Source organism: Knoellia locipacati, assembly GCF_044791685.1.
GTDB classification, from domain to species: domain Bacteria; phylum Actinomycetota; class Actinomycetes; order Actinomycetales; family Dermatophilaceae; genus Knoellia; species Knoellia locipacati_A.
Genome location: NZ_CP087730.1, coordinates 1 through 57,671 on the forward strand (window position 1 = coordinate 1; position 57,671 = coordinate 57,671).

At 69.3% G+C, this 57,671-nt stretch carries 47 protein-coding genes and 1 pseudogene (1 of these 48 running past the window's edge); 22 read left to right on the plus strand and 26 right to left on the minus strand.

The genetic code is table 11. The annotated features are described in order from the left end of the window. Positions 1-45 precede the first annotated feature (45 nt). On the plus strand, positions 46-189 hold the full coding sequence (locus tag LL946_RS00005) for a hypothetical protein (RefSeq protein ID WP_404383503.1): 144 nt from the start codon (positions 46-48) through the stop codon (positions 187-189). A gap of 25 nt (positions 190-214) precedes the next feature. On the opposite strand, the gene LL946_RS00010 is transcribed toward LL946_RS00005, so the two are convergent. Together LL946_RS00010 and LL946_RS00015 are read right to left on the minus strand one after the other, a co-directional pair. Then, a complete protein-coding gene (locus LL946_RS00010; RefSeq protein ID WP_404383505.1) occupies positions 215-739 on the minus strand; it encodes a TIGR03086 family metal-binding protein in 525 nt (174 codons plus the stop codon). 105 nt (positions 740-844) lie between these two features. Further along, entirely contained in the window at positions 845-1,576 is a 732-nt protein-coding gene (locus tag LL946_RS00015; protein ID WP_404383507.1) for a SprT-like domain-containing protein, read from the minus strand. 102 nt (positions 1,577-1,678) lie between these two features. On the opposite strand from LL946_RS00015, the gene LL946_RS00020 reads away from it, so the two are divergent. Beyond that, positions 1,679-2,590 carry an oxygenase MpaB family protein gene (locus tag LL946_RS00020; protein ID WP_404383509.1) on the plus strand — a complete coding sequence of 304 codons (912 nt, stop codon included), beginning with the start codon at positions 1,679-1,681 and terminating at the stop codon, positions 2,588-2,590. A gap of 56 nt (positions 2,591-2,646) precedes the next feature. On the opposite strand, the gene LL946_RS00025 is transcribed toward LL946_RS00020, so the two are convergent. Further along, positions 2,647-4,140 (minus strand): DUF222 domain-containing protein, encoded by a 1,494-nt coding sequence (locus tag LL946_RS00025; protein WP_404383511.1) that lies wholly within the window; start codon positions 4,138-4,140, stop codon positions 2,647-2,649. Positions 4,141-4,363: 223 nt separating this feature from the next. On the opposite strand from LL946_RS00025, the gene LL946_RS00030 reads away from it, so the two are divergent. Continuing rightward, on the plus strand, positions 4,364-5,131 hold the full coding sequence (locus tag LL946_RS00030) for a ceramidase domain-containing protein (RefSeq protein WP_404383513.1): 768 nt from the start codon (positions 4,364-4,366) through the stop codon (positions 5,129-5,131). 9 nt (positions 5,132-5,140) lie between these two features. After that, on the plus strand, positions 5,141-6,100 hold the full coding sequence (locus LL946_RS00035) for an NYN domain-containing protein (protein WP_404383515.1): 960 nt from the start codon (positions 5,141-5,143) through the stop codon (positions 6,098-6,100). Between the two features lie 106 nt (positions 6,101-6,206). Here LL946_RS00035 and LL946_RS00040 read toward each other — a convergent pair whose 3' ends face one another. Then, positions 6,207-7,937: a PKD domain-containing protein gene (locus LL946_RS00040; RefSeq protein ID WP_404383517.1), complete on the minus strand. Its 1,731-nt coding sequence runs from the start codon at positions 7,935-7,937 to the stop codon at positions 6,207-6,209. Positions 7,938-8,320: 383 nt separating this feature from the next. Here LL946_RS00040 and LL946_RS00045 point away from each other — a divergent pair, with 383 nt between their 5' ends. Continuing rightward, complete coding sequence (locus LL946_RS00045) at positions 8,321-9,493, plus strand: LuxR C-terminal-related transcriptional regulator (RefSeq protein ID WP_404383519.1); 1,173 nt, start codon at positions 8,321-8,323, stop codon at positions 9,491-9,493. Here the strand turns inward: LL946_RS00045 and LL946_RS00050 are convergent. Further along, positions 9,480-10,358: an LLM class flavin-dependent oxidoreductase gene (locus LL946_RS00050; protein ID WP_404383521.1), complete on the minus strand. Its 879-nt coding sequence runs from the start codon at positions 10,356-10,358 to the stop codon at positions 9,480-9,482. The two genes, LL946_RS00045 and LL946_RS00050, sit on opposite strands and share 14 nt — an antisense overlap. Before the next feature lie 491 nt (positions 10,359-10,849). On the opposite strand from LL946_RS00050, the pseudogene LL946_RS00055 reads away from it, so the two are divergent. Continuing rightward, positions 10,850-11,522: pseudogene (locus tag LL946_RS00055) on the plus strand (LuxR C-terminal-related transcriptional regulator). A gap of 402 nt (positions 11,523-11,924) precedes the next feature. Here LL946_RS00055 and LL946_RS00060 read toward each other — a convergent pair. The 3 genes from LL946_RS00060 to LL946_RS00070 form a co-directional block, all read right to left on the minus strand. Then, complete coding sequence (locus LL946_RS00060) at positions 11,925-12,701, minus strand: Ltp family lipoprotein (RefSeq protein WP_404383523.1); 777 nt, start codon at positions 12,699-12,701, stop codon at positions 11,925-11,927. Positions 12,702-12,893: 192 nt separating this feature from the next. Then, the gene (locus tag LL946_RS00065) at positions 12,894-13,544 is read right to left on the minus strand and encodes a response regulator (protein ID WP_404383525.1); all 651 of its coding nucleotides are present in this window, start codon (positions 13,542-13,544) and stop codon (positions 12,894-12,896) included. After that, the gene (locus tag LL946_RS00070; RefSeq protein WP_404383527.1) at positions 13,541-14,854 is read right to left on the minus strand and encodes a sensor histidine kinase; all 1,314 of its coding nucleotides are present in this window, start codon (positions 14,852-14,854) and stop codon (positions 13,541-13,543) included. Before LL946_RS00070 ends, LL946_RS00065 begins: the two co-directional genes overlap by 4 nt. A 186-nt stretch (positions 14,855-15,040) precedes the next feature. Here LL946_RS00070 and LL946_RS00075 point away from each other — a divergent pair, with 186 nt between their 5' ends. The 3 genes from LL946_RS00075 (at position 15,041) to LL946_RS00085 (ending at position 17,371) form a co-directional block, all read left to right on the plus strand. Further along, positions 15,041-15,526: a hypothetical protein gene (locus tag LL946_RS00075; RefSeq protein ID WP_404383529.1), complete on the plus strand. Its 486-nt coding sequence runs from the start codon at positions 15,041-15,043 to the stop codon at positions 15,524-15,526. A gap of 232 nt (positions 15,527-15,758) precedes the next feature. Beyond that, entirely contained in the window at positions 15,759-16,367 is a 609-nt protein-coding gene (locus LL946_RS00080) for a VWA domain-containing protein (RefSeq protein WP_404383531.1), read from the plus strand. Between the two features lie 377 nt (positions 16,368-16,744). After that, entirely contained in the window at positions 16,745-17,371 is a 627-nt protein-coding gene (locus LL946_RS00085) for a hypothetical protein (protein ID WP_404383533.1), read from the plus strand. 61 nt (positions 17,372-17,432) lie between these two features. Here the strand turns inward: LL946_RS00085 and LL946_RS00090 are convergent, their stop codons facing one another. Beyond that, positions 17,433-19,052 (minus strand): NERD domain-containing protein, encoded by a 1,620-nt coding sequence (locus LL946_RS00090; RefSeq protein ID WP_404383535.1) that lies wholly within the window; start codon positions 19,050-19,052, stop codon positions 17,433-17,435. 216 nt (positions 19,053-19,268) lie between these two features. On the opposite strand from LL946_RS00090, the gene LL946_RS00095 reads away from it, so the two are divergent. The 4 genes from LL946_RS00095 to LL946_RS00110 are packed head-to-tail and all read left to right on the plus strand — an operon-like array spanning position 19,269 to position 22,956. Then, positions 19,269-19,499: a hypothetical protein gene (locus tag LL946_RS00095; RefSeq protein ID WP_404383537.1), complete on the plus strand. Its 231-nt coding sequence runs from the start codon at positions 19,269-19,271 to the stop codon at positions 19,497-19,499. Continuing rightward, on the plus strand, positions 19,486-21,384 hold the full coding sequence (locus LL946_RS00100) for a hypothetical protein (protein ID WP_404383539.1): 1,899 nt from the start codon (positions 19,486-19,488) through the stop codon (positions 21,382-21,384). The genes LL946_RS00095 and LL946_RS00100 overlap by 14 nt, the downstream gene beginning before the upstream one ends. Continuing rightward, positions 21,377-22,222 carry a hypothetical protein gene (locus tag LL946_RS00105; RefSeq protein WP_404383541.1) on the plus strand — a complete coding sequence of 282 codons (846 nt, stop codon included), beginning with the start codon at positions 21,377-21,379 and terminating at the stop codon, positions 22,220-22,222. The genes LL946_RS00100 and LL946_RS00105 overlap by 8 nt, the downstream gene beginning before the upstream one ends. 2 nt (positions 22,223-22,224) lie before the next feature. Further along, positions 22,225-22,956, plus strand: coding sequence for a DUF6339 family protein (locus LL946_RS00110; RefSeq protein WP_404386955.1), 732 nt, complete (start codon positions 22,225-22,227; stop codon positions 22,954-22,956). On the opposite strand, the gene LL946_RS00115 is transcribed toward LL946_RS00110, so the two are convergent. The 5 genes from LL946_RS00115 to nrdR all read right to left on the minus strand — a co-directional run bounded on the left by LL946_RS00115 (position 22,871) and on the right by nrdR (position 29,336). After that, entirely contained in the window at positions 22,871-23,377 is a 507-nt protein-coding gene (locus LL946_RS00115) for a very short patch repair endonuclease (RefSeq protein ID WP_404383543.1), read from the minus strand. The genes LL946_RS00110 and LL946_RS00115 overlap by 86 nt on opposite strands. Then, the gene (locus LL946_RS00120; protein ID WP_404383545.1) at positions 23,374-24,558 is read right to left on the minus strand and encodes a type II restriction endonuclease; all 1,185 of its coding nucleotides are present in this window, start codon (positions 24,556-24,558) and stop codon (positions 23,374-23,376) included. The genes LL946_RS00115 and LL946_RS00120 overlap by 4 nt, the downstream gene beginning before the upstream one ends. Next, positions 24,539-25,597 (minus strand): DNA (cytosine-5-)-methyltransferase, encoded by a 1,059-nt coding sequence (dcm, locus tag LL946_RS00125; RefSeq protein WP_404383547.1) that lies wholly within the window; start codon positions 25,595-25,597, stop codon positions 24,539-24,541. Before dcm ends, LL946_RS00120 begins: the two co-directional genes overlap by 20 nt. Before the next feature lie 124 nt (positions 25,598-25,721). Beyond that, entirely contained in the window at positions 25,722-28,700 is a 2,979-nt protein-coding gene (locus LL946_RS00130; protein ID WP_404383549.1) for a vitamin B12-dependent ribonucleotide reductase, read from the minus strand. A gap of 117 nt (positions 28,701-28,817) precedes the next feature. Next, positions 28,818-29,336 (minus strand): transcriptional regulator NrdR, encoded by a 519-nt coding sequence (nrdR, locus tag LL946_RS00135; RefSeq protein WP_404383551.1) that lies wholly within the window; start codon positions 29,334-29,336, stop codon positions 28,818-28,820. A 514-nt stretch (positions 29,337-29,850) separates the two neighbouring features. On the opposite strand from nrdR, the gene LL946_RS00140 reads away from it, so the two are divergent. Beyond that, entirely contained in the window at positions 29,851-34,818 is a 4,968-nt protein-coding gene (locus tag LL946_RS00140; RefSeq protein WP_404383553.1) for a BTAD domain-containing putative transcriptional regulator, read from the plus strand. 110 nt (positions 34,819-34,928) lie between these two features. After that, entirely contained in the window at positions 34,929-36,284 is a 1,356-nt protein-coding gene (locus LL946_RS00145; protein ID WP_404383555.1) for a hypothetical protein, read from the plus strand. A gap of 307 nt (positions 36,285-36,591) precedes the next feature. Here the strand turns inward: LL946_RS00145 and LL946_RS00150 are convergent, their stop codons facing one another. Together LL946_RS00150 and LL946_RS00155 are read right to left on the minus strand one after the other, a co-directional pair. Next, positions 36,592-37,110: a hypothetical protein gene (locus tag LL946_RS00150; RefSeq protein WP_404383557.1), complete on the minus strand. Its 519-nt coding sequence runs from the start codon at positions 37,108-37,110 to the stop codon at positions 36,592-36,594. Between the two features lie 239 nt (positions 37,111-37,349). Then, entirely contained in the window at positions 37,350-37,787 is a 438-nt protein-coding gene (locus LL946_RS00155) for an SRPBCC domain-containing protein (RefSeq protein WP_404383559.1), read from the minus strand. A gap of 227 nt (positions 37,788-38,014) precedes the next feature. Between LL946_RS00155 and LL946_RS00160 the strand changes: the two genes are divergently transcribed. Beyond that, positions 38,015-38,614 carry a GNAT family N-acetyltransferase gene (locus LL946_RS00160; RefSeq protein ID WP_404383561.1) on the plus strand — a complete coding sequence of 200 codons (600 nt, stop codon included), beginning with the start codon at positions 38,015-38,017 and terminating at the stop codon, positions 38,612-38,614. A gap of 13 nt (positions 38,615-38,627) precedes the next feature. Here the strand turns inward: LL946_RS00160 and LL946_RS00165 are convergent, their stop codons facing one another. After that, positions 38,628-39,062 carry an SRPBCC family protein gene (locus LL946_RS00165; RefSeq protein ID WP_404383563.1) on the minus strand — a complete coding sequence of 145 codons (435 nt, stop codon included), beginning with the start codon at positions 39,060-39,062 and terminating at the stop codon, positions 38,628-38,630. A gap of 33 nt (positions 39,063-39,095) precedes the next feature. Between LL946_RS00165 and LL946_RS00170 the strand changes: the two genes are divergently transcribed. From LL946_RS00170 to LL946_RS00180, 3 genes are all read left to right on the plus strand, one after another. Beyond that, the gene (locus LL946_RS00170; RefSeq protein ID WP_404383565.1) at positions 39,096-40,217 is read left to right on the plus strand and encodes a winged helix DNA-binding domain-containing protein; all 1,122 of its coding nucleotides are present in this window, start codon (positions 39,096-39,098) and stop codon (positions 40,215-40,217) included. Between the two features lie 216 nt (positions 40,218-40,433). Next, on the plus strand, positions 40,434-41,939 hold the full coding sequence (locus LL946_RS00175; RefSeq protein WP_404383567.1) for a sensor histidine kinase: 1,506 nt from the start codon (positions 40,434-40,436) through the stop codon (positions 41,937-41,939). After that, positions 41,936-42,571 (plus strand): response regulator, encoded by a 636-nt coding sequence (locus LL946_RS00180; RefSeq protein WP_404383569.1) that lies wholly within the window; start codon positions 41,936-41,938, stop codon positions 42,569-42,571. Before LL946_RS00175 ends, LL946_RS00180 begins: the two co-directional genes overlap by 4 nt. Here the strand turns inward: LL946_RS00180 and LL946_RS00185 are convergent. From LL946_RS00185 to LL946_RS00200, 4 genes are all read right to left on the minus strand, one after another. Further along, positions 42,549-42,839, minus strand: coding sequence for a hypothetical protein (locus LL946_RS00185; RefSeq protein WP_404383571.1), 291 nt, complete (start codon positions 42,837-42,839; stop codon positions 42,549-42,551). The two genes, LL946_RS00180 and LL946_RS00185, sit on opposite strands and share 23 nt — an antisense overlap. A 97-nt stretch (positions 42,840-42,936) precedes the next feature. Further along, the gene (locus LL946_RS00190) at positions 42,937-47,637 is read right to left on the minus strand and encodes an OmpL47-type beta-barrel domain-containing protein (protein ID WP_404383573.1); all 4,701 of its coding nucleotides are present in this window, start codon (positions 47,635-47,637) and stop codon (positions 42,937-42,939) included. Between the two features lie 231 nt (positions 47,638-47,868). Then, positions 47,869-48,009: a hypothetical protein gene (locus LL946_RS00195; RefSeq protein WP_404383575.1), complete on the minus strand. Its 141-nt coding sequence runs from the start codon at positions 48,007-48,009 to the stop codon at positions 47,869-47,871. Positions 48,010-48,625: 616 nt separating this feature from the next. Continuing rightward, on the minus strand, positions 48,626-49,027 hold the full coding sequence (locus LL946_RS00200; protein ID WP_404383577.1) for a LysM peptidoglycan-binding domain-containing protein: 402 nt from the start codon (positions 49,025-49,027) through the stop codon (positions 48,626-48,628). A gap of 184 nt (positions 49,028-49,211) precedes the next feature. Here LL946_RS00200 and lexA point away from each other — a divergent pair, with 184 nt between their 5' ends. Continuing rightward, complete coding sequence (gene lexA, locus LL946_RS00205; protein ID WP_404383579.1) at positions 49,212-49,955, plus strand: transcriptional repressor LexA; 744 nt, start codon at positions 49,212-49,214, stop codon at positions 49,953-49,955. Between the two features lie 2 nt (positions 49,956-49,957). Here the strand turns inward: lexA and LL946_RS00210 are convergent, their stop codons facing one another. The 3 genes from LL946_RS00210 to LL946_RS00220 are packed head-to-tail and all read right to left on the minus strand — an operon-like array spanning position 49,958 to position 53,621. Then, the gene (locus LL946_RS00210) at positions 49,958-50,842 is read right to left on the minus strand and encodes a Sir2 family NAD-dependent protein deacetylase (protein WP_404383581.1); all 885 of its coding nucleotides are present in this window, start codon (positions 50,840-50,842) and stop codon (positions 49,958-49,960) included. Between the two features lie 59 nt (positions 50,843-50,901). Beyond that, on the minus strand, positions 50,902-51,546 hold the full coding sequence (locus LL946_RS00215; RefSeq protein WP_404383583.1) for a response regulator: 645 nt from the start codon (positions 51,544-51,546) through the stop codon (positions 50,902-50,904). Between the two features lie 5 nt (positions 51,547-51,551). Then, a complete protein-coding gene (locus tag LL946_RS00220; RefSeq protein ID WP_404383585.1) occupies positions 51,552-53,621 on the minus strand; it encodes a sensor histidine kinase in 2,070 nt (689 codons plus the stop codon). A 137-nt stretch (positions 53,622-53,758) separates the two neighbouring features. Between LL946_RS00220 and LL946_RS00225 the strand changes: the two genes are divergently transcribed. Further along, positions 53,759-54,475, plus strand: a complete 717-nt coding sequence (locus LL946_RS00225; protein ID WP_404383587.1) for a hypothetical protein — start codon at positions 53,759-53,761, stop codon at positions 54,473-54,475. Positions 54,476-54,627: 152 nt separating this feature from the next. On the opposite strand, the gene LL946_RS00230 is transcribed toward LL946_RS00225, so the two are convergent. After that, positions 54,628-54,846: a hypothetical protein gene (locus LL946_RS00230; RefSeq protein ID WP_404383589.1), complete on the minus strand. Its 219-nt coding sequence runs from the start codon at positions 54,844-54,846 to the stop codon at positions 54,628-54,630. Positions 54,847-55,144: 298 nt separating this feature from the next. Here LL946_RS00230 and LL946_RS00235 point away from each other — a divergent pair, with 298 nt between their 5' ends. Beyond that, the gene (locus LL946_RS00235) at positions 55,145-56,080 is read left to right on the plus strand and encodes a LysR family transcriptional regulator (protein WP_404383591.1); all 936 of its coding nucleotides are present in this window, start codon (positions 55,145-55,147) and stop codon (positions 56,078-56,080) included. Between the two features lie 74 nt (positions 56,081-56,154). Here LL946_RS00235 and LL946_RS00240 read toward each other — a convergent pair whose 3' ends face one another. Next, positions 56,155-57,671: the 3' portion of a ComEC/Rec2 family competence protein gene (locus LL946_RS00240; protein WP_404383593.1), read on the minus strand. It continues 907 nt past the right edge of the window; the window shows 1,517 of its 2,424 coding nt (coding positions 908-2,424); its start codon lies off the right edge, out of view — the gene reads right to left on this strand; its stop codon occupies positions 56,155-56,157.

Sequence of the window (57,671 nt, forward strand, 5' to 3'; positions counted from 1 at the left end):
GAGCCTAGGGGTGTCGCCGGAGCGGCATCGGGTCGGATGTCGCACGTGGTGACGATCACGCGAGCCGACTTCAGCGACCCGGCACTGGGCCTGTTCATGGGCACGGTCGCGCTGGCGTCGCTGTCACCCGGACACGACGAGCTCAAGAGCATGCGCACCGATCCGAGGACCCCAACGGCACCTTCCTGACGATCGCCCTCTGAGACGCCCGCGATCAGCGGACCGTGCGTCCCGCGAACGCGGCGAGACGGTCCTGGACGGGGGCGTCCGGGCTGGCCTCGACCTCGGGTCCGAAGACGCCCTTGCGGTTGTCGGGCGTGAGGTTGTCGCGCATGAAGGCCAGCGCGCGCTCCGCCACCTCGTCGTCGAGATCGGTCGTGCTGCCGGTGGAGTGAGCCAGGTCCCAGCCGTGGACAGCGAACTCCGGGAGCGCTGCGCTGGACACGGAGCCGGCCTCACCCGAGGCGACCTTGTCGAGGAGGGCGTCGGCGGCGGCTCGGAACTCGGCGGCCGGGTCCTCACCCACGTCGGACGTCGCCGACCAGTCGACGTCCTTGCCGGCGGCCATGTCGGCGAACCGCTGCGGGGAGGCGACGACGTGCTTGACGAGGTCGCCGACGGTCCAGTCGCTGCAGGTCGACGGCTGGTCGTACTCGTCGGGGTTCACCTGGTCGAGCAGGGTCGCGGTCTGGTCGAGAGCGCGGGTGAGCAGGTCGCCGGCCTCAGTCTGGGAGCTCATGGGTGGAACCTTCCATGGACGATGGGCTGGTCCTCTCGACGGTAGTGACGGACAACCACAAGGTGGGCTCTCCGGTGCCGCCGATCTGCTGCCGCAATGAGGTGCTCAGCTCGCCAGGCGGTCGGCGACCTGGAGGACCTCGTTGGGCACGGCATACAGGTCGTCGCCGATGCGCACCTGGCTGCGGGTCGCGAACGCGGCCTCGACCTCGCCGACCGCTCCGTGCATGGGGCCGTCGGCGACGATGCGCACGAGGGCGCCCACCGGGAACGCGGAGACGCGGATCGGCTCGACCGCGGCCGCAGCAGGACGTCGTCGGCCGACGGCCACGCCGTGCCTGCGGATGATCTCGTCGAGCTCGTGGCGGTAGGCCTCGCCCATGTCGACCCGCCGACCCTCGTAGGTCCACGTCAGCACCGCGGTGGCATCGAACTCCGGCGAGCAGGCGAGGCAGCTCATGACGCGACCTGGTCGGCGGTGACGCGTGTAGGAGTGACCACGGGGGCACTCGCCCCGCCACGGACCCTCGACCTGCGGGGCATCGGCGTCGACGGTGCGCTGACCGGTGCAGCCGATCTCGACGGCCTTGGCGCGCCAGACCGCGTCATGCCCGTGCGCCGGGCCGACGAGGGCGTGGGCGATCTCGTGCAGGATCGTGTCGCGCACCTCGTCCTCGTCGTGGAGTCGGGTCAGCGGGCCACTCAGCGAGATCGTGCGGGCAGAGAAACGGCAGACGCCAGCACGCGTCTTGGCACGGTCGGTCGTCACCCGCCAGTGCTCGAGCCCGTGCTCGTGCAGCAGGTCACGCCCGAGGGCGAGCGCCGCTGGGATCTCCATGTCTCAATCGTGTCAGCGACCACCGACAGCGCACGGCGCCACTCACGGCTCACTGTCAGGGAACGTGTATAGGGTTTGTCCATCCCTTCGAAGAGGAGCACCATGCCGAGCCCCGATCCGACGTCCGACCGCTGGAGTGCGCGGGCCCGACGTCAGCTGGCCACCGCCCTGCGCTCCCGGGTGGCCGGTGACGACGCAGCCGAGAAGGCGGCCGTCATCTGGGGCGCCGAGGGCGAGCGCTGGTTCACGCCGGAGGATCCGGTCTGGCGGGTGCACGCCGACGCCGCGATGTTCCCGGGCGGCATCCGTGCGCTCCTCCTCCAGTCGCTGCACCCGCTCGCCATGGCCGGTGTCGCCGGGCACTCCGGCTTCAAGGGCGACCCGTGGGGGCGCCTGCAGCGCACGAGCGAGTTCCTCGCGACGACGACGTTCGGGACGATCGAGCACGCCGAGGCGCAGATCGCCCGCGTCCGCTCCATCCACGAGCGCGTGCGCGGCAAGGCCGAGGACGGACGGCCGTATGCCGCGAGCGACCCCCACCTGCTCCGGTGGGTGCACGTCACCGAGGTCGACAGCTTCCTCACGTCCTTCCAGCGGTACGCCGCCGAGCCGCTCACGGAGGCCGAGGCCGACCTCTACGTGGAGCAGACCTCGATCGTCGCGCGACGGCTCGGCGTGGTCGACCCCCCGCTGACGACCGCGGAGCTGGAGGCCGTCATCGACTCCTACCGTCCTGAGCTCGAGTCGACCACGGCGTCGCGCGAGGCGGCACGCTTCCTCCTCCTGCACCCCCCGCTCCCCCTCGCCGCACGACCCGGGTATGCCGCCCTGGCCGCCGGCGCCGTGGCGCTGCTGCCGCGGTGGGCTCGCCGGCCTCTGCGTCTCCCCTGGCTGCCGGTGACCGAGATGGTGCTGGCGCGACCGCTCGGTGACGCCGCCACCGCGACGGTGCGATGGGCCATGACCGACCCGCGCGACGTGCGCACCGTCGCCACGCAGTCACGGATGGGCTGATCAGCACGTCACAGTCACATCGGCCGAACCGAACACCGGCGAGGCGCGGCGGTGTGTCAGGCAGACACGTCCCAGAGAGCATGCTCGTCACGCCACGTGGCGTGGTCGGCTTCGAGGTCGGCTTCGAGGTCGTCGGCGAACGCGACCAGGACCCCATCGGGGATCGCCGAGGCCCAGCCGTCCGGCGGACCGGTGTCGAGGCGTCGCCGGCGATGGCTCGGATCCGATCGAGCGCGGGCCCGTGCCAGCGTCGCCAGCCGCTCGGGAAGCTCGCGGTCGTAGCTCCCGGGGCTCAGGTCCCACGTCACTGACCGGCCGTCCTCGTCGGGTGGATGCACGATCGCGATGAGACGACGGTCATGGACCACGGTGTGGTGGCGCTGGCAGAGCAGGGCTGAGTTGGCGAGGTCCGAAGGCCCGCCGTCGGTCCAGTGAACGAGGTGGTGCGCCTGCGCCCAGGCCGCGGGCGTGGTGCATCCCGGGAACGTGCACTGCCCGTCGCGGTGCCACAGCACCCGGCGCTGCCCTCGCGTGAACAGTCGGGTGGCGCGGCCGAGGTCGACGACCTCTCCGTCGGCGCCGAGGACCACGGGGACGACGTCGGCGTCGCAGGCGAGCTGCCGCACGACCGACGGGGCGAGCATCGTCTGGCGCGCCCGCGAACCCATGACGCAACCGGTCCCCGCGGAGCCGTCCGAACCAGCGAGTCCCGCCACCAGGTCGGCGAGCCCGATCGACACGTGGACCACGGTGGCAGAACCACCGGGTCCTGACGCCCCGGCGTCGTCCGCCGCCGCACCGGCGAGCACGGCAGCCAACGCCTCCACCCGCCTCTGCCCGGCGCACCGCAGATCCACCTCACCGGTGACGGGGTTCGGCGCCGGCTTCGACAGCGGTCCGATCGCCGCCTCGAGTCTCGTCGCCTGCGCGGGTGTCATCGCCATCCTGTACTCGGTCAGGTCACCGTCCGCCACGACCGGGCTCGACAGGAACGCCCCGGCGCGCAACCGTCGCTGCTTGTCGTCGAACTCGCCCTCTCGTCCGTACTTCGCGAGCAGGCGGGGCCGGATCTTGCGCGCCTCGGCCTGACCCCACGCGACGCCGTGGTCGAGGATGGCTCCGGTCACCGTCGGCACGGCCTCGTCGGTGAGCAGGTCCTTCATCCGAGCCATCTCGCGCAACGCCGTGACCGCCAGCCCGACACCGACCTCCCCGGACAGGACGCGCCCCCACACGATCCCCTCGGGGCGGCTCTCGTCGGCGAACGGGCCGGCGTCCGGGCCGCCACGCGCCCACAAGCCACCGGGCGCCGACGCAGCTGCGTCCTGGGCCAGCTGGGCCACCTGACCGGCTCCGCCCTGACGCAGCGACGGTGCGTGCTCGCGCACCCAGGCATGGACCGAGCCCGCCCCTCGCCGGGCCGAGGCGAACTCGCCACGATGTGCCGCCTCGGCGGTGACACGCACCTGCGCGGCGGCCGCCTGCGACTTCACCTCGTCGGCCAGGGTCATGAGCTCTGCGAGGTCACCGGCACTCAGCGAGGACAGCACCTCGCCAAGCCCGGAGAGTCGGTCCCGAGCAGCTGTCAGCACCCCACGCAACGGCGTGGCGGGTGCGTGCTGCTCGCATCGGGTCCCCTCCTCCAACGACTGACCTCCACGCTATCGGCGACCACTGACAGCCAAGCCGGGACAGGACCGACGGCGGTGTGACACGTTGGGAGCCGTGCCGCCACGACAACCGCCGAGGTCGCCGAGAGCCGCTCAGCGCCCCTTGGTCGTCACTCTGACCGCCGCAGCCGCGTCCGTCGGACTGCTCGCTGCCGCCCTTGCCTTCGGCTGGCTCGGACCGGACGTCGGACGCGGCGGCAGCTTCTGCGAGGAAGCCCTCGACGCGGTGGTCAAGCAGCCCGCCAACACGTTCAGCAACCTCGGCTTCGTCGTCGCCGGCCTCGCCATCGCGGCTCACGTCGCCCGACGCGGGGCCGGCACGATGAGCGCGAGTCTCGGGACGGCATACGCGGTCCTGGTCGTCCTGCTGGGTCCGGGAAGTGCAGCGATGCACGCATCGGAGAGCGCGCTGGGAGGTCACCTCGACCTCTACAGCATGTACCTGCTCGCGAGCTTCGTCCTCTCGTATGCCGCCGCTAGGCTCCTCGCGCTCCCGGCTGCCGGCTTCGCAGGGCTCTTCGTCGTCGCCCTCGGGGTGTGCACCGTGGCCGAGTTCGTGTCGGCCGACGTTCCGGTCGTCATGACGGTGGGGAACGCCGTCTTCGGTGTGATGCTGCTCGCGGCACTCGGTCTGGAAGCGTTGTCGCGCAGGCGAACGACCCGCCTCGACCTGCGCTGGGGACTTGCGTCGGTCGCGACCCTCGTCGTCGCGTTCGCGATCTGGAACACCGGTAAGGACGGTGGAGTGCTGTGCGACCCGGGCTCGTGGCTCCAGCCGCACGCCGTGTGGCACGTCCTCGACGCCGTGGCCGCGTGGCTGCTGTTCCGCTACTACGCGAGCGGGGGCGGCGGGTCCGACGGCGACGGCTAGGGTCGGGTCATGCCTGACAGGACTCGGGTCGCGGTTTACCTCGACTTCGACAACATGGTCATCTCCCGCTACGACAACCTGCACGGTGTCGGGTCGTGGCGGCGCGACAACGCCCGCGACCACTCCCCCGGCGAGAGCGGTGGTGACGGCGTGGCTGCAGGGCGGCTCGGGGAGGCGGTCGTGGACCTGGGCGCGATCATCGACTACGCGTCGTCCTTCGGCGTCGTCGCCCTCACCCGCGCGTACGCCGACTGGTCGGTGCCGGCCAACGCGGCCTATAAGGGCCAGCTCATCGACCGGGCCGTCGACCTCGTCCAGCTCTTCGCGACCTCGGGGACCAAGAACGGCGCCGACATCCGACTCTCGATCGACGCCGTCAACGACCTCGTCGACCATGCCGACCTGACCCACGTCGTCATCGTCGGTGGGGACTCGGACTACATCGCGCTCGCGCAGCGCTGTCGGCGGATGGGCCGCTTCGTCGTCGGCATCGGGGTCACGGGGTCGACGAGTCGGGCGCTGGTCGCGGCGTGCGACGAGTTCAGCGACTACGACGACCTGCCGAGCGTCCAGGCGGTCACGCCGAAGGCGGCGGCCGTGGCGCCGGTCTTCAGTGAGCCAGCCGCAACCGGGACGACCAAGAAGAAGGCCGCGACCAAGAAGGCTGTGTCGGCCAAGGCCACCAAGGAACCGGCCTCTCCCCCGCCGAAGAAGGCCCTGACCCCCGCCGAGAAGGCGAACCAGAAGGCCACCGAGCTGCTGGTCCGGGCGATCCGCGTGGGGATGGAGAGGAGTGACGACGGGTGGCAGTTCTACTCATCGATCAAGAGCCAGATGCTGCGGATGGACTCGACCTTCAAGGAGAAGTCGTTGGGCTACTCGTCGTTCCGCGCCTTCATCGAGGACCGCTCCGACGTCGTGGAACTCCAGTCCCGGGACAACGGTGAGGTGGCCGTCCGGCTTCGCTGATCGGCGACCGTGACACCAGCAGCCTGACCCAGCCGGGCTGGCTGGGTCAGGCTGCTGCGGAACGGAACTCGACGGCATACGGCCGGTTTGCTCCGTGACGGAATCGTCAGCGCAGGTCGATGAAGACCGTGGCGGGGGCGAAAAGCGTCGGGTCGTTCACGGTGATCCGGTAGGTGCCGATCGTGAGGGCCGCACCACCGAAGAACTCACTCCTCTTGGTGGAGAGGTTGTAGTGGTAGTGCTCACCGTTCCAGGCCATGAGCTTGCCGTTCGTCGGGACCTCGGTGATCTCCGCCTCGTTGACCGGTCCGGCCGGTGTGGAGTCGATCTTGTCGAGCTGGACCATCGGGCTCAGGGTCTGGACGAGGTTCCCGGAGCAGTCGGTGACCGTGATCTTGAGCGGGATCGTGCTGCCGAGCTTGAAGACACTGCGAGCGCCTCCCGCGTCGATCGGCGCGCCGAAGGCGGAGGCCGTGTTCTTCGTCGTGACGCTCGCAGATCCGGAGTCCGCGGCACCCTCGTCGTCGGTGACCGTCGCCGTGACGGTGTAGGAGCCCGCCGCCGCGTAGGTGTGTGAACCCGTGGCCGTCCCGGCGCCAGCAGTCTCGGACACGGTGGCTCCACCAGAAGCGCCGTCGCCCCAGTCGAGTGTGGCCGTGTGAGTGTCGTTGGTGCCCGCGTCGCTGAAGGACGCGGAGGCTGAGACGGTGCACGCGGCGGTGAACGTGGTGGAGACCGAGGCGACCTCCGGCGCGACGTTGCTCACCGTGAGCGTGGCGTTCGAGGCGACGGGCGCGCTCACGCCGTCGTCACCGGTCAACGTCAACGTGTAGGTGCCGTCATCGGTGCACGTGACGGTGGTGGTCGGGTCGGTGGCGTCGGCGAAGGTGCAGGTCGCACCCGCGTCCGCGGAGTCGGCCACGTAGGACCACTGCGAGGTCACGGTGCCGTCGTCGGTCGCCGTCCCTGCCAAGGTCACCGCGGAACCTTCGGCTCCGGAGTACGGGCCGCCTGCAGTGACGGTGGGCGGTGCGTCGATGGGCTGGTAGCAGTTGATCAGCTGCCAGCTGTGGACGTCGTGGTGAGCGGCCGCTGAACCGGTGCCCGACGTGAAGCCGACGAAGGCGTCAGTGGCGTCCGGGCCGGCACCGCCGAGGATGTCCGGAAGGTTGAGCGTCTTGGTGAGCAGGGCACTGAGAGGCCGAGTGTCGGAGTCAGCAAGTCGGACCTCGAGCTGGTCGGTGACGCCGTTGTAGTCGACCCAGGCCCGATGCAGTGCCCCTGAGTTGTCCAGGGCCACCGGGCTGGTGATCGTGGGGTTGGAGGTGATGTCACCGTTGACGTCGATGCCGACGTGGTTGCCGTCGATGTCGTAGCCCCCGTTGAACCAGTTGTCGAACTCCACCCCGATGCTCTGGTCGATCCCCATGTAGCCGATCCCACCCCCGAGGCCACCGACGCTGTTGGACACGTTCTGCACGGTGAAGACGAGACCGTCCGCCCCGCCGCCCTGCTGAGCGGTGAAGCTGAACGTGAAGAAGGTGCTGAACGAGCCGTCGTTGAGGAAGCTCACCTTGCTGCTCGTGAAGGCTGTGCCGGCCTGGCTGAACTGGCTCGGCGTGACACGGAGGACCTTGCTCCCGGCAACGCCGGCGACGGCGGCGCTCCCGTTCAGCGTCAGTGGTGCCGGCATCGGGTCGTCGAACGTGGTGTAGGTGAGCGTCGAGCAGACCGGGTCGATGGCGTGGGCCGCCTGGACCGGGACGACGAGCGCGGCCGCGGTGAGAGCGGTGGCACCGGCGAGGGCCAGTCCCTTGCGCGATGGTGACGATGTCATGGATGGCGGCACCGAGCTGCGCCGCGACGAAAGGAAGAACATGGTGTGGCCTTGTCTCTTGGATGGGCTGGTTTCACCTCGAGGTGGGCAGTGATGGCTCCCCCGAGCAACTCCTCCACGGTCCACCCGGGGCACCGACGGGCACATCGGGCAAATGCCCTACGAGCACGCTCGATCGCTGTCATAGTCGAAAGGTGCCGTGGTCACGACCGCTGCAGGGGCGGGAGGACGTGGTCATCAGGGGGTTGCGCCTGTTGGCCGATCCCTGCACGCGAGTCCTCACCCTCACGGGACTCCCGGGGGTGGGGACGACCAGCGTCGCCAAGGCGGTGCTGGCCCGCACGCCCGTCACCTCGAGTCCGCGAGGTACCTCGAATCCTGCTGTGCCACAGTCGGTTCGGATCGTCGAGGCACGCCATTGGACGACACCGGGGTTGCTCGGACGCTCGGTGACGGAGGCGCTGGACACCGCGGACCTCGTCCTCATCGACGACGCCGACCACTCCCCCGATGCCGCCGCGGAGCTGTGGCACATTCTCCTCCGGCAGCCTGCTGCACGCCTCGTCGTCACCGCCCGCTCGCCGCTCCACCTTCCCTGCGAGTCGGTGATCCGGGTCCCACCCCTCCCGGACGTCGGTCCTGAGGTCTCCCTCGAGACGTATGCCGCGCAGCCCGCCGTCCGCGTGTTCCTCGACGCTGCCCATCGGACCGGCACCACAGCGGATCTCGACGGCGAGGCTCTTCGGGACATCGCAGCCATCTGTGCAGAGCTCGGCGGAATACCCAAGGCGATCGAGATGGCAGCGGCGCGGTCCGCAGCGCTGTGCCCCTCGGTCCTGTTGGCGCGGCTGCGGAGCTCGTCGCGTGCTGCGGTCATCACGAGCCGGCACCTCGGACACGACCTGGCCGACGACCACGACCTGTTCCACACGATGCGGTGGAGCGCCTCCTTGCTGTCGAACTTCTCGAGGGACCTGCTGGGCGCCCTCTCCGTGTTCCACTCGGCGGTCTCCCTCGACGCGATCGAGGCTGTCACAGCCCGACCGATCGACATCGATGCCCTGTCCGACCTCGTGGAGGCTCACCTCGTCGACCCGGTGCACAGCCAGTCAGGGAGTCACTACCGGCTGTCCCCCCTGGTCAGGGAGCACGCGCTTGAGCTGCTGGCAGACGATCCCGAGCGTGCCGCGGAACTGCGGGCACGGCATACGGAATGGGCTGTGTCCGTGATGGCGGAGGTTCCCGAGATCGAGGAGACGGCGGTCGCTGCCCTCCACCGCCCGCCCAGCCCCTCCGCTGCGTCCGGGGCGTCCTGCCTGCCGGAGCAGCTGACGGAGCGCGAGCGCGAGGTCCTCGGCTCGATGATCTCCGGCGCCACCAACAAGGAGCTCTCCCTGCTGCTCGGCATCAGCGCGAAGACGGTCATGCACCACACGTCGAGCATCTATCGCAAGCTCGGCGTGCGCAGCCGGTCCGAGGCGGTCGCGTGGGCGATGCGGCACGACGAGTGGGAGAGCGCGGGCAGCAGGCGCCTGCTCCACCTCACGACCCGTTGACCTTCGACGCGACCTCCGCCAGGACCTCGGGGTCGCTGGAGAACCGTCCGCCCGAGACCTCCGTCGGCCAGTAGCAGACCAGCTCGTCGAGGCCGCACGCCTCCGCCGCCGCCACCTCGTCCTCGAGCGACGCCCTCGAAGCGAGGGGCCGGTAGCCGGCATACCCGACGAGGACCGAGCGAGAGATGGACCGCGGGTCGTTCGACGCACCGTCACACGCCCGGTCCATGTCGGCACCCTGCCGCCGCACGACCTCCCAGAACTCCTCTCGGGTCGCCCCCACGGCCTGCGCCCCTCCATAGGTGCTCCACCCGTCCGCGGACGTCGCGACGAGCTCGAAGCCGCGGTTCCCGTGGGCGGCCACGACCAGCCTCGGCCGACGAGAGCCGGGCGCGAGAGGCGCCGTCGCGAGCCCGGAGAACGACACGGCGTCGCTAGCGTACCCAGCCTCTCCTGCCCACACCGCATGAAGCCCTCGGACGACGTGAACCAGCCGGGTATGCCGTCCGCGCGCGTCCGTCTCCTCGCCCCGGTCCGCGATCCCGTCCGCCGCCGCGCCGGCGCCGACGCCGAGGGTGAAGCGCCCGCCGCTGACGTCCTGGAGCGTCGACGACTGACGGGCGAGCGTGACCGGGCTGCGGATCAGGGCCGACGCGACCAGGGTGCCGAGGCCGATCCTCGTCGTGACGGTGGCCGCCACGGCGAGCGTTGTCCACGGGTCGGCGAGCCACTCCCCCGTCATCGTGGGGTGCGTGAGGTGGTCGGCGACGTATGCCGTGTCGAGGCCTGCTGCTTCCACATCACCCCAGGTGTTCGCGGCCTCCGACCACGGCTGCGAGGAAATGATGAGCGTACTGATCCGCACCCGTGCTCCTCTCCGTCACCGACAGGCGTAGACCGCGTAGCGACATCGGTGTCGTGCACCGTCACGGTATCGAGCCCGGACCCGTCCGGAGCCTCGTTCGAGAAGCACGCGCCCCGGGTGGCCGCGCCCCGGGACGCGGCCACACGGCATACCGCTCGGCCGGGCTGCCGGTGTCCGTGTCGGTTAGGGGGCAGGAGCGCGAGCTGGCACCGGGGCTGGACCTCACGGCATACCGGCTCGTCCAAGATGGACTGACGAACACGCTGCGGCACGCGCGTTCGCCGCAGCCCGCGGAGGTGTCGATCGCGTTCGGGGAGAGGGCGATCGAGCTGGCAGTGCGCGACGACGGTGTCGATGCCGGCACTCCGAACGGGGTGGAACGGGCTCACCGGGATGTGCGAAAGGGTTGCGGTGTAAGGCGGTTCGCTCGTCGCGCGGCCGCGGCGCGAGGGTGGGTTCGAGCTCGTGGCGCGACTGCCGCTGGAGTCGGCATGACGTCGTCGTCGGCCGGTGCAGCCGCTGAAGCGTCAGCGGAGGGTCGGCCGATCCGGGTGCTCGTCGTCGACGACCAGGCGCTGGTGCGAGCCGGCTTCCGGATGATCCATGAGATCGAGCCGGACCTCGAGGTCGTGGGCGAGACCGCGGACGGTGAGTCTGCCGTGGCGTTGGCTGCGGAGCTGTCGCCCGAAGTCGTGCTCATGGATGTGCGTATGCCGGGTGTCGACGGGATCGAGGCGACGCGGCGTCTCTTGAGTCGCGATGGAGCAGGCCGGTGCAAGCGGGTTCCTGCTCAAGGACGTGCCGCCAGAGCTTCTCGTCGCGGGCATCCGGGCGGTGCATGCCGGGTAATCGTTGCTCGCGCCGACGGTGACGCGGCGGATGATCGAGGCGTTCATCGAGCGGGGTCCCGGGTCGGATGGTGCGCTGGATGCGGCTGCAGCACAACGGCTCTCGTCGCTCACGGCTCGTGAGCGGGAGGTCTTGGCGCTGGTGGCGCGAGGCCTAACGAACGCGGAGATCGCCCGTGAGCTGTTCGTGTCGGAGACGACGGTGAAGACGCACGTCGGGCGGGTGCTCATGAAGCTCGGGCTGCGGGACCGCGTGCAAGCCGCGATCTTCGCCTATGAGTCAGGCGTGCCGATGGGCCGTGGTCGGGAAGTTTGACACGGCCCGGCGGTGGATGACCCCTCGGGCCCGTGGGTCATCTCCGGCAGAGTCCCCGACCATGGCTGCTCAGAATCGACCGGCCAGACGCAGAGCACCGCAGGACGCCTGCTCGCCGCACTCGACAGGTTTCTCATCCTGGGCCTTGTCTCGGTGGGAGCAACGCTCGTCGGATGGATCGCCCAGACGGGCTGGATGAGGTGTCAGGACCAGCCCACGGAGTGCAGCTAATCTGGATCACGGCCGGCGTGCCCCGTGGTTGTCCTTCCTCGCTGAGTGTGCACGGCCGTGTCCACGTGTGAGGAACGCGAGGTTGTCGGCAGCGACATCGGTGCCTGACCAACCGTGGCCCCAACCGACGGTCTTGGCGGTTGGGGCAACAGTCGCTCCTGGAACCGCGGCTCAGAGACCGACGGAGTCGGCTCCGTGCTTGGCCTGGGCGTTGGTGTACCCCTCGAACTCCAACTGCCTGATGAGCGAGGAACGGGAGAACCCGGACATCTCGGTGTAGCCCTTGGCCGACTCTGCAGCCTCTGCGTTCCAGTCGACCGTCAGGGTGCCGATCGCAACCTGGGCATCCTTGGCCGAAAAGCCCTCGAACTCCAGTTGCTTGATGAGGCCCTTCTTGGAGAAGCCCGCGTAGTCCAAGTAGGACTCGGCCTGGCGAACCGCCATTTCCTGCGCAGTGCTCAGTTCGGGCTCCACCGGGGCAACCGGCGCCACGGTCGCTTGCTTCTTCGGTGCCGGAGGTGGGGTCGTCGGTGCGGGCGCAGCCACCGTGGCCGCTGCGGGGGCAGTCGGTGTGGCGGAGGGTGCAGTGCTCGTGGGGCTGGCGGGCGCCGTGGCAGTCGGAGTGCCGTCCACTCCGCTGGCCTCGACGGGGTCCCCCTCGCCGCTTCCGCTGAGAGCGCTGAACATGATCACAAGGGCCACCAGCCCAGCCGGGATGATGAAGCGCTTCTTCCTGAACCACGGTCTGGGCGCGGCGCTCGTCTGCGCCTGGCCAGCCGAGTTGACCGGTTCGGTTGAGGCACCGATGTAGCTCTGCTCTGAGGGCATGCCTTCCGTGGTCGGGGACTGCTTGATGCCCGGGGCGAAGTGCTCGGTCCAGCGCTCTCCATCCCAGTAGCGCTGGCGACCGTCTTCTTGTGGATACCAACCTGCTGGCGCGTTGCTCATGGGCTTCTTCCTGGTCGAATCGAGTGAGGTTCTTGGGCATGGCGAAGGCGTCCATCCCCACGCTGCTTCTCCTGGTTTGGCAGCCACCGTTGCTCGATGGTCTCCCCCCACGCAGGCACGATCGTAGGGACCTAAGTCACCCATTGCCGGCGATTGCTGCTACTGCGCAAATTTCCACCCTCGAGGCTGACGTCAGACCAGGCCGGCACGGTCAGCGATGATGCCGATGCCCACCCGGTTCTGCGCTCCGAGCTTGAGCTGGGCGCTCGACAGGTGCGACTTCACCGTGGCCTCACCCAAGAAGAGTTCTGCCGCGATCTGCGCCGTCGTCATCTCCCGCGCCACGCACCGCACAACATCGCGCTCCCGGTCGGTCAGCGTCGCCACGAGTCCCTCCGCGGCCCGCCTGAGGTCGCGCGCCGGGTCGGACTGCAGGTGCTCCACAAGCTGACGGGCACTTCGCGCGGACAGCGCGCCCTCACCTGACGCGACGTCCTGCACGTGCTTGATGATGTCGCGCGGACTCGCGGTCTTGAGCAGGAACTCGGACGCGCCGGCATGGACCGACCGGAGCATCACGTCGTCGCTGTCCCACGTCGTCAGCATGATCACCTTCGGCGCGGACGGCAGGGCCGTGAGGGCAGCAGTCGTGGTGATGCCGTCCTGACGCGCCATCCGCACATCCATGAGCAGGATGTCGGGGCGGTGCCGATGGATCGCGTCGATGACCTGGTCGCCGTCGTGGACACTCCCGACCACGTCAATGTCCTCGGTCGCCGAGAGCATCATCTCGAGGGCACCGCACACCAGCGGGTCGTCGTCGACGAGCAGGACGCGCGTCATGACGCCGCTCCGGCACCCGGGGTCCACACGGGACCGATCTCAGCCGCCCAGAGCCACGGCAACCTGACTGCGACCCTGAACACCCGCTGCTCGTCGACGAAGCATCGGAAGTCTCCACCCAACGCGGTCACCCGCGCCCGTATGCCGTCCAGCCCACTTCCCGGCCGGAACTCCACCGGAACGTGCGACGGCAGGTGGTTGCCCACGACGATCTCGACACCCACCTCCGGAGCGGCTCGGATCGCCACGCGGACACCGATCCCCGGAGCATGCCGGCGGGCGTTGGTCAGGAGCTCTTGGGTGACGCGGAACGCGCTCCTGCTCGTGGTGTCGTCGAGTCGTGCCAGCGCCTCGAGCTGCACCGTCGAGACGATGTTGACCCCGGTCGAGACCGTCTCGTCGATGAGGGCCGGTACGTCGTCAAGTCGTGGGACGGCCGCTGCAACGTCGGGTGAGTCCGGCTGGCGAAGCATGGCCAGGAGGGACCGAAGGTCGGCCATCGACTGCTGCGCGTTCGCCCGGACCAACGCAGCCGACTCGGCCACGCGCGGGTTGTCCTCCGACGTCACCTCGAGCGCCCCTGCGTGAAGCGACAGGAGCGACAGACGGTGCCCCAGGGCGTCGTGCACCTCCTGCGCGATCCGCTCGCGCTCCGTTTGGCGCGCAACCTCGTCGGTCAGCGAGTCGACGACGACGCGCTGCTCGCGCACGACGTGTTGCGCCTCGGTGAGCGAGCTGCGACTGCGGAGCAGGAACGCCAGCCCGACCGCCGACCCCACGAGGGCCGCCGTGATGAGCACGACCACCCACCAGCGCAGCGGGGTGAACGTGGCACTGGTGTCGTTCGAGCGCAGGAACTGCCAGAACGACCCGTCGATCGTCGTGCCTCGAGAGTCCCGCCACGTGGCGGCGAAGGTCGCAGCGGTGAGCAGCGCACCGATCCCGGCGGTGACCCGGTCCAGTCGGCGCACCATGAGCGACGCGAACGCGATGAGTGCGGCCACCGGATCAATCGGGAGCAGGAGTGTGACGACGCCGGTCCCCACGGCGATCAGCTCGGGGAAGCGTCGGCGCCACGCGAGGCTCACGCCCGCCGCCATTCCGACGAGCCAGACGGCCATCGCCATGTCCGACACGGCGCCGTTCTCGCCAAAGCTGCCGCGCCGGTGGTCCAGGAAGCTCGCCGCCAGAGAGGTGCTCATGAGGCACAGCGGCACGTAGACCGCCCATGTCCGCAGCCGTGGCCGGCGCAGCGGCTCGGGCCACCAGTCGACGCGCGAGCGGCTCGCGGGTGCGGGTGCGGTGGACATGTCGTCAAGGTAGGGCGCGGCACCGACAGAGGCGTCCCCCGAACGGCTGGACACGGCATACAGGATCTCCTCCTTTCGGGTTCGGAAGGCGAGCCGGGCTGTGGGAGACCGGAACCCGGCACACGCGATGAACTCGGCCCATCACGACAACCGGGCCGATCCGCGGCCACGACACAGGAGAACGACATGAGCGAGCACCCCAACTACGCGCCCCAGCAGCCGCAGGGTCAGTGGCAGCCGGCCTACCCGCCGGCACCGCCGGTGAAGCAGCAGAACTGGTTCATGCGGCACAAGATCATCACGGGCATCCTCAGCCTGGTCGTCATCGGGACGATCGCCGGCGCCCTCGGCGGGGGTGGGAACGCGTCCGACCCCGTGACCATCGTCGAGGGCAAGGCGTTCGACATCCGCAAGTTCGCCTATGCCGCCGGCTGGAAGGTGACCAGCAACGACTTCGGCATGGAGCTCGCCAACCTCAAGGTGACGAACAACCGCGGCGAGCGTGACGGGGCCTTCGTGCAGATCAAGTACATGAAGGGCGGCGAGGTCCTCGCCACGATCGACTGCACCTCCGACCAGATCCTCCCCGGTCAGACCGTCACGCTGAGCTGCTTCTCGACGGACAAGAAGCCCACCGGCCACGACCGGATCACGATCAACGACACGTTCTGAGTTCGCCTGACGGACAGGCCTTTTCGGTATGCCGTGTGGTCGGCTCGGGTGGGCGCGTATAGGGGTGCGCCCACCTTGCTCCGCCCCTCATCCGCTGGTCAGGGAACGGAGGCCGCGGGCACCACACCTGCCCGCGAGGCAGCGGTGACTGTCAGTGGTCACCGACACGATGGATCTCAGCACGGTGGGGTGGCACCGGGTCTCAGCTCGATCGACAGTCCAGGAGGACGCCATGACCAATCTCGACTACACACACCTGACGCTCGTCGTCGACCGCTCGGGCAGCATGGCGCAGGACCGCCTCGAGGCTGAGGCCGGCATCAACACGCTGCTCACGGAGCAGTTCGCCCTCGACGGGAAGCTCACGGTCACCCTGACGCAGTTCGACGACCGGTTCGAGACGGTCCAGCGCATGTCCGACGAGGCGTTCACGTACGAGCTGCAGCCGCGCGGCATGACCGCGCTCTTCGACGCGGTGGGCGCCGAGGTGGTGCGAACCGGTGAAGACCTCGCGGGCCTGATGGAGACGGATCGCCCCGGTCGGGTGCTCTTCGTCGTGGTGACCGACGGGCACGAGAACTCCTCACACGAGTACCCGCTGGAGCGGGTGCGTGAGCTTCTCCGCGTGCAGAAGGAGCAGTTCGGCTGGGAGGTCCAGTTCCTCGGTGCCGACGACGCCGCGTGGCAGGGGAACGCCTTGGGCGTCCGGACGACGAAGTTCGCCAACACAGGGCGCGGGAAGACCGCGGTGTTCGAGAGCATGTCAGCGTCGATGCGGGTCTACCGGGACGCACCACAACCCGTCGGCTTCGCTATGCCCGACGAGGTCGGCAACGACTGAGCGCCGGGGGCATGACGTACCGGCCACAAAGGAGGCATGCGATGGGTGAGCATCGTTTCGTTGACAGCGCGTGGGTCGACGACAACATCGCCGCCATCGACTCGGCGACCGGCGAAACCGGGTCTGCTGAGGTGGCCGAGTTGCGAACTCTGCTGTCCGGTTGGGCGGACGCCTTCTGCGACGCTCGTGAGGACGTCGTGTCCCCCGTGCTTCGTCTCCCCCGTCGTGGCCTCCTGCATGACGAAGCGCAGTCGTTCCTGCGGGCCGTGAAGGACGGTTCCGTCCGAGTGACCGACACCGGCCACTTCGCAGTCACCTGTGTCCGCCCCAAGCCGGCCGGTGGGCGGTACTCGCTCCTGAGCAAGAACGGGGACGGGGTGTCGCTCAACCTCGAGTACGTCATCCAGGCCGGGGCGACGGCTGAGCTCTTCCGCGACCACGGGTGGCCTAAGGAGGCACTCGACTTCGAGCGTGGCGAGTTCGACGCCTTCGGCTACGGGCCGGATGGACGCGTCCTCCTCGCCATGGAGGCGAAGTGCCGGGCGCGAGGCAGCGACAGCGTCGAGAAGCTCCTGCGCGAGTGGCTTCGGCTGAGCGAGGCAGGAGCAGCTGGCGCGCCGACAAATGCGAGTCGGAAGTACGCCGAGTTGCTCAGGCTGTGTGAGGGCGGGACCGTCGTCGTGTGGCTGGTGGCGGCCAACCTGCGCTGGACATTCGAGGCGACGACTGATGATGGGCGGCTCCGGCTTCGCCCACTCCTGATCCTTCCGACACAGGGGGACCTGACGTCCAGTCCCGAGGAGTTAGGGCGTGCCGTGCTGTGGGTCAAGCCGCACGATCCAGCTCTGCACGCGGCGGGGACGCAGTGCGCATCTGGCGGATGCTCGTGGTTCTGTGCCGACCAAGCGCAATGGTCGGTGGGGGTTCGTGAGGTCAGTGGCTCAGAAAGCGTGTTCGCCCTGTGCGACCCTCACCGCCGCAGGGTGGAAGCCGTCTACGCCTGACCCGGCGAGCCCGTCGGCCGCATTCGCGTCCCGACCGACGAGGCGGATCCTTGAAACCGCATCAGGAGGGCGAGATGCCCAATCGCTTCGCGACCTCAGTACCTCCCATCTCCCGGATGAGCGCGGGGTCCCCGACCACCACGAGCTTGTGGGTCGCACGAGACAGGCCCACGTAGATGCGCTCACGACTCCGCTCCCCCGCCCGCTTGTCATTGACGCACAGCACCACGACCTTGCGTTCCAGGCCCTTGCATCCCAGGACGTGGCCGTAGAACACGGAGTCCCGGTCCCAAAACGTGTCCCAGTAGCCCTCCTGGCCAAGCAGCTCCTGGAGGTTGACCTGCTCCTCGTGCCGCGCACCCGTCGTCAGCAGGCAGATGTCCTCCGGACGCCAACCCTCATCGAGGAGGACGTCGATCTGGTCGCTTGCGACCTCGGTCGCCTCTTCCGGCGCGCATGACAGGTAGGTGACGTCAGGGCCGTCGCCACCCCGGGCCATCATCCGGGTGGGAGTCAGCGATCCGAACGTGTCCGCGATCTGTCGTGTGTTGCGGAGGTTGTGATCGAGGATGAGCGGCGCCAGGGGGACGGGCGGCCGGCCAAACCTCGCGAAGACCCGCTGGTTCTCGTCCGAATAGACGAAGAGGCCTCCCTCCTCCTCATCGCGCAGCGACCGGACGATGGGGGTCCACCACAGGTCGGCGAAGTCCTGCGCCTCGTCCACGACGATGGCGTCGAACTTCTTCCCAAGCGGGAGCGCGTCGACGAGCTCAGCCATCCGCTGCGGCAGCTGCTCCTCCCAGAAATCTGGCTCGTCGCGAGTCCCGAACTCCTCCATGCCCAGGAAAGAGGCGAACTCCTCGAACCGCCCGACGAAGGCCGGTCGGTTCTTCCGGTTCTCGCCGTCGAAGTACCGCTGGAACCACGACGCCAGTCCGATCGAGTAGCACAGGAGGGCCACGCGCTGTGGCTTGATGCCCTGTCCTCCCCGAGTCAGCGACTTGGCCTGGCTCATCGCCAATAGCGTCTTGCCACTCCCCGCTCCCCCACGCACCTCGACGCGGTTGATGAGTCTCGTGACCTTGAGGATCGTCGCCTGCTCGACGGTCAGCCGGTCTGCGAGGTCTTCCTGCTCCTGCGCTTCGGCCAGGACCGAGCGTTGGGGTAGTCCACGGCCTTTGAGTATCTCGATGATCAGCTCGCAGTCGTCGAGGCTGGGGACTCGGTGACCGTTCTCCTGCAGCTTCGGGACGTCCCCCAGCCGACCCACGAGGTCCTTGAGATCGCCACGGTCCTGAATGCTCCAGCGCGGGCAATCCGGCATCTCGAAGTCGTTGGGGAGGTCCGTGTAGGGCACGACGACGGAATGCCCGAAGCGCACCCGAGCGCGACTCGAATCGCGCCAGCGTGGATCCCGCTCGACGTACTGGCGCAGGGCGTACTTCCCGTCGCGCGCCTGGTCGACAGGGTGAATGACCCGGTCCTCGCCTCGCGACGACTGGCGCCATAGCCCGTGCGAGTCGACGTGGACCGAGCCGCCTTTGACCTCCACGACGACGATGCCGACGCCGGGCATGAGGACGATGAGGTCAAGCTCATGGTCCTTCTTCTCGTCCGTCAACCGGACGTTGGCGAGCACGGTCCAGTCCTCGTCCCCCTTCTCAAGGACGGTGGACCACACCTCTCGTTCCGACTCGGTCGAGAACGAAGGCGATTCCGGTATGCCGCGTGCCGTCACCTCGGCATCGTGGCAGAACCCATCGACGCACGGGCGTCTTCAGGATTTCCCTCCGCACGGGCGTCCATGCCCATCACTGCTGGTATCCACCTGGATAAGCACTTGCCCCGAAGCCTTCTGAGGGCTATATGTCGGATATATAGCCGATAAGGAGCCGCCATGGAGTCCAAGACCGAACGCTTCAGGCGACTGGCCGCCTCCCGCGGTGACCGATTGATTCGAGAGATCGCCCTGCTCGGAAATCTCTCTAATCGCAAGAACTATGACTTCAGCCCAGAAGAAGTCGAGGCTCTGTTTGGGCCAATCGAGAACGAGCTACGTGAATGTCGGGCTAGGTTCGACCCTGACTCAACGTCAACTAGGAGGGTACGTTTCGATGACGAGTCCTGAATTCGGATTCTTCTTCGAGGAAGCCGGCAGGTCTGGCTACGAGGGGCCGAACAACCCGTCCGCTGAGTACTTCACCGGCCGCGAGCCCAGCGAGGCCATTGCCCGCGAACTCATCCAGAACGCGCTGGATGCCCGACTAAACGGCTCCACCGTTCGCGTCAACTTCCATCTGAGCCAGGTCCAGACGTCCGAGATTCCGGGCATCGACGGTCTTCGGACAGCCATGCGAGCCGCACTCACCGACGCGGAGACACTGCAGGGAGTCGGCGGTCTGAAAGACGCTCTGGCCGTCGCGAACGAGGAGTCCGTCTGGGTGCTGGCGATCTCAGACCACGGAACGAAAGGGCTGACCGGCAGCGAGTCCATCGATGACGAAAAGTCTCCGCTGAGCATCCTCACGCGAGGAACGGGTGCCTCGGCCGGAGAGGACGGACGAGGCGGCTCCTTCGGTATCGGGTCAGCAGTTGGACCGATGGCATCAAGAATGTCGACGGTCTTCTATCGGACCCTACGACGCGACGATCGCGACATCGTTGCCACCGGGTACACGCGACTTGCCACGCATCACTCGAATGGCGTTCGGCGGCGCGGCGAGGGCTTCTACACGCGGCTACACGCCCAAGACTTTGAGTACCCTCGAAATCAGATCATGTTCCCTGAGTTTCCCCTGCGGCAAGAGCCGGGAACGGACGTGTTCGTCCTCGCCTATCGGGACGCCGAGTACGACGCAATGCTGCATCGCGTACGCCGGGCGGTCGCGTCCAACTTCTTTGCGGCAGTGTCCGAGCGCAAGCTCGAGGTAAACGGAACGTCGCCCAGCGGTTCTTGGACCTTGGACAGTGACACGCTGTTGTCGACCCTTCAGGAAGACGAGAACCTCCGTAGCGAGACGCTTCCCTTCTATCGTGCGCTCCAAGATGAGAAACCCACCGTCGGTCTCCATCCGGCCCTCGGCGAGTACCGCCTCTATCTGTACGAGGATTCGGATCTGAACAAGGCGATGGGCACGATGACCATGCGTCAACCCCTGATGCGCATCGACACTTTCGTTCACCGGATCCCGCGCGCCTACGCCGCGGTTCTGGTGTGCGATGCGGACAGCGGCAATGAGCTTCTGCGCGGGATCGAGCCCCCGGAGCACACCAAGTGGAACTCACATGGCCCCCGATCGAACGCGGCGATCGTTCGCCATCTGAAGGACTTCACTCGCGATGCCCTGAGGGAGAGGCTCGGCGTCCAGTCTTCCGAAACGGCCCGGGTGAAGGGCCTGGAGAAGTTCTTGCCGCTGGTCAGTCCGACCGCAGGCGAAGGAACTGGGACTGGCAAACCCGCTGATGCCGAGGACTCAACCGATCTCGAGTCGGGCAAACGCGTGGGTATGACCCTCGCAACCTACGAGGTCCCTGCAGACCAGCAAAAGAGCTTCCGCGCTTCCGTACGGCGCCCAGCCATCGCAGATCAGGATGCCGACTCCCCGATCCACAAGGGTAAGGACGCTGGCGGCGCCGGCGAAGATCGTCAAGGCCGCGGTGGCGACATGACGGGGACGGGCGCTCAGGGGGAAGGGACCTCGCGAATTCATGCTGGAAGTGTCAAGTTCCGAAGCTTTCAGCCGCAGGGATCCGAGTACTCCGTCCTCGTACTTCGGACAGGAGTGGACGCCGAAGGCGACCTCCCTCTGGCGACCTTGGGGTCCGACGGTGGTGAAGAGGCAAATGACCTCTCCATCGCGCGTGCCTTCCTGGTCGACGGCCTCGACCGCAAAGAGCTTGAGTCAGATGGACTGACCTTGAAGAACGTTGCGATCTTGGCCGGTACGGCGAATCGCATCGAGGTCTCCTTCAACACTGGGCGCGCCTACAGATTGGCGGTGAAGCATGGCTAGCCGCGGCTCATACCCTCACCCCGTTCTCGACAACTCCGACGACATTAAGGGCGACTTCCGCCTGAGCGCCGTATCGGTCACACCGACTTCTGACTTCGTCGACATAGCCTTCGACACCTTCATCGAGAACGAAGAGATCCGCGATCTGTACATCACGGGCAGCCTGACCCTCAGAGCACGGTGGCGTTGCACTGCAACGTTTAGTTCGGGGGCCCTTGCCTTGACTGCAGATTGGCAACCAACTGGGGCCATCCATTGCACGGCTGCTCTGGACCACGAGGATCTCGACGGGCGGGTGGACGTGACTGTCATGCTCGTCGCCAATCAGCAGCTGAAGCTCCAACTGTCCAGTCAACACGAGGATTACGACGGAGCCGAGTTCGCCCTCGCTCAGGGCGTCTTGGCGGGCCATGCGGGAACGTTCTCGTTCGATGCGCGCAAGAGCTACGACCCAATGCGCCCTCCGCTCGAGTCATGCTTTCGGTTCCAGGAGAAGACGACGAAGAAGCCATACATAGAAATCGACACCAGCGCGGCCGACCACGTGCTTGTGGAGATCCCGCAAGCGCAGTACGCGCAGTTCGTCGACCAGTCCGTCATGCCCGAAGTTCAGATCGCGACCGTGGTTCTTCCCGCGTTGGTCCAAGCGCTTGTTGACTGCGCCGAGGATCGCGATCCAGAGGTCGGTGGCTGGAAGGCCACCCTCCGAGCTCTGAGTGAGGCCAACAGCAGAGCGGGAGATAGTCCACTGGCTCAAGCTCAAGCGATTCTGGGGGATCCCCTCGCTACCGGCTTCAAGCGACTCGCGCTGTTGGTTCAAGATGAGGAGACCGAGTGACGATGTCCATAGCCATGGTCCTGCGCAAGGACGCTACAGACGCGGTCTGGTCTGCCCTTGAAGAGAGCGCCTCAACGGCTGGGTTCCTTGAAACGAGCAGCAGCATTACCGCTGACCCCGCCAATCTGTTGGAGCTTCCGTTCAACACTTCGGCTCTCCCCGAACTGCTTGCGGGACAGGATCGGGCGACGTCCGAGTTCAACAATGCTGTAGCCATATATGAGGCGCTCGGCGCTATGCCCAGGGTGGCAGCGGCAGATGAACGACTCTGGACCTACCTAGCTCTGGGACCGTTCCGGCCCTACATGGAGGGGCGATGGCCCCTTGATGGGCTTCGCTCGTGGAAGAAGCGGACACAGGACCGCTGGCTGATCAAGAGCGCGACCTACGGGACCCTCATCAGGCACGGCATCGCCAGACTCTGGTGGCTCGCAGAACTGACTTACGATCCCACTCTGCAGAGCCCATTGAGCCGGGAGCTGGAGGATCCGTGGGCATACCTCCGGGTCGCTCTGGCCAATGAGGACCGCATAGTGGCCATCTTCGACCGCGACTCCGGACTGAACCCCACCCTTCGGTTGGCACTTCTGGAGTTCTGTCACCGCAACGAGCCCAGCGAGGCCGAGCTCCGCTCGCTGATGAAGGAGGTCACGCTGTTGGCCGGCTATCGCGACCTCTCGGCGGTCGACCCGGCGAGTCTGTTGCCGCTCCTCGAGGAGCTTCGAGCCGGTTAGACCACAGGTCCACTACGCGGCCTCCCTGTGCCGCGGTCGACACTTCGTCACGAAGATCGTGCTCCCATAACCTCAACACACGCCAGCCCTGGTTCTCCAAAAACTGACTCGTGCCGAGGTCTCGTTCCACATTGGCCTGGAGTTTTGCCACCCACCATTCCGCGTTTGCCTTCGCCGGTACGGAATGGTCCGGGCAACCGTGCCAGAAGCAACCATCGACGAACACCGCAACCTTCTGTCGAGTGAACGCGATGTCGATCGTTCGCCGCGGCAGGCCGGGGACGGGAAAGTTCACGCGATAGCGCAACCCCCGCTTGTGGAGCTCCCGACGCAGGGCCAGCTCCGGCTTCGTGTCGCGAACAGCTTGGGCAGAGAGTCGAGCTCTAACGCTCTCGCTCGAAGCCTGGGGCCGTCCCGTCACGCTGCCTTCTGGTTAGCCAATTTGATGAAGTCCTCGATTGTCATCAGGTACCCACGATCGTCCGGAGCGTAGGCGTCGTGCAAGACCCTAGGCACAACCAACTGAACCCGAGCCTCGCGCATCTCTCGAATCTGGTTGCTGCTGACACCCTTCTGCAGGGTCACCAAGTAGCGCGTCCTGACCCGCGGCGCCTCCGCACTGACCTGCCTCCAGCGGTCTTTGCATGTGGTCTTTGCGGCGATCACCAGGACGTCGTCGAGCTCATCATCCGAGGCTGCGTAGTACTTCGCTGCTGACGGAACCACGAAGTCCGGCTTCGTGCCGTCGAGGGTGGGCTGTGGTTCGAAGAGCAGGCGCCTCGACAGCAACAAGGCCTTGAGGTGCTCCTCCAGCGACTTCCCCGCCCGCGCCTTGCGTCGCTGGGTGATCGACTGTGCCACCCGGAGAAAGGAGTCGACCGCGTCGAACCGTTGTGACACGTCAGCGAGGACGAGTTGATCCTCCAACGCCTTGAACATGTCGTACTCAAGAGTGACGTGCTTCATGAGCACGTCGTCAGCATCGAGACCGTCCGAGGACCCACAAGACTCAGCGATACGCCTGGCGGTCGCTGACATCACGGCGGTGGTGGGGAACTGAGTCCATTCGCGGACCTGCGCGAGGATGCCCAGGTGCTCACACTCGCTCGATGTCTCGGTGGAGCGAACACGACCACCACTGTCGGTGTAGAGCGCCCAGGAAGAGTCATCAAGGTTCAGCCCCAGGGCCGCTGTGACCTCGTCCACGTCCTCGGCGTCATCGAGCACGTGGCCGAGCCAGTCGGTCGATGCTCGGCGGATCAACACCAGGACCGAACCCAGTCGCTCAGGTCGCAGCGGCCAGAACTCGCGAATCTTGTTGAAGCGAGTCAGCCGGTATTCAGCACGAGTGCCGACGCCGTACCACTTGATGACCGAGTCCGTGACAGTGCCATCGGACCACTCAAGACGGATCTCGTGATCGTGGTTGATTCCCTTGTCGGGTGGCTGCGGCGTGAAGTAGCCGTGCACCAGCTTCGAGAGGTGGAACCCTCTTTGGTGGCCGCCGGTGATGCCAACGTCATTGGGTTGGATGACCTTGAGGAAGGCGCCCCCGTACTCCAATGCTTGGGCGATGACTTGGTCAGCCAGCGACGAGGCCATGATCCTTTTGGGTTTCTACGATCTCGCGCCAGTCGAGGCCGGCGTGCGTGGCTTGGTCGAGCACGACCTCGATCTGACGGGCCACCGCTTGCGCAACCTTGGGCACAACTGCGTTGCCGAATTGGCGGTACGCCTGCGTGTCAGAGACAACGATGTCGAGTCGTTCCATCGGGAAGCCCATCAGCCGCCCTGCCTCCAGTGGCGTGAGCCTGCGGGGGTTCTTGCCTCGCTGACGGATGAGGATCTCCGAGCCGTCCTTGTGATACCTCGCGGACAGGGTACGACTCACACCATCCAGATCAGGCAGCCCGAAGCCAAACCCGTTCCCCTTGGCCTTGTGCTTGGCGGCATACATCTGAAGGTAGGTCCACAGGTGATTTGACAGCGTGTACTTCGCGTCCACCCTTGGGTCGAGGATGTCCTTCAGGGCGTGCTGCCCAAGGACAGGAGAAGGGTGGGCGAATGGCACACCCTCAGGGAAGGTCTGCTGGAACACGTCACGGCGAAAACCGACGATGAAAAGGCGCTCTCGGTGCTGCGGCACCCAACCGGCAGCATCGACGATCTCCGCATGAACTTCGTAGCCCAGTTCATCGAGGGTGTCGGAGATGACCTGCCACGTCTTGCCGCGATCATGCGACTTCAGGTTCTTGACGTTCTCGAGGAGGATCACCGGCGGCTGCTTCACGCGGATGATCTCCGCCAGCGCGAAGAAGAGGTTCCCCTGTTTGACGTCCGCGAAACCGTGCGCACGCCCGAGCGAGATCTTCTTGGACACCCCGGCGATGCTGAATGGCTGACACGGGAAGCCCGCCGCCAGGATGTGGTGTTCAGGAATGGACGTTGGATCGATCGCATTGATGTCGCCGGCAGGCCGCTCACCAAACCAGGCTTCGTACGTCTGCTGGGCGAACTTGTCCCACTCCGACGAGAAGACACACTCTCCGCCGATGGACTCGAGGCCAAGACGCAAACCACCGATCCCGGCGAAGAGGTCGATGAACTCGAACTGTGGGCCACCGCGATCGATCAGTTCCACGAAATCTCCTCTGTCACAACACTCTTGCGCCAACGACCCACTCTTGATTCGACCCACGTTCATTCTCGACGCGCTGGGCCCGAGTGAGTCTCACCCGGGCCCAGCGTGTCGCGACTTTGCTTGTTCAGCTGCAGCCGCTGGTGCTTCCGCAACCCTCACAGACGTAGCACGAACCCGCCGGGCGCATCTTCGTGCCGCAAGTCATGCACATCGGCGCGTCGGCCGACACACCCTGGAACTTCTCGAGCAGCTCAGCCGACGAGTGCACGTCGCCCGAGATCTCGCGAGCCGAGGCCGCACCGGCGCCGGACTTCACCTCGCTGGCGTGCTCGACCTCGTCGACCGCCGGGGACTCCCCCGCCGTCTTCGGAGCAGCCTCGGCCGTCTTCTTCGGTGAGCTCGCACCGACACCCTGCGAGAAGGACTCGATCTCGTCCTCGAGCGCCTCGGTGTCCTCGTCGTCGACCGTCGAGGGGGCGTACGAGCCCGTCTCGAGCTGGCGCTGACGCTCCTCGGCGGTGTGGATGCCCATGAACGACCGGGTCTCGAAGTCGAGGTGGTCGAGCGCCAGGCGACGGAAGACGTAGTCGACGAGCGACTGGCCCATCCGGATGTCCTGGTCGTCGGTCATGCCGGCCGGCTCGAAGCGCATGTTCGAGTACTTCTCGACGAACGTCTCGAGCGGCACGCCGTACTGGAGACCGACGGAGACCGCGATCGAGAACGCGTCCATGACACCGGCGAGGGTCGAGCCCTGCTTGCCGAACTTGAGGAAGACCTCACCGAGGCGACCGTCGGCGTACGTGCCGGCGGTGAGGTAGCCCTCGGCGCCACCGATCGCGAACGACGTGGTCTGCGAGGAGCGACGCTTGGGCAGGCGCTCACGCGTCGGCCGGTAGACGACCTTCTCGACGACCTTGGCCTCGCCGGCAGCTGCGGCGTCGGCAGCGACACCGGCAGCCTTGTCCGCCGCAGCGTCCTTGGCGGTCGAGCCGCCGTCGGACAGCGGCTGGCCAACCTTGCAGTTGTCGCGGTACACCGCGAGCGCCTTGAGGCCCATCTTCCAGCCCTGGATGTAGACGTCCTCGATCTGCTCGACCGTGGCGTCCTCGGGCAGGTTGACCGTCTTCGAGATGGCACCGGAGAGGAACGGCTGCGTCGCCGCCATCATCCGCACGTGACCCATCGGGGAGATGGAGCGCGCACCCATGGCGGTGTCGAAGATCTCGTAGTGCTCCGGCTTGAGGCCGGGCGCGTCGATGACGTGACCCTTGTCGGCGATGAACTCGACGATCGCCTCGACCGTCTCCTCCGTGTAGCCGAGCTTGCGCAGGGCACGCGGGATGGTGAGGTTGACGATCTGCATCGAGCCGCCACCGACGAGCTTCTTGAACTTGACGAGCGAGAAGTCCGGCTCGATGCCGGTCGTGTCGCAGTCCATCATGAAGCCGATGGTGCCGGTCGGGGCGAGCACCGACGCCTGGGCGTTGCGGTAGCCGTTCTTCTCGCCGACCTTGACGACGGCGTCCCACGCCTTCGTGGCAGCGCGGTGGATGTCCTTGTCCATCGTGCTCAGCGTGCGGACCGCGTCGTTGGCGGCGGCGTGCTTGCGCATGACCCGCTTGTGGGCGTCCGCGTTGCGGGCGTACCCGGCATACGGACCGACGACACCAGCGAGCTCGGCGGACCGCTTGTACGCGGCACCGGTGAGCAGCGAGGTGATGGACGCGGCGAGCGCACGGCCACCGTCGGAGTCGTAGCCGTGGCCGGTCGCCATGAGCAGCGCACCGAGGTTGGCGTAGCCGATCCCGAGCTGGCGGTAGTTGCGGGTCGTCTCACCGATCGGCTCGGTCGGGAAGTCCGCGAAGCAGATCGAGATGTCCATGGCCGTGATGACGAGCTCGGCGACCTGCTGGAACTTCGCGACGTCGAACGTGTCGTCGTCCTTGAGGAACTTGAGCAGGTTGAGCGAGGCCAGGTTGCACGAGGAGTTGTCGAGCGACATGTACTCGGAGCAGGGGTTGGACGCGGTGATGCGACCCGTCTCCGGGTTGGTGTGCCAGTCGTTGATCGTGTCGTCGTACTGGATGCCCGGGTCGGCGCACTCCCACGCGGCCTTGGCGATCTTGCCCATGAGCTCACGGGCGTCGACGGTCTCGATGACCGAGCCGTCCTTGCGCGAACGCAGCCCGAAGTCGGTGCCGTCCTCGACGGCCTTCATGAACTCGTCGTTGACACGGACCGAGTTGTTGGCGTTCTGGTACTGGACACTCACGATGTCCTTGCCGCCGAGGTCCATGTCGAAGCCGGCGTCACGCAGCGCGCGGATCTTGTCCTCCTCGCGCGCCTTGGTCTCGACGAACTCGACGATGTCGGGGTGGTCGACGTCGAGGACGACCATCTTGGCCGCACGACGGGTGGCGCCACCGGACTTGATCGTCCCCGCGGACGCGTCGGCGCCACGCATGAACGACACCGGGCCCGAGGCCGTGCCACCGGAGGAGAGCAGCTCCTTGGAGGAGCGGATGCGCGAGAGGTTGAGGCCTGCACCCGAGCCGCCCTTGAAGATGAAGCCCTCCTCCTTGTACCAGTTGAGGATGGAGTCCATCGAGTCGTCGACCGAGAGGATGAAGCAGGCCGAGACCTGCTGCGGGCTCTTGGTGCCGACGTTGAACCAGACCGGCGAGTTGAAGCTGAACACCTGGTGCAGCAGGGCGTAGGTCAGCTCGTGCTCGAAGATCTCGGCGTCCTCGGGAGCGGCGAAGTAGCCGTGCTCCTTGCCCGCCTTGACGTAGGTGAGGACGACACGGTCGATGAGCTGCTTGAGCCCCTGCTCGCGCTCGGGGGTGCCGACGGCGCCGCGGAAGTACTTGGTCGTGACGATCGTGGAGGCGTTGACGCTCCAGAAGTCGGGGAACTCGACACCACGCTGCTCGAAGATCGTCTCGCCGGTCTTCCAGTTCTGCTGGACGACGTCGCGCTTCTCCCAGGTCACCTCGTCATAGGGGTGCACGCCAGGCGTGGTGTAGATCCGCTCGACGGCAATGCCTCTGCCCTTGGCGGACTTGCGGGCACCTGCACGTGCACCGGCGGTCTCGGTCATGACTGCTCCCTCTTCTGCCCGGCACCCGCCGGACGTATGTGTGACCTGGTTTCTTTTCTACCCGCGGGCACTGACAGTGGCGCGGTCCTGCTTTACTTCGTTCGTTCGGTATGCCGGTCAGTCCGGCGAGGTGACCGAGGCACCTTCTGGAGCGGACGGCATACCCCGGTCCGGCTCCTCCCCTGTTGCGTCACGTTCGACGCGCAGCAGCGTGATGGCCTGCTCGAAGTCCTCGAGGCTGTCGAAGGCCTGGTAGACGCTGGCGAACCGCAGGTAGGCGACCTCGTCGAGGCTCCGCAGCGGCTCGAGGACGGCGAGGCCGACCTCGTGTGCGTCGACCTCGGCCTGCCCCAGGCCGCGGATCGACTCCTCGACCTGGTGGGCGAGCAGCGCCAGCTGGTCCTCGGTGACCGGTCGGCCCTGGCAGGCCTTGCGGACGCCGACGAGCACCTTGGGCCGGCTGAACGGCTCGGTCGCCCCGGACCGCTTGACGACGGACAGGGCCGCGGTCTCGACGGTCGTGAAGCGCTTGCCGCACTCGGGGCACTGGCGGCGACGGCGGATGCTCGCGCCGTCGTCGGTGGCCCGGGAGTCCATGACGCGGGAGTCGGTGTGGCGGCAGAACGGGCAGTGCATGGACCGGGCTCCTTGTCGCGTGCGCGGGGACGGCTGGTGGGGACAACTCTGGGGACGCGTTGGGGACAACGTGTGGAGAACTGCCCCGCCCCTGTGAACCATATGTGGATGAACTACATCGGTGTAACCACTAGATGTTGTGCCAAGTATGCGCCCGTGTGACGCGCGCCGCAAGCCCTTCCGCACAGTTCTGCGTGTCGCCGTGCAGCCGTGCGGCGCGGGCCCTCCCGGACCGGCGTGTCGCCACACCCGCCACACCCTTCGCAGCCCCTCCGGCGGGCCGGATCGGGTGCTCGGGCTGGACACCGCAGGCGGCAAACGACGGCGTCCTGCCGCCCGCTGAGCACGCAGGCCACGCAAATCTGCACCCCTTGCCGCCTGGTGTGCCCGCCAGCGACCGACACACAGCGCGACCGGAGCGCGACCGGAGCGCGACCGGAGCCCGGGACCGTGGGGGAAGTCGACCGCCACCAATTCGAGGACAGGTGTGACAGTGCCCCCCTATCGTCAGCACGTGGACTACAGCGTCCTCGGCCCGCTGCGGGTCAGCAACGGGCACGGGCTCATCGAGATCCGTGGCGTCAAGGAGCGCACCCTCCTGGCCCACCTCATCTCCGCAGGCGGCCGACTCGTCCCCAGCAGCGAGCTCATCGACTCGCTCTGGCAGGACGACCCGCCCGCGAGCGCGGGCAAGTCGCTCCAGACGTTCGTGCTGCGCCTGCGCAACGCCCTCGAACCCGACCGCCAGGGCGGTCCGCAGATCCTGCTCACCGAGGGCCCCGGCTATCGGCTCGCCGTCGACCCGGGCACCGTCGACGCCGAGCGGTTTTCCCGGCTCGTCACCGTCGGTCGCCGCGCCCTCGAGGACGGCAGGCCGGAGAGCGCGAGCACGACGCTCGGTGAGGCGCTGTCGATGTGGCGCGGGCCGGCATACGCCGGGTTCGACCACGCCCGCTTCGCCCAGGCGGAGGCGCGACGGCTCGAGGAGCTGCGCCTCGCCGCGACCGAGGACCAGCTCGGCGCGGAGGTCGCGCTCGGACGCCTCGCCGCCGCCATCCCCGAGCTCGAGCGTCTCGTCGGCGCGCACCCCCTGCGGGAGCGGCTGTGGGAGATGCTCATGCTCGCGCTCTACCGCGACGGACGTCAGGGTGAGGCGCTGACGACGTACGAGCGGGCCCGCACGAGGCTGTCCGACGAGCTCGGCGTCGACCCCGGTGCCGGCCTGCGCGCCCTCCACAGCCGGGTCCTCGCCCACGATCCCACTCTCCGGCCCACCACATCACGGCTCAGCCTGCCGGTCGAGCTGTCCGCCACCCGCCCCCGCAGCGTGGGCCGCGACGCCGAGCTCGACCGGCTGCGCCAGGCGTGGCAGCGCTCCCTGCGCTCCTCCTCGACCACGGTGCTCGTGCGCGGGCCGGTCGGCGCCGGCGCCTCGGCGATGACCGCCGACCTCGCCACCGAGGTCGCCCGCAGCGGCGCCGAGGTGCGCTACCAGGCGGCCGGCTCCCCCGCCGACGATGCACCGGTCGCACCCGGGCGGCCGGTGCTCCTCGTCGCCGACCACGTCGAGCCGTCACGTGCCGCGACGATGGTGGTCAGGCTCGACGGCCCCCACGCCTCCACCGACGGCGTCGACGAGGTGGTCGACCTCGCGCCACTGGGCGCGGGCGACGTGCGCGAGATCCTCACCGACTACCTCCCCGCCGACGCCGTCGACGACGTCCTCGAACCGGTCCTCACCCGCTCGCACGGCTGGCCGGGCGCCGTGCACGAGGCCGCGACCATCCATGCCCGGGCCCACGCGACGCAACGGGTCGGCGTCGCGGCCCGGCGCACCGACGAGAGCAGCACCTCGCTCGCGAGCGCACGCGCCGACCTCGTCGACAGCGTCGTCGACCTGCGCGAGACCGAGTACCCCGCTGCCGGAGCCGACCCGTCCCAGTGCCCGTGGCAGGGACTTGCCGCATACGACGTCGAGGACGCGCGGTGGTATGCCGGCCGCGAGCGTCTCGTGGCCGAGCTCGTCGCGCGCGTGGCCTCCTCCAGAGCCATCGCCCTGGTGGGCGCGTCCGGGTCGGGCAAGTCGTCGGCCCTGCGGGCCGGGCTCGTCGCCTCCCTCGCCGCCGACGTCCTCCCGGGGAGCGCAGCGTGGTCGGTCGTCGTCATGCGCCCCGGGTCGCACCCCCTGCGCGAGCTGGCCCGGGCCGCGCTCGGCCGTGGGCACAGCGACGTCGGCGACCTCATCTCCCAGCTGCTCACCACCGACGGTGAGGCACGCACCCGCACGGTCCTCGTCGTCGACCAGCTCGAGGAGGTGTGGACGGTGTGCGACGACGAGCAGGAGCGCGCGCAGTTCCTCGACACCCTGGCCGAGCTCGCGACCGACCCCCGTTCGGACGTCACCGTGGTCGTGGCGCTGCGGGCGGACCGCACCGGCGAGCTCGCCGAGCACGCGGCACTGGCGGCCGTCGTCGGCGACGCCACGGTCCTCGTGGGCGCACCGACCGCCGCGGAGGTGCGGCGCACGATCGACCGGCCGGCGGCGGCGGCCGGGCTGCGGCTCGACGAGGGCCTGGCCGACACGATCGTCTCCGACGCCGGCACCGAGCCCGGACTGCTGCCGCTGCTGTCGACGTCGCTCACCCAGCTGTGGGAACAGCGGGACGGGACGAACCTCACCTACGCGGCGTACGTGCGGACGGGCGGACTGAGCGGCGCGATCGCGACGCTCGCCGAGGAGTGCTTCGACGGGCTGACGCCGGAGCAGCAGCAGAGTGCGCGGTCCCTGCTGCTCCGGCTCACCGGACCCGGCGACGGAGCCGGCGTGACGCGTCGGCGCGTATCGCTCACTGAGCTGGATGCCCTGTCCGACAGCGGGATTCGCCCCGCCCTCGACGACCTCGCCGCCGCCCGCCTGCTCACCGTCACCGACGGGCACGTCGAGGTCGCGCACGAGGCGCTCTTCCGTGAGTGGCCACGGCTGCGAGGCTGGCTCGTCGAGGACGCGGCCGGTCGCGCGGTCCAGCGGCGGCTGGCCGTGGCGGCGACCGAGTGGGACGTGGAGGGGCGCGAGCCGGCCGGACTGTGGTCGGGCACGCGGCTGGCCTCCGGGCTCGAAGTCCTCCAGGCACGCCCCGAGGAGCTCACCACCGTCGAGCGCGCCTTCCTCGACGCGAGCCAGGAGTCGACGGAGGCGGCGCGGCGCCAGGCCGAGGAACGCGCCACGTCGACGGCTCGACAGAACCGGCGGCTGCGCTGGCTGCTCGCCGGGATCGCCGCGGTGCTCGTCGCGGCCCTCGTCGCCGGCCTGCTCGCGTGGCGGTCACGCCAGGAGGCCTCGGCGAACGCCGTGAGCGCCGACGCCCGCCGACTCGCCGCGACCGCACTCAACATGGACTACCCGGACACTGCGCTGCTCACGGCGATCGAGGCGACCAAGCTCGAGCAGAGCCCCGAGACCTACGGCGGGCTGCTCACCCTGCTGGCGCGCCAGCCGTCGGTCGTCCACCGCGTCCGCACCACCAACCGGTTCCTGCGCAACGCCGTCAGCCCCGACGGAAACACCGTCTACGTCAGCGAGAACCATGGACGCCTCTGGGCCATCGACGCAACGACCGGCGAGACCCGGTGGCAGGTGAACACGCCCGAGGATGCCCAGATCGGCAACCTCAGCGTCACCCCGGACGGCTCGGGGGTCCTCGGGACCCTCGGACGGGAGCCGACCTCGGTGCTCACCCGCTTCGACGCGCGCGACGGCTCGGTGGTGTGGGAGCTCTCGTCCGCCGACCTGCCGGCCGACCCGGCATCAGACCGGCCTCCGTACCTGCACTGGGGAGGTTTCGACGGCTCCGGCACCTTCCACGTCCAGACCGACACGCGTCTGTATGCCGTCGACCCCGCGACCGGGAAGGTGCGCAGCTCCGTGGCGTGGCCGGCATACAGCCAGGCCGCGATGGAGAACCTCGCCATCTGGCCGGACGGCCGCGCCAGTCGCGGTGCGGGCTTCGAGCCGGACTCGGGCAGCGTCGTCATCGACACCCGTGGGACGCGCCCACCGACGCGAGTCGCCGGCGAGATCCTCGCCGTCTCCCCCAAGGGTGACCGGGCTGCGGTCGTCACGCGGAGCGCGTCCGGCCGGGCCGTCACGCTCATCGACACGGCCACCCTCAAGAACGTGGGGGCCGCGGTTCCGCTCGAGGCCGACGGGCGCACCGGGGGCTGGAACCGCGCCGGCACGCGGCTGGCGATTGGCAGCGAGGCGACGGTCACCGTCTACGACGCCGCGACGATGGACCAGCTCCACCGGCTCGAGGGCCACAAGGGCAGCGTCCTCGGTGTCGTCTTCGGCGGCCCGGACGAGGACCTGCTGTGGACGGCCGGGCGCGACGGCACGGCGGTCGGGTTCGACCTGTCGGGGACCCGGACCATCATCGCGGACGAGTCGATCGAGGCCCGGGTCTACGCAGGCGAGGCACCCGTGTCCGGGGACGTCGGGGTCTCGGTCCACTTCTACGACGACAAGCCCAACACCGCCGAGCTCGTCAACCTCACGTCGGGTGACAAGGTCGCCGACCTGCCCCTGCCCGACGCCGAGGAGTGCAGCTGCCAGGTGACGTCAGTGGCGATGGTGCCCGACGGGCGCACGGCGCTGGTGTCGGCGATGTGGTTCACCGAGGACTTCGGGGTGGTCGAGGACAAGGGGGCGATCCACGTCTGGGACGTCGCGTCGCGCAAGCAGGTCGGCGTCGTGGCCCTGCCCGAGCCGGGGTTCTCCCTCGACGTGTCCTCCGACGGGACGCGCGCCGTGGCCAACGGGGTGCACGGGGTCATGTCCGTCGACCTGAGCGCGAAGCGCGTCACCGGTCACCTCCGCGACGTCGACCCGGAGCCGATGCGGGGCGACCAGGTCCCGCAGATCGCCCTCTCCCCCGACGGCCGGTTGGCCGCCGTCGCCCGGGTCGACGCCCTCGTGGTCGTCGACGTCGCGACCATGCGTGAGGTGCGGCGCCTCGAAGGTCTCAACGCCGAGAAGCAGCTCGTCGGCGCGGTGACGTGGAGCAAGGACGGCGAGACGGTCATCGCGGGCGACTTCGCCGGCTGGATCCGCTTCCTGCGGGCGGACACCCTGGAGCCGGCGGCGCCGAAGCGCCTCATCGCAGCCGGGTTCGTCATCGGCGCCACGGTCAGCCCGGACGGGTCGGTGCTCGCCACCCTGGGCACGGACGGCGACCTCACCCTGTGGGACACCGCAACGTGGCGGCCCTACGGCAAGCCGGTGGTCGACGAGCAGGCGTGGGGCTTCGTGCACTTCCCCGACGCCCAGCACGTGCAGGTGCTCTACGACTCGAGCCGCAGGGTGCGACTGCGGGTTGACCGCGAGGCCTGGGTGGCGGCGGCGTGCTCCGCGGCCAACCGCAACCTCACCGTCGACGAGGCCGCGATCGTCCTACCCGGCCGCCCGGTGCCCACCACCTGCGCCTGACCTGGGGAACGCGGTCCGCGACCGGACCGCGACCGGGTCGCGACCGGCCCGCGCGAGTCTCGGTGCAGCGGGCCGGGACCGGCCGGCATACCGGACAAGGAAGGCACCCCATGCACACTCGACGTACGGCCGTGGCGGCTGCGACCACGGCGGCCCTCACGCTCAGCCTCTCGGTGGTGGCGGCGTCCACCGCGACCAGCGCCTTCGGCTCACCCGCGCCGGCCGGCTGCAGGCTCGTGGAGCTGCTGCCGCCACCCGGCGGTTTCGACGCCGGTGTCATGGACATCGAGGTGGTGGACGGCACGACGGTCTACTACGGCAACTACCAGGTCGTCGAGGACGACATCCAGACCCAGCGCGCCGTCATCTGGAGGGGGATCGACGGGGCGCCGGAGCCGGTCGACACCGGGCTCGGCAAGTTCGCCGACATCGCCTACGAGCTGACGTCCACCGGCCTGGTCAACGGCGCCAGCGAGGACCGCGACATGGGCGGCGTCGTCAACTGGGTCCTCGACATCACGACGATGGAGCTCACCGTGGTCAGCGCGTCGTCGGGCACGACCGACACCACCCTGCTGCTGCGTCGGGTCAACGACTCCGGCGCGCTCGTCGGAAGCGACGTCCGGGGTGTGGGTGACGGCAGCCCTCGCCGCAACGGGTTCAGCGCCGTCGGGCTGGAGTCCGCGACGTCCAGCCCGTTCAGGCTCCCGTCGACGGGGTCCGGGTCGAACGCCGAGGGCATCAACGCCCAGGGTGACCGCGTCGGGATCATCGCCAAGGCCAAGCGTCCCCAGAACCCGCACTGGACCGACTACGACCCGACGCTGTGGCGGGCCGACGGCTCGGTCGTCACGATGGACCGGGTCGGCATCGACGCCGTCCCGTGGGAGGTCAAGGACGACGGCAGCGCCGGTGGCGAGGGCTTCTGGGGCTGGGATACCCGGGCCGGCCACATGGAGGCGGTCTACTGGCCGACGCCGGACGAGGCGGTCGGGCTGGGTGTCGTCGACGGCGGTGCGTACTCCCGGGTCTTCGGACTCGACGAGGGCGGCTGGGCCGTCGGTGGCGTCGAGCGCTGGACCGAGGAGGGCGACCCGTACCACGACCCGTGGCGGGGCAGCGTCTTCCACTCCTTCCTCTACATCCACGGCGAGACGGGGGCCGACCACCTGCGCGTGCTGCCGTCGCTCTGGTCGGTCGAGAACGGTGTCGACGACTGGCACCAGTGGCGTGGGAGCGCGGTCCACGCGGTCAACGCCGAGCTCGACCAGGTGGCGAGCGGGTCGGACACGGGACTGGACGGGCAGGGCGTGCCGACCCAGGGAGCGACGGTCTACCTCAACGCCTCCCAGTGCGGCATCGAGGTGCCGACGACGCACGACCCGTACCACCTCGCCTCGCTGGAGCAGGCGCGGGCGGAGTCGGACCGGGTCGCGCAGGGTGCGGCCCGCGGCCCGAGGCACTGAGTCGCAGCGCCCTCCCCGAGGGCGCTGACCGGTCCGCCCCACCGTCGTCGCAGCGCATGGGCCGCGCGGTGGAGCCGGACCCGAGCGGTGGAGGACAGGGAACCTCCCCGCACGCGCTGTGCACTGCTGCGCTCCGGCGCAGCAGTGCACAGTGGCGTCACGGTCACCTCGCCATCGCGTCGCCCCCAGCCCCCAGACGCAGACGCAGCCCCAGTCCCAGACGCAGGTATGCCGGCCGCTCACGGGAGCGGCCGGCACACCTGCGCGATCGGGTCGGGTCGGGTCGGGTCGGGTCGGCGGGGTCGGGTCAGAGGTTCGGGCCCTCGGCCCGGAGCTTGTCGACCTCGCTCATGGCCTCGCGGAGCTGGCCGAGCCACTCGTCGGCGTGCTGGCCGACGAGCCGGACCGACCATGCGAGCGCGTCGCTGCGCGAGCGGGCGACGCCGGCGTCGACGAGGGTGTCGAGGACCTGGCGCTCGGGCTGGCGCAGCCGGGTCATGACCGGCGCGGCGAGGTGGGTGAACAGCGCCTGCGTCTCGCCGAGACGGACGCCCCAGGAGACCTTGCGCTCGTAGCGGGCCTCGGCCTCGCGGGCGATCCCGATGCGTTGCTCCTTGGTGTCGCTGCGCCAGCGGCTGATCCGGCCCTCCGCCTCGGCTCCCTCGAGGTTCTCGTCCGGCAGCGTGCCGATCACGGTGATCTCGTCGCGGTCGACGCGGACGTCGACCTCGGTGAACCACTCGTCGGGCAGCCGACCGGCGAACCAGTCACGGGCGTCGTCCGCGCTGGGGACGTCGGCCTGCTGCCAGCCTCCCGGCCGGCCCATGCCGCGACCGCCGCCAGGGCCGCGGCCTCGACTCGGTCCACGACCGGGCATGCCACGGCGCTGGGCGCGCTCTGTCGGGCGTGGACCGTCCGCAAACTCTGCGTGGGGGTGGTGGGACCTCATGATGGGTCTCCTTCCTGATCCTGCTGCACTGCTTCTTGCAGTGCTTACACAATTACAAAACTGCAGGAGCAAGGCAATCATTCCCCACGGACGTCGGGGCGGTCGCTCTCCACGACTCAGCCGGACACGACTCCCCCGAACCGGTCGAGGGCGTTCTCCCAGTGCTGGAGGTCGCCGCGCGGGTCTCCGGCGATGCCGTGCCCCTCGTGGTAGAGATCGACCTTGGTGCCGTCTCCGTCTGCGTGCAGCTGCACGTCGAGGAGGCTGAGCGGACCGTCCCGGTGCGGGTGCCAGGTCACCCGCACCTGCTCGAGGGGGTGGAAGCTGCGGACGACGCCGTGCGAGCCGTCTTCCGCGGACCACGGCTCCCCCTTGCGCCCGAGGCGGGCTCCCTCACCCAGGAGAGCTTCGGTCCCCTCGAGGCTGACGAGGTGGCGCCACACCTCCTCGGCTGGCACGGGCAGCGTGGCCGTGGCATGCACGCCCATGGCGGGATCCGTCTCCGACAGGGCGTCCCCGCTGTCGTCGGGAAGTGCGTCGACCTCACTGCTCATGGCTGACCTCCGTCCACGTGGCCTGCCCCCGGCGGGCAGCCCTACGAGGACTAGTCGACCGCCAGACCGCGTCCGTGGCAACAGCCCGGGAGGACGAGTTCTGCCGGGGCCCTGGTTCAGGTACGGCTGCGTTGGCGTCCGGCGCCACCCCCAGCGCCAGCTCGAGTCCCAGCGCCGGCTGAGCCCGATCGAACGCGGCTGTCGGTCGGCCTCGGCAGGATGTCGTCATGACCACCGAGCCCGTGTGGGAGACGCATCCGGTGACCCCGGACCGGTTCGAGGACTTCGCCGACGTCATCAACAGGAACCGGCGACCGACGCACTGCTGGTGCCTGTCGCACCGCCTCACCGCGGCCGAGATCAGCGGGCTCGGGGGCGACGGCGACGACCAGCGGGAGCGCGCGATGCGCGCCCTCTGCGAGCGCGAGCACCCACCGGGCGTCGTCACCTACCTCGACGGCGAGCCGGTCGGGTGGTGCAACATCGGGCCACGCTCGGAGATCACCCGCCTCGACCGCTCGACGCTCATGCTGCCCACCGACGACCTGCCGGTGTGGAGCATCGTCTGCGTCGTCGTCCGCAGTGGCTTCCGCAAGCGCGGGGTGAGCCAGCACCTCATCGAGGGAGCGGTCGCCTACGCCGCAGACCACGGTGCACCCGCTGTCGAGTCGCACCCCGTCGACCCGGACGGCCGGATGGACCTCACCATGGCCTTCGTCGGCACCCGGTCGATGTTCGAGCGGGCCGGTTTCGAGGTCGTCGGTACGACCGACGCGACGGCGAGCAAGATGCCCCGGCTCACGATGCGACGCCCCCTGTCGTCATGAGTCGAGGCACAGATCAGCGGGGGCCCTCGCTGCGTGCCTTGAGCCCGGCCGCCTCGGTGGCGAGGTAGCGGTCGGTGAGCCGCTTGAAGAACAGCCTCCCCATGACCGTTCCCACCGGACCGGACTGCTCGACGGACAGCCGCACGCGCACCCGCGAACCCGACCCGGCGACCGGCTCGATCCGGTGGCGCGCCGTCGTCCGCACGCCGGGTCCGGTGGCAACCCAGGTGAACCCCTCCCCCGGGTTGAACTCGGTGACGACGTACTCGGTGGGCGGCAGCCTGGGCTGCTCCACCCTGACCCTCGAGCCGAGACCCAGGCTGTCGGCGTCGAGCCGCGTCACCGCCGTCACCGTCTCGGTCCACTCCGGCCACCGCTCCACGTCGCTCATGACCGCCCAGACGCGCTCGGGTGACGCGTCGATGTCCACCTCGGTGCTCTGCTCCATGCCGCCATTGTCCCGCTCCGACAGGATGTCGTCATGACCCGCACCGTCACTCGCGACTGGGTGATCCGGCGACGCCTCGCAGTGCAACGACTGTCATCGGCACCACTCCCTCGCCCCGATGACGTCGTCCGCCTCCTCACCTGCGTCCAGAGCCAGGACGCGCCGCTGGCGGCCCACTCGCTCGCAATGCGCTCGCGCACGACGTCGTATGCCGGGGTGCTGGCGGCGCAGTCGGCCGGCGGCTGGGTGCGCACCCACATCCTGCGGCCGACCTGGCATCACGTGGCACCCGAGGACCTCCGCTGGATCCAGACGCTCACCGGGCCGAAGGTCGAGGGCGGGATGCCTGCGCGCCACCGCCAGCTCGGACTGACCGACGAGGTCAAGGAGCGCGGCCTCGCGCTGCTCCACGAGCTCCTCGGCGGGGGCCGCGCCCTGACCCGCAAGGAGATCGGCCCGGAGTTCGCGGCGGCCGGGCTCCCCGGGCCAGGCGAGCCGATGGCGCATCAGCTGCTCACGGCGGAGGTGAGGTCGGTGATCTGCTCCGGTCCCCCGCGGGGCACCGAGCACACCTACGTCCTCGTCGACGAGACCATCCCTCCGGCAGACGCGGACTCGTGGCCGCGCGAGCGAGCCCTCCTCGAGCTGACCCACCGGTTCTTCACCGGCCACGGTCCTGCGTCCGAGCGAGACCTCCAGCGCTGGAGCGGCCTCACCCTGACCGAGATCCGACAGGCCGTCGCCGAGCTCACGACCGATGCCCACTGGCGTGAGTCCCACCCGCTCGAGTCGGTCGAGTGCGCCGGCGAGACCCTGTGGTTCGACCCGTCGGTGACGGCACGCACGACCCGTGAGCACACGGCATACCTGCTGTCGACGTTCGACGAGGCAGCGCTGACCTACCCGAGCACGGGGTTCCCACGACGCAACCACGACGCCGACCGGACCCGGCTCGTCTCCGAGGCCGGCGGCGGCATCGTGGTCGTCGCTGGGCACGACGTCGGGACGTTCAAGCGCAAGGTCGAGGCGAAGCGTGTTGTCGTCACCGTGCGTCCCGACGTCGCGCTCACGAACTCAGAACGCCACGGCGTCGCCGAGGCGGCCGAGTTCGTCGCCGCCTTCCACGAGCTCCCGCTCGAGCTGGCCTTCGCCTGACCGGCCCTGGGACACCAACCGAGCCCCTCACCCTCACGACGAGGGTTGGTGACGGCGGGCGCCGAGAGGCGGGAGCCGACCCGGGGGCGGCCGTCCGAGCGCTGGCACCTGGCACCGATCCAGGACGTCGCCGCAGGTCAGAGGCATGCATGCTGCGCGCCCTCGGGTTCGCTCGTTCTCGCACCTGACTGGGTGGGCGGCTCCTAAACTCCCCGCATGCAGCGGCAAGGGCTGACGGGTCGCGACCGGCCCGCAACCGGACGCGACCGAGTCCGGCCCGGTCGCGACGGAGGTCCGACGAACGCCACCCGGGGTAGGCCGGACCTCCATCCCGCTCCCGCCCTCACAGCGGCCGGCTGGGCCGTCGGCGTCCTCGTCACGGCGATGGTTGCCGGCACGCCGCTGCTCCTCCCGGCCTACCAGAACCCGTCAATGCACCTCGTCCTCGACACGGCCGACATGTGCGTCGCGCTCCTCGCCGCGTACCTGCTCTTCGGTCGCTTCGCCCGGAGCAGGCGGCTCCAGGACCTGCTCCTCGCAGAGGCCCTGCTCCTCCTCGCCCTCGCTGGGCTCGGAATGACGCTGCTCCTCGAGCTGCTCTCCGGGTACGCCCCGGGAACTCTGGACGTCTGGCTCCCGGCGGGCCTGCGCGCCGGCGCGGCGGTCCTCGTCCTCCTCGCCGCCCTGGCGCGCGACCGAGTCCTCGCCGGCTGGACTCGGCGTGTGCAGGTCGTCCCTTGGGCCGTCGTGGCCCTCGCGACCGTCGTCCTCTGGCTTCTGCGCGACCGGCTCGCCCTCGCGGTGACGGAGCAGGAGTCCGCGACCGTCCAGCGGCCCCTGCTCACCGAGCACCCCCTGATCTTCGTCGCCTGGGCGCTCGCAGCCGCCTGTTTCCTCTCGGCCTCGGTGCTCTTCACCCGTCAGGTCGTCCAGAGCCGGGCAGCGCGCACCGACCACCTGCTCATGTGGGCAGGGCCGGCCTTCGCCCTGGCCGGCTTCGCGCGGATCAACTACACCTTCTTCCCCTCGCTCTACACCGGGTGGCTCTACACCGGCGACCTACTGCGCACCGCCTCCTACGTCCTGCTCCTCGTCGGGGCGACCCGCGAGATCAGGCAGTACTGGTCGGCGCAGGCCCGGGTGGCCGTCCTCGAGGACCGACGCCGGCTGGCCCGCGAGCTGCACGACGGCGTGGTGCAGGAGCTGGGCTACATCCGGATCGTCACCCACGGCCTCACCGACATGCCCGAGGACGCGCGCCGTGGGCTTCTGGCCTCGTGCGACCGGGCCCTCGACGAGGCGCGCGCCGCCGTCGACGCCCTGGGCCGCAGCCCGGACGAACCGCTGGGCCAGGTCCTGCACCGGGCGGCCCGGCAGGTGGCGGAGCGGTACGACGCCCGGCTCGAGGTCGACCTCGATCACGGCATCACTGCCGACGCCGAGCACCGCCACGCGCTCGTGCGCATCACCCGGGAGGCCGTGTCCAACTCGATTCGTCACGGACAGGTGGGCTGCGTGCGACTGCGGCTCTGGCGTGGGCCCGACGGTCGGCACCACCTCGTCGTCGCCGACGACGGTCGCGGCTTCGACCCGCGGGCGACGCGGACGGCGGCCACGGGGTTCGGGCTCACGAGCATGACTGACCGGGCGTCGGCGCTGCGGGGGTCGACCGACATCAGGTCCGAGCCGGGGAGGGGCACGACCGTGGAGGTGACGTGGTGACGACCCGGGTCGTGATGGCCGACGACCACGCGCGGCTGCGCGCCCACATCCGCCAGGCGCTCGAGGCGAATGGCTGTGAGGTGCTGGCCGAGGGCGCCTCGGCGGACGACGCCGTCGCCCTGACGACCGAGCACCGGCCGGACGTGGCCCTGCTCGACATCCACATGCCGGGGAGCGGCATCCGCGCCGCCGCGGAGATCTCGCGTCTCCTCCCGGAGGTCGCGGTCGTCATGCTGACCCAGTCGGTGGAGGAGGACGACCTCTTCGACGCGCTGAGGGCCGGAGCGTCGGGGTACCTGCTCAAGGACTCCGACCCGACGACCCTCGGCGACTCGCTGCGCCAGGTGCTCGCCGGCAACGGGGCCCTGTCGCCGAAGCTGGTGGCCCGCGTGCTCGACGAGTTCCGCGCACCGACCAAGCGTCGTTTCGGGCGCACCACCCCTGCGGCCGCCAGGCTCAGCGCCCGGGAGTGGGAGGTCATGCAGCTGCTGGCTCAGGGCTTGGCGACCGAGGACGTCGCCGACCGCTTGTTCCTGTCGCCCACGACGGTGCGGGTCCACGTCTCGACGGTGCTGAAGAAGCTGCGGGTCAAGGACCGCGAGAGCGCCTTCAGGCTCCTGCGCGGGGACTGACGACGCCCGCGCCTGCCCTGGTGGCGCCCGCGGCATCGACGAGCTGGGTCAGCGCCCCGATGAGCGCGTCTGCCTCGTACAGCGTGTACTCGTCGGACCCGATGAGCAGGTAGGGCCCGTCGGCGGTCCGGAAGCCCTCGCCCCGGGTCAGGCACAGGCGGACTGCCGTCCGGCGCACGCTCAGGGTCACGCTGACGTGGAGCGCGTCCTCCTCCCCGACCTGTGTCCCGTGGTCGACGACGCACCACGGAGGGCAGTCGCTGGTCATCGTCCGCGGTTGGTGCAACCGGGTCCACCTCCTTGCGTCGTGCAGGCGGCCCCACGCCGTGGTCGACGTGGGGCCGCCTGCTGTCACTCGCCGACGGTCAGCGAGTGCCGATGTTGACGAGGTGGGTCTGTCCGTCGTCGAGCTTGACCCCGACCCGCCAGTAGCTGCCACCGGCACTGCCCGTCTTCCAGTTGTACTGGTACTGACCGGTGGTGGCGTCGTAGCGGTAGGTCGTGCCGCTGTCGCTGCTCGCGCTGTACACCGACTCGTCGACCGGGGCGATCATCGAACTGCCCTTCACCGGCGTGAGCCAGACCGGGGCGGTGGTCGCCTGGACGACGGTGCCGTCCGCCTTCTTGAGCTGCAGCTTGGCGGGGACCATGCTGCCGGCCTTGAAGACGCTGGTCGACGTGCCGACCTGGTGGGCGGTGTCGTTGATCGGCTGGAGGAACCCATCGAACCGGTACACGACGCGGAAGGTGCCGGTCACGGTCGACGTGTTGCCGACGAGGTCCGTCGCCGTGGCGGTGTAGAAGAAGGTGCCCACACCGCTGGCGTTGCCACCGGTCACCGTGACCACGCATGAGGCGAGTCCGGCGAAGTCGTCCTTGGCCGCGCAGCTCGCCGCCGGGACTTGACCCAAGGTGAAGGTCGCGCCCGCGACGTTGACGTCCGCGGTGGTGAGGGCCGGCTTCTCCTGGTCGATCCGGATCCCACCGACGGAGGCCGTCGCCGTGTTCCCCGCCCGGTCGGTGACCGTGCCCGTCGCACTGTTGGTGCCGTTGGCCGTGAGGACGACCGGGTCGGGGCAGGTGGCCACGCCGGAGAGGGCGTCAGCACAGGTGAAGGTGACCGTGACGGGGCCGGAGTACCAGCCGCTTGCCGTCTTTGTCCCGCTGGTCACGGAACCGGAGATGGTCGGCTGAGACTTGTCGAGCAGGACCGTCACGGAGTCCGTGCCGATGTTGCCCACGACATCCTTGGCGGTGCCGGTGACGACTCGTCCCGACGTCTCGGTGGAGACGGTGACGGGGGCGGTCACCGACGCGACGCCGGAGCCCTTGTCGTCGTCCTTGGCCGAGAAGGTCACGGTGACGTCGGACCGGTTCCACTTGTCGGCATTCGGTGCCGGCGACAGGGTATTGCTCACGGTGGGAGCGATGTTGTCCCACCTCAGCGCCACGGTGTTCGCCGGCTCGACGTTGCCTGCCCTGTCGACGGCCCAGTACTTCACGGTGCCGGCGCCGGTCCCGCTGAGGGGCACGGAGACCGTGGTGTTGGAGCCGGCAGCAACCTGTTCGTCACCCCCGTCGACCCGGTAGCGCAGCTCCTTGACTCCCGACAGGCCTGTCTGGTCGGTCGCGGTGAGGACGACGTCCGCGTTGTCGCCCTTGCACCACTCGTTGACCGCAGTGCAGGTGTTGTTGCTCGTCGTCGTCGGTGCCAGGCCGTCGATGTTGATGTTGCGAACCGTGGCGCCGGTGCCCTCGTTCCCTGCGCGGTCGGTGGCGACACCGCTGGTCACGGACTGATCCGCACCGTTGCCCTTGAGCAGTGCGCTCGTGGGGCAGGTGGCGACCCCACTCAGCGCGTCGGTGCAGGTGAAGTCCACGACGACATCGCCGGAGTACCAACCGGCGGCGTTGGGCGCGGTCTTGGCAGCGCCCTTCACCACCGGAGGCGTGCGGTCGATCCTGACCCCGGTGACCGAGGTCAGCTCGCTCGTGTTCCCGGCCTTGTCCTTGACCGTCACCGGGCCGGCACCGAGGTCGGCGCCCTCTCCGGTGATCGTGCTCGGCTCGGGCTGGGTGGCCGGGTCGAGCCCGGACAGCCCGTCGTCGCCGACCCAGGTGACCGTGACGTCGCCCTTGTGCCAGCCGGCGGCGTTCGCGGCGATGGGCACCCCGGCGAGCGTCGGCTTGACCTGGTCGAGGTTGACCGGACCGAACGTCGTGCGGCTCCTGTTGCCCGCGACGTCGACGGCGTCACCGGTGGCGGTCTGGCCGGCGCCGTCGTTTGTGAGGGTCGTGTCCCCGGCGCAGCCCGCCACGCCGACCTGCAGGCCGGAGCCGGTGTCGGCGCAGGAGAACCTGACATCGACCGGGCTGTTGAACCACCCGAAAGCGTTCGCAGGGCGCCGGCCGCCGTCGGCGTTGAGCGTCGCACCCTCGATGGTCGGCGCCACGGTGTCGACGTTGAGCTCGAAGTCGCGCTCAGCCTCGACGTTGCCGGCGACGTCGGTGCTCCAGTAGGTCACCTGGTGCACGCCGTCGGACAGGTCCTGGGTGAACGGCTGGCCGTAGGTCTGCGCCGGGCCCCCGTCGATCGTGTAGTACGTGGCGTGCGTCCCCGAACCGGACTCCGTGGTGCTGAAGGCGAAGGGGATCCCGCTCGTGACGAACCAGCCGCTGTCGGGCGAGATCGGGTTCACGACGCTGGTGACCGGTGCCGTGCCGTCCACCCGCACGACGACGGGCGCACCAGCGGCCTCGAAGTTGCCGGCGCCGTCCGTGCTCCAGAAGGTCACGGTGTGAGTGCCGTCCTCGGTCAGCTCGAGAGGCTTTTCGTACTGGGTCGCCGGGCCGCCGTCGAGGGTGAAGAAGGTGGCGGCGACGCCGGACAGGTTGTCGCTGCCGGTCAGGGTGACGGTGGCGCCCTGGGCGTACCAGTCGTTGGTCGGGGACCCCGAGACCTCGGCCTCGGTCGTCGGGCGGGAGCGGTCGATCATGATCCCGGTGACGGTCTTGGTCGTCGCATTGCCCGCGACGTCGGAGCAGCTGGCGGTGGCGGAGAGGTTGGCGCCCTCACCGGTCACCGTGGTGGCGGCCGGGGTGCCGGCCGGGCCTGACAGGGCGTCCGTGCAGGTCCAGGTGACGGTGACGTCCTCGGTGTGCCACCCGCTCGGGAACGAGCCCACGAGGGTCGGCGGAGTCTTGTCGACGTCGATGTCCGTGACGCCCGCCTCGGCGGCGTTGCCGGCGGCATCGGTGACCAAGGCGCTCGCGCTCTGGTCCGAGCCCTCACTGAGCACGTCCGCCTTCGGGGGCGTTGCCACACCGGAGAGGTTGTCGGAGACGACGTACTCGACCCGGACGTCTGCCTTGTACCAGCCGGCGGCGTTCTTTTCGCCCACGGCCGTGGCCGTGATGGTCGGTAGGGTCTTGTCGATGCGGACGGTGGCCGCGTCGGGCGTGGCGTTGCCCGCACCATCCGTCGCCTCGCCGGTGACGGTGCGGATCCCCTCTCCGCTCTCGGTCACGGGCTCGGTGCAGCCGACGAGACCGGAGCCCCCCTGGTCGTCGCAGATGAACCTGACCGTGACGTCGCCGTTGGTCCAGGCGCCGTCCGTGTAGCTGCTCGGGGTGAAGGAGTGACTGATCGAAGGCGCGGTCCGGTCGATCCGTACGGTGGCCGTCTTGGGTACCTCGACGTTGCCCGCGTTGTCGGTGCTCCAGTAGGTGATGGTGTGCTCGCCGGTGGTCTCGAGCAGCACGCTCGTGCCGCTCGTCGTCGATCCACCATCGACGGTGTACGAGGTCGAGGCCACCTGCGAGAGGTTGTCGGACCGCGTGAGGGTCAGGGTGACGGCATCGTTCACCCACGCGTTCGAGGCGCCGCTGATGCTCGTCGACGGTGCGGTCCGGTCGATCCTCACGGCGGGCGAGCTGCCCGCCGTCGTCGACAGGCCGGCTCCGTTCGTGACGGTGGCGTTGCTCGTCAGACCGGTGCCCTCGCCACCGATCACCGTGTCGGCCGGGGCGGTGGGCACGCCCGACTCCGGGTCGGAGGCGGTCCAGTCGATCGTGACGTCGCCGCGGTACCAGCCGGCGCCGTTGGGCAGGGTCGTGGGCGCACCGGAGAGCAGTGGTGCGGTGGTGTCCGCGGCGGGGGCGGTGGACGAGGCGGTGGACGAGTTCCCAGCCTGGTCCGTTGCGGTGCCCGTCACGGTGGCGCCGGGCTGGACGATCCGGCTGTTCGTCGTGGAGCCGTCGGCCACGCAGGACGCGATGCCCGACAGACTGTCGCCGCAGGTGAAGGTGACGGTCGTGGTGCCGTCCGCGTTCTTGGTCTGGCCCGCCGTGATGGTCGGGGTCGCCTTGTCGACCCGCACGGTCGTGGAGCCGCCGGCCCCGAGGTTGCCGAGCCGGTCGCCCTGCGCCGGCGCCGTGAGGACCTGGACGCCGTTCGCCGTCACCGAGTCCGTCCTGAACGGCTGCGCCGCGGCGACGCCGACGCCGGTGTCACTGGCGGACCACTTGACGGTGACCTCGCTGTTGTTCCAGCCGGCCGCGTTGGCGGCGGGCGCCATCTCGGCGGCCACGGCGGGACCGGTGTTGTCGCGGACGTAGGACGCCTGGGTGGAGTTCGTCTGGCCGGTGCAGTTGTTGGCGTTGAAGTTCGGGGACGCGGCCACGGTGAAGGCCTGGCTTCCGTCGCCAGCCGGGGCGGTCGTGGTGAACGTCCAGCTCGACTTCGGAGTGGCGGACGTCTGGCGGGGCAGGGAGGCTGCCCCGGCCACCTCGACGCACTTGGTGTCGCTGCTCGTCACGACGGTGAGCGTCAGCGCGGCGCCCTGCTTGGCGTAGAGCGTGCCGCCGACCGCGACCGTTCCCGTCGTGCCGCTGAAGACGGCACTGGTGACGGATGAGGCCTGTGCGGGGGTGAGACCCACCCCGCCGAGGACCACGATGCTCGACGCGGCCACGACGGCGAGGAGCCGGCGGGTCGTCCTCGACGGTCCGGCGTCCACGAGACGGCGGTGCCGCGCGTCCGCTGCGGCGTTCTGGCGGAGCTGCATGTGTTTCCCCTACGCGAGTCGTCGCCCACCGGGTGCGGGCACGTCATCGACGGTAGGAGCGGTCCTGACCCGGTGTTGACCATTTCGCGTTCAACAGTCTGAACACGGCAGACCCGCACGCAAGAGGGCCGCGTTCAACTTCCTGAACGCGGACGCGTCGGAGGTCGCGCGGACCTGACGAGCGACCGCTGCAGACGACGACACCCTGCTCCTGTGTCCGACCACTCACTGTCAAGAGTTGGTGCCGAACCCCTCACGCTGGGCGCGCTCGTGCGACTCCTCTGTCTCCTCGAACAACGTCAGGGTCAGCTCCGCTGGCGCCTCGAGCCGGGAGTTGAGCGACATCCACGGTGTCAGCACGGGCTCTGCCACGACGACCGCGCCGGCCGCCGCGGCGTCCCGGGTCGAGGCCGCTGAGTCCTCGACCTCGAACGCGATCCGGATCTTCGGACTCGGTATGCCGTCCGCCTCGACCCGGTCGATCGCCGTCTTGTGTGCCGGGCTGGCGATCTCGAAGGTCGCTCGGCCCGCCTCGAGGATCGCGACGCGTCCTCGCCTCCCTCGGAGAACGCGGCGATCTCCTCCATCCCGAGGACGTCTCGGTAGAGCGCACCGCGTCGTCGTAGTCCTCAGCCTCGACGACGACCCGAAGCTGCTTGACCCTCTGCACGCGCCCACCGCTGGATTCAGTCATGAGAGGTCCAAGCCGCTGCGCTCCAGGCTTATTGCCCGATCACCACCCGGCAAGGGACCGAGCGCCGCTTGGCTGGTGGTCGTGGGGCAAGAAGTTGCCCACGACGACAGGCGCCCGGGCAACGAACCCATCTACCTCCTCCCGGACGCCAGCGGCACAGCAAAGGGCGCCCCACGCGAACAATGGCGGGGCGCCCTCCGTGCTCTGAGTCGGCAAGGGGTCGAAGCTCGCCTGGGGACTCAGGCCCGAGCCGGGGTCGAAGCGGCTCGGAGTCTGTGACCGTCAGCGCAAGGCTCAGCCCTGCGGGATGACGATGGTCTGGCCGGCGCGGACCTGTGCGCTGCCCAGACCGTTGGCCAGCTGGAGCTCGGCGACGGCGGTGGCGATCGAGGAGCCGCTCATGTGCTCGGCCGCGAGCTGCGACAGCGTCTGGCCCTGCTCGACCGTGACCGTGAGTGGCGCGCCCGTGGCCGCCGCTCCCCCGGTGAACCCGACGAACGCCGCCACGAGAGCAAGAAGGAGCACGGTCGTCGTCAGTGCCAGGCGCCCTGCTCGTGTCAGCCGAAGGGCCGGAGCCGAAGCCTCGCACACCGCCTCGCCCGTCGGGACGAGGACGAGCCGCGGACGCTGCGGACGACGCGTCGGGAGCGGGACGGCATACCCGGCCGCGGTGTCGTCGTAGGCGACTGCACTCATGAGGTCCTCCTGGGTCGAAAGGACGTTCGATAGAACGTCTGTACGATTTCTAGCACGGATGTTCGACGACTTCAAGACACGCCTCGAACAGATGTTTGAAACACCTGCTCGAACTCCGTACGCTGAGGTCATGTCAGGAAGCCAATCAGGCCCCACTGACAACGCCCTTCGGAGGAGACGAAGCATGAGCGACAAGCGCGCCACGGACGCCGACGTCCACGAGCTGCCCGACCGCGATCCCGGCGACGGCACCCTCACGGTTCGTCAGCGCAAGGTCCTCGACGTCATCCGCAACTCCGTCGACCGCCGCGGCTACCCGCCGAGCATGCGCGAGATCGGCCAGGCCGTGGGGCTCACCTCCCCCAGCTCTGTGTCGCACCAGCTCAACGCCCTGGAGAAGAAGGGCTACCTCCGCCGCGACCCCAACCGGCCGCGTGCCCTCGAGGTCGTCTCCCCCGACACCCCGAGCGACATCCGCGGCTACCGCGGCGGCGCGACCCCCGACGACCTCGACGCCGATCTCGACCCCACGGGTTCGGGCGACGCCCGCCCCGAGGCGAGCTACGTCCCGGTCCTGGGCCAGATCGCCGCCGGTGTCCCGATCCTCGCGGAAGAGACTGTCGACGAGGTCTTCCCGCTGCCGAAGCAGATCGTCGGCGAGGGCTCGCTCTTCCTGCTCAAGGTCGTCGGTGAGTCGATGATCGACGCCGCCATCTGCGACGGCGACTGGGTCGTCGTGCGCCAGCAGCCGACCGCCGACAACGGCGACATCGTCGCGGCCATGCTCGACAACGAGGCGACGGTCAAGACCTTCAAGCGCAAGGACGGCAAGGTCTGGCTCCTGCCGCACAACCCCGCCTTCGACCCGATCGACGGCGACCACGCGACCATCCTCGGCAAGGTCACGGCGGTCCTCCGGCGGATCTGAGCTCAGCCCGCCCGGTCCGCCCGCTCCCCGACGGCGTGGACGAGGGACGACAGCGTGACGCCGAGCGGCGCATCCATCCGGTGCGTCGTCTCGGCGTCCGCGCGCGTCGGTCCCCTCGTGATGACGACGACCGGTATGCCGTGTGCCGCCGCGCGTCGCACGAACCGGTAGCCGCTCATCACCTTGAGCGAGGAACCCAGCACGACAAGGACCGGCGCCGCATCGGTGAGGGCGAAGCAGAGGTCCACCCGGTCCTTCGGGACCGACCCGCCGAAGAAGACGACGTCCGGCTTGAGTGCGTCGCCGCTGCACACCAGGCATCGCGGCGCGACGAACGTCCGGACCGCCTCGTCGGCGAGCACGATGTCACCATCGGGTCGAATCTGGCTGCTCACCTGCGAGCCGTCGGGCACCGAACCGAGAGCGCGTGAGGCGAAGCCGGGATTCGCGTCGTGCATGAAGGCCTGCACGAGGTCGCGGTCGACGCGTTCACCACAGGTGAGGCAGACGACCTCGGCGAGTGAGCCGTGGAGCTCGACGACGTCGCGCGTGCCGGCCTCCTGGTGCAGTCCGTCGACGTTCTGGGTGATGACGGCGCCGAAGAGCCCGGACCGCTGGAGCTCGGTGACGGCAGCGTGGCCGTCGTTCGGTTCGGCTGCGGAGAAGCGCTGCCAGCCGATGAAGCTGCGCGCCCAGTAGCGCTGCCGCGCCTCGCTCGTCGCCGTGAACTCCTGGTGCGACATCGGCGTCACCCGGCGGTTGCCGTCAGGCCCGCGGTAGTCGGGGATGCCGCTCTCCGTGGACATCCCGGCCCCCGTGAGGACCAGGGCAGGACCGCACTCGTGCAGCAGCGCGGCGACCTCGTGCACCGACACCTCTGGACTCACCCCGTCATCGTAGGTGCTCAGCCGGACCGGCCACAGTCGTCCCGCTGCCGTCAACGAGTTCAGGCGGGCTCGCGTCCCAGCCCTGCGTCGCGGGCGCGGATCATCGCTTGGGTTCGGTCCGCGACCTGCAGCTTGGCGAAGATCCGCGACACGTTGTTGGCGATGGTCTTCGCGGCGTAACCCAGGGAACGCCCGATCTCGGCGTTCGACCGCCCGGCAGCGATGAGGTCGAGGATCTGCCGTTCCCGTCGGGTCAGCTCGGGGAACACGAGGTCCGGGGCGTCCGGTGGGGAGGAGAGGAATGCCAGGACACGCTCCGCCACACCGGGGCCGAACACGACCTCACCAGCGGCCACGCCCCGGACGGCGCGCAGGATGTCCTCCTGCTCGGCACCCTTGACGAGGTAGCCGCGCGCGCCCGCACGGACGGCGGCGAAGACGGCGTCGTCGTCGGCCGACATGGTGAGGACGAGAACCGCCGTCTGCGGGGAGGTGCGAACGATCTCGCGCGTCGCGGCATACCCGTCGAGCTCTGGCATGTCCAGGTCGAGCAGGGCCACGTCCGGCTTGGTGAGGACCACCTGCCGCACGGCTTCCTTGCCGTTCGCGGCGACCCCGACCAACTCGAGGTCGGCGAGCGAGCCGATCAGCGCGCTCAGGCCCGAGCGAACGATGGGATGGTCGTCCGCCACGACGACGCGCACGACCGTCACTGTGACACCGCCGGGAGCGACCCGTCCGCGGCCACTGCGGGGTGCACCGGGAGCGACGCGCGGACCGTTCCGCCGGATGGCCCGGGACCAGCCTCGAGGGCCCCGCCGAGCTCAGTGGCCCTGTCGCGCATGGACTGCATCCCCACACCCTGCGCCCACGGCTCGGTGCTCGATCCGTCGTCGATGACCTCGACCACCACGAGGTCGTCACAGGTGAGAGTGAGGCAGGCGACGCTCGCGCTCGCGTGGCGAACGACGTTGGTGAGCGCCTCGACCGCGATCCGGTATGCCGCAACCTCCACGGCGGCGGGCAGCCGCGGCATCTGCTGGGGCGCCCGGACCCGCACCTCGAGAGGTGCACCGTCGGACCGACGAGTGAGCAGGCACGCGTGCTGTTGCAGCGCAGGGACGAGCCCCAGCTCGTCGAGGGCTGCAGGGCGGAGCGCGTCCACGACCCGTCGCAGCTCGACCAAGGTCGTCCGGGTGTCCCGACGGAGCGACTGGATGAGGACGCGCGCCTCAGCGCGGTCACCATCCAGGAGGTTCCCGGCGGCGTCCGCCGCAAGGGACATCCCCGTGAGCGCGGGTCCGATCCCGTCGTGCAGATCCCGCCGAAGCCGCCGGCGCTCCTCCTCGCGGGCGACGACGATCCGCTCGCGAGAGGTCTGAAGGCTGGCAGTGAGGTCCATGGCACGGACCGCGACCGCGACGGTGACCGCCACCACTCCCAGCGCCTGACGATCTCGACCACCGAGTTCGCGCTCCCCCGCCCTCGGCGAGACGTCGAGTGTGCCGACGTTCTCGCCGGCATACGCCAGCGGCAGCTGCACGACGAGCGCACCCGCCGTACCGGACTCTGCCACCACCACGCCCCGCGCGGAGACGGCGACGAACGGCAGGCGGAGCGCCTCACGGATGGCGCCGACCACGTCGTCGAGAGGCTCCCGCCCGGCGGCCAACTCCGCGCCGACCCGCGACACGACACGGCTCGGCTCTCGGCGATCGCCGTAGATCACTCGATCCACACCCCGCTGCAACCGAGGCAGGGCGGGGGCGAGCGAGAGCGCCACGACCACTGCCGAGATCCCGGCTCGACCCGTGGCCTCCACCGCGAGGTCGGCGAGGAGGCCGGTGACGAGCACGTAGAGCGTGATGGCGAGGAGCGACAGTCCTGCCCAGGCAACGGCTCGCGACAGCACGAGGCGAATGTCGAGCACCTGGTGACGCACGATCGCCACCGTGACGGCGATCGGGATGAGCGGGATACCGAACAGCACCGCCACAGGCGTCCCGGAGACATAGGACCAGGGCACCACGATGACCAGCACGAGGAGTGCTGCGAGAAGCAGCCACAGCAGCTGGCGACGACCCGCGTCGTCTGCCTTCCGATACCGGACGACGAGCGCGGCCACGCCCAGAGCCAGTGCCGCCGTGGTGCGGACCTCCGATGCCGTCCACAACCAGCCGAACCGGTCGTAGCCCGCAATCGTGAGGTACGGGTCGGGCAGCCCGGGGGCTGGAGAGCCGGGTGAAGCGCCCTGCGCGACGACGAAGAAGGGGGCTGTGGCAGCGACGACGGCGATCACCGGACGCCAGCGCCGCGACGCGGGCCGTCCATCGGGGAACACCAACAACGCCAGTGGGAGGAAGAGTGCGATCGACCACGGCCACGCGTAGGCGAACACCGTCTCGACGCCGCGCACCGACCACACCGGCGCTCCCTGGGCGCGCATGACCGCACTGAGCGGCGCCGCGACCGCACTCACGAGGTGACCGAGCCCGTCACCGACGAACAGCCAGCCGATCGCGGACCGTGGCCGGTGCCAGACGATCAACGCACCGCAGAGTCCGAAGCTGAGGCCCATCAGGGTGTTCGTCACGACGAACCCTTCGAGGACATCGGCCCACGACATCCCTGCTGACCACGAGAGCGACGCGGCCAGGACTGCGCCGACGACTGACACGGCGCCCAACGTGGCGGCGGCCGCCCGGCGCCACGACATGACCCTCGCCATCGGCGGTGGGACGGCCGACGACGGGGCCGACCACGCAAGCGACCCGGTCATGGAGCCAGTGTGCTCGCCCCTGCGTTCCCGCAGGTGGGGAACGCGTTCCCGCACCTCGTGAGCGACGGCCGCGGACGAGGGAACGCGCACGAAGACACGCTGACTTCACCGATCCATCCCCGTCACCGGAGGTCCTCATGGCCGCATCAACGTCCACCTCGTCGGCGATCTCCACGCCGCCGCCCCAGTCCTGGACCGGAGGGGGTGCGAGTCCGCGCCCGCGCAGCCGGGCAGCCCGCCTCGGCATTCTGGTGGTGCTCCCCCTGGCGCCGGCGCTCGTCGCCGTGCTGCGCTTCGTCCTTCCGTACTTCAACAGCACCGACACGGCCGATGTCGTTCGCGACGTGGCCGCCCACCAGAATGCCCAGAACGCTGTCGTGTGGCTGGGGTTCCTCGCCTCGCTCACCCTGCCGGTGGCAGCGGTCCTCGCAGCGCGACCGTTCGCCGCCGACGCTCCCCGCCTCACCGCTGCCGCCGAGCTCCTCCTCGTCCCGGCATACCTGTGCCTTCCCTGGTTGGTGGCCGGTGACGCGATCGTGCTTCGCGGGGTGCAGTCGGGTGCCGACACGGCGACCATCGAAACCTTCTTCGCCGGGCTGCACCCGGTCGCCGACCTCGGCCTGGGTCTCTTCATCGCCGGCCACGTCATCGGAACCGTGCTCCTCGGCGTCGCCGCGATCCGGACTCGGGCCATCCCGATGTGGGCAGGGATCGCCCTCGTGGTCTGCCAGCCGGCGCACTTCATCGCCCTCGTCATCGTCGGCAGCCCCACACTCGACCTCATCGGCTGGGGTCTCAACGCGGTGGCGTTCGGCGTCATCGCCGTGGCCATCGTTCGCGACCCGCGGGCCTGACCATCGCGCCCGACCATCGCGCCTAACCATCGGCTCGGCTCGGCTCGGTCCGGCCGGTCCAGTGGCCGGTGCCGGAAGCAGGTCTGCACGCTGCAGATGTCGCAGGGCACGGCGGGCTGCGTACGTCACCCTCCGCCGGCAACCTCAGCGGATCACGGGTCGGGGCGAGCCGCCTCGTGGAGCAGGGCGGCGGCCGACATCCACTGGTGGTCCGTGCGCGTCCGGCCGGCGTTGGCGCCGGCGCCGCACCGACAGGACCAGCACCAGCTGCCGGTGTCACCGCGGAACACGTCCGCCTGGTGGTGGACGCGCACGTGCGCCCGGTTCCGGGTCGCCGTTCGCATGCTCCTCAGGAACTCCGGGGTCGGCATCGGACCCACCTCACTTCATTCGCCTGGACTGCAGTTCTGGTGCACGAGAGCCGAGGTGATCATCGAGCGCCAGTCCGTTGTCGATCGTCCCGCGTGTCCGCCCGCGCCGCACTCGCATTTCCAGCGCCAGCGGCCCAGCGCGTCGCACCCGACGCAGGGATGGTGGCTGCGCCAAGCTGTCCGACGACGGATGTGCGTGCTCATGCCAAGGAGGAGGCCCAGGCCAGCATCGTGATACACCATCACGTCGCGACGCAAGGACTGGAGTTTCAATAACTGGGCGTTATAGGATCTATCCATGATTGATGCCGCAGGTCTCCGGGTCATGCGCGCCATCGCCGATGAAGGCAGCTTCACGGCGGCGGCGCTCTCGTTGGGCTATTCCCAGCCGGCCATCTCGCAGATGGTCCGCCGCCTCGAGACCCGCACCGGCACGACGCTCGTCGAGCGGGTCGGCCGCAGTGTCCGCCTCACCGAGGCCGGCGCCGTCCTCGCGCGCCACGCCGGACCCGTGCTCTCTGCCCTCGACGCCGCCGAGGAGGAGGTCGCCGCCATCGCCGGGCTGCGCTCCGGACGGGTCCGGCTCATGGCCTTCCCCAGCGCGTCCGCGACCCTCGTGCCCAAGGCCCTGGCCAAGGTCAAGGCAGACCACCCCGGCGTGACGATCACCTTCAGCGAGGGCGAGCCGCGCGAGTCCCTCGCGGCGCTGCGGGCCGGTGAGTGCGACCTCGCCGTGGCCTTCGTCTACGAGGGCACCGACCTCGGCCGCGGCGAGGAGGACCTCGACGCCTTCGTGACGACTCCCCTGCTCGACGACGAGGTGCTGCTCGCCGTGCCACACGACCACGAGCTCGCCACCGCCAAGAAGGCCGACATGGCAATGCTCAAGGACGAGACCTGGATCGCCGGCTGCCCTCGCTGCCGTGGCCACCTGCTCCAGCTCGCGAGCACCGCCGGCTACGTGCCCGACATCGCCTACGAGACCGAGGACTACGTCGCCGTCATGGGGCTCATCGCCGAGGGCCTCGGCGTCGCAGTGATCCCCGACCTCATCCTCAAGACCGTGCACCACGAGGACGTCGTCGCACTGCCGATGACCCCCGCATCGCGCCGGCACATCGTCGCGGTGACGACGCCGGATCTCCAGCGGGTCCCTGCGGTCAAGGCCACCCTCGACGCGCTCGTCGAGAGCGCCAAGAGCTCGAGCAGCAAGCCGTCGCGCGCCTCTCGCTGAGGTTCGCCGCACCGAGCCACCCGGGACTCGCTCGTCGAGAGCGCCATGAGGTCGACGAGTCGCAGCACCTCGAGTCATCGTGACGTGACCACCTCGAGCCGGTCTCCGACCTCGACGATGGCCACGTGCCCCCGCTGGTCGGTGCGGTGGACGGCATACCCGTTGCGCCGAAGCATCGTCAGGTGCGCAGCGGTGGGGTGGCCGTAGTCGTTGTCCTCGCCCACCGAGATCACGGCCACCGGAGCGCGCACCGCGGCCATGAGCCCGGCATCGAGGTTCGCACTGCCGTGGTGCGGCGTCTTGACGACATCGAAATTCATTGCAGCAGAGCCCATCTCGGCATCCCGTCGCAGCCGGAGCAGCAGGTCATGCGCCGCCTCGCGCTCCACGTCACCGAGGAGCAACGCATCGACCGCCCCGACGTGCACCGCGAGCACGACGCTGGCGTTGTTGGGGACCGAGCCCGCTGCGATGCGACGCACGGGCGCCCACACCTCCGCCCGCACGTCACCGAACGTGAGCCGGTCACCCGCCGCAAGCGACGACACGGGTATGCCGTGTGGCCTCATCCATGACGTCACCTCACTCACCTGCCACGCGGGCTCGGCGACCGGTGAGGTCAGGACCTGCAGGACCCTCCGACCGTCGAGGACGCCAGGAAGGCCCTCCACGTGGTCGGCGTGGAAGTGGGTGAGCACGACGGCGTCGACCACCTCGACACCGAGGGAGTCGAGGCAGCCGTCCATGGCGGGCGGATCAGGTCCGGCGTCGACGACGAGTGCCCGCCCGGGGCCGGTGCGCACGACCGCAGCGTCCCCCTGTCCCACGTCGCAGAAGGCGATCCGCCACCCGTTGGGCGGCCAGGTCACGACGCGGGTGGGCAGAGTCATGGCCACCGTGACCGCGACGACACCGACGGCCAGGAGTGGCTTGAGGAGCGCCACCCGGGCGAGCCACCGCCCGGTGAGCACGACCAGCACCGTGACCCCGGCGAGCAGGAACGCCCCGAGCCCACCGTCGGGCCACGGCATCGTGCCACCCGGCACGTCGCTCATGACGCGCGCCGTCCTGGCGATGCCAAGCGTCGGCACCGCGCCGAGCCACCCGACCAGCTGAGCCGGACCGTCGGCGACGACCGACACCACGGCCGCGACCACCCCTGCGACGGTGGCGGGTGCGACGAGCGGCGCGGCGACGAGGTTCGCCACGACTCCGATGACGCTCACCGAGCCCTGGAGCAGCACGACCACCGGTGCGCACATCACCTGTGCTGCAACGGGAATCGCAATCGCCGGGCCCATGAAGGCCAGCCGGTTCGGCAGGCGTCGCGCGATCGCATCGCCCCAGGGCCGGGTGAAGAGCAGCAGCCCCAGCGTCGCGAGCGCGGAGAGGGCGAAGCCGAAGGACCTGGCCATCCACGGGTCCAGGACGAGGACGACGACGATCGCGCCCGACAGGACGGGAAGCCCGGCACTGCGCCGCGACCGGCTCACGCCGATGAGGCCGATGAGCCCCATGGCCGCAGCGCGGACGACGCTCGGCTCGGGTCGGGCGAGCACGACGAAGCCGATGATCGCGAGCGCGACGATCC

Bases quoted from the DNA above. Each gene is read 5' to 3' on its own strand.
- LL946_RS00170 (WP_404383565.1), top strand. From the start codon at position 39,096: ATGACCCGCACCGTCACTCGCGACTGGGTGATCCGGCGACGCCTCGCA.
- LL946_RS00220 (WP_404383585.1), bottom strand. From the start codon at position 53,621: ATGACCGGGTCGCTTGCGTGGTCGGCCCCGTCGTCGGCCGTCCCACCG.
- LL946_RS00225 (WP_404383587.1), top strand. From the start codon at position 53,759: ATGGCCGCATCAACGTCCACCTCGTCGGCGATCTCCACGCCGCCGCCC.
- LL946_RS00070 (WP_404383527.1), bottom strand. From the start codon at position 14,854: ATGTCCACCGCACCCGCACCCGCGAGCCGCTCGCGCGTCGACTGGTGG.
- LL946_RS00175 (WP_404383567.1), top strand. From the start codon at position 40,434: ATGCAGCGGCAAGGGCTGACGGGTCGCGACCGGCCCGCAACCGGACGC.
- LL946_RS00110 (WP_404386955.1), top strand. From the start codon at position 22,225: ATGTCCATAGCCATGGTCCTGCGCAAGGACGCTACAGACGCGGTCTGG.
- nrdR (WP_404383551.1), bottom strand. From the start codon at position 29,336: ATGCACTGCCCGTTCTGCCGCCACACCGACTCCCGCGTCATGGACTCC.
- LL946_RS00105 (WP_404383541.1), top strand. From the start codon at position 21,377: ATGGCTAGCCGCGGCTCATACCCTCACCCCGTTCTCGACAACTCCGAC.
- LL946_RS00035 (WP_404383515.1), top strand. From the start codon at position 5,141: ATGCCTGACAGGACTCGGGTCGCGGTTTACCTCGACTTCGACAACATG.
- LL946_RS00165 (WP_404383563.1), bottom strand. From the start codon at position 39,062: ATGGAGCAGAGCACCGAGGTGGACATCGACGCGTCACCCGAGCGCGTC.
- LL946_RS00160 (WP_404383561.1), top strand. From the start codon at position 38,015: ATGACCACCGAGCCCGTGTGGGAGACGCATCCGGTGACCCCGGACCGG.
- LL946_RS00200 (WP_404383577.1), bottom strand. From the start codon at position 49,027: ATGAGTGCAGTCGCCTACGACGACACCGCGGCCGGGTATGCCGTCCCG.
- LL946_RS00150 (WP_404383557.1), bottom strand. From the start codon at position 37,110: ATGGGCCGGCCGGGAGGCTGGCAGCAGGCCGACGTCCCCAGCGCGGAC.
- lexA (WP_404383579.1), top strand. From the start codon at position 49,212: ATGAGCGACAAGCGCGCCACGGACGCCGACGTCCACGAGCTGCCCGAC.
- LL946_RS00130 (WP_404383549.1), bottom strand. From the start codon at position 28,700: ATGACCGAGACCGCCGGTGCACGTGCAGGTGCCCGCAAGTCCGCCAAG.
- LL946_RS00075 (WP_404383529.1), top strand. From the start codon at position 15,041: ATGAGCGAGCACCCCAACTACGCGCCCCAGCAGCCGCAGGGTCAGTGG.
- LL946_RS00015 (WP_404383507.1), bottom strand. From the start codon at position 1,576: ATGGAGATCCCAGCGGCGCTCGCCCTCGGGCGTGACCTGCTGCACGAG.
- LL946_RS00155 (WP_404383559.1), bottom strand. From the start codon at position 37,787: ATGAGCAGTGAGGTCGACGCACTTCCCGACGACAGCGGGGACGCCCTG.
- LL946_RS00020 (WP_404383509.1), top strand. From the start codon at position 1,679: ATGCCGAGCCCCGATCCGACGTCCGACCGCTGGAGTGCGCGGGCCCGA.
- LL946_RS00095 (WP_404383537.1), top strand. From the start codon at position 19,269: ATGGAGTCCAAGACCGAACGCTTCAGGCGACTGGCCGCCTCCCGCGGT.
- LL946_RS00145 (WP_404383555.1), top strand. From the start codon at position 34,929: ATGCACACTCGACGTACGGCCGTGGCGGCTGCGACCACGGCGGCCCTC.
- LL946_RS00185 (WP_404383571.1), bottom strand. From the start codon at position 42,839: ATGACCAGCGACTGCCCTCCGTGGTGCGTCGTCGACCACGGGACACAG.
- LL946_RS00060 (WP_404383523.1), bottom strand. From the start codon at position 12,701: ATGAGCAACGCGCCAGCAGGTTGGTATCCACAAGAAGACGGTCGCCAG.
- LL946_RS00040 (WP_404383517.1), bottom strand. From the start codon at position 7,937: ATGACATCGTCACCATCGCGCAAGGGACTGGCCCTCGCCGGTGCCACC.
- LL946_RS00230 (WP_404383589.1), bottom strand. From the start codon at position 54,846: ATGCCGACCCCGGAGTTCCTGAGGAGCATGCGAACGGCGACCCGGAAC.
- LL946_RS00065 (WP_404383525.1), bottom strand. From the start codon at position 13,544: ATGACGCGCGTCCTGCTCGTCGACGACGACCCGCTGGTGTGCGGTGCC.
- LL946_RS00235 (WP_404383591.1), top strand. From the start codon at position 55,145: ATGATTGATGCCGCAGGTCTCCGGGTCATGCGCGCCATCGCCGATGAA.
- LL946_RS00120 (WP_404383545.1), bottom strand. From the start codon at position 24,558: ATGGCCTCGTCGCTGGCTGACCAAGTCATCGCCCAAGCATTGGAGTAC.
- LL946_RS00190 (WP_404383573.1), bottom strand. From the start codon at position 47,637: ATGCAGCTCCGCCAGAACGCCGCAGCGGACGCGCGGCACCGCCGTCTC.
- LL946_RS00100 (WP_404383539.1), top strand. From the start codon at position 19,486: ATGACGAGTCCTGAATTCGGATTCTTCTTCGAGGAAGCCGGCAGGTCT.
- LL946_RS00010 (WP_404383505.1), bottom strand. From the start codon at position 739: ATGAGCTCCCAGACTGAGGCCGGCGACCTGCTCACCCGCGCTCTCGAC.
- LL946_RS00080 (WP_404383531.1), top strand. From the start codon at position 15,759: ATGACCAATCTCGACTACACACACCTGACGCTCGTCGTCGACCGCTCG.